Annotated in this window: 49 protein-coding genes, 1 tRNA gene, 2 pseudogenes and 2 riboswitches (2 of these 54 only partly in view); of the genes and pseudogenes, 30 read left to right on the top strand and 22 right to left on the bottom strand. The window is 59.0% G+C overall.

The genetic code is table 11. The features are described from left to right. The 5 genes from N2599_RS17295 to N2599_RS17275 all read right to left on the bottom strand — a co-directional run. A protein-coding gene (locus N2599_RS17295; protein WP_027512082.1) for a M48 family metalloprotease crosses the window boundary here: on the bottom strand, positions 1-1,536 show its 5' portion. 9 nt of this gene lie to the left of the window's left edge; 1,536 of the gene's 1,545 nt are visible here — the first part of the coding sequence; its start codon is at positions 1,534-1,536; its stop codon lies off the left edge, out of view. 252 nt (positions 1,537-1,788) lie between these two features. Next, positions 1,789-2,508, bottom strand: coding sequence for a thiamine ABC transporter ATP-binding protein (locus N2599_RS17290; protein WP_027512083.1), 720 nt, complete (start codon positions 2,506-2,508; stop codon positions 1,789-1,791). Further along, positions 2,495-4,132 carry a thiamine/thiamine pyrophosphate ABC transporter permease ThiP gene (thiP, locus tag N2599_RS17285; protein ID WP_037142983.1) on the bottom strand — a complete coding sequence of 546 codons (1,638 nt, stop codon included), beginning with the start codon at positions 4,130-4,132 and terminating at the stop codon, positions 2,495-2,497. Before thiP ends, N2599_RS17290 begins: the two co-directional genes overlap by 14 nt. Then, positions 4,132-5,154, bottom strand: a complete 1,023-nt coding sequence (gene thiB, locus N2599_RS17280) for a thiamine ABC transporter substrate binding subunit (protein WP_027512085.1) — start codon at positions 5,152-5,154, stop codon at positions 4,132-4,134. The genes thiP and thiB overlap by 1 nt, the downstream gene beginning before the upstream one ends. 48 nt (positions 5,155-5,202) lie before the next feature. Beyond that, a riboswitch (TPP riboswitch) is annotated at positions 5,203-5,314 on the bottom strand. 55 nt (positions 5,315-5,369) lie between these two features. Then, complete coding sequence (locus tag N2599_RS17275; RefSeq protein WP_027512086.1) at positions 5,370-6,908, bottom strand: MDR family MFS transporter; 1,539 nt, start codon at positions 6,906-6,908, stop codon at positions 5,370-5,372. A gap of 117 nt (positions 6,909-7,025) precedes the next feature. Here N2599_RS17275 and N2599_RS17270 point away from each other — a divergent pair, with 117 nt between their 5' ends. From N2599_RS17270 to N2599_RS17260, 3 genes are read left to right on the top strand one after another with little or no spacing between them, the layout of a single operon-like run. Further along, entirely contained in the window at positions 7,026-7,553 is a 528-nt protein-coding gene (locus N2599_RS17270; RefSeq protein ID WP_027512087.1) for a MarR family winged helix-turn-helix transcriptional regulator, read from the top strand. A 39-nt stretch (positions 7,554-7,592) separates the two neighbouring features. Then, entirely contained in the window at positions 7,593-8,249 is a 657-nt protein-coding gene (locus tag N2599_RS17265; RefSeq protein ID WP_244915110.1) for a thiamine diphosphokinase, read from the top strand. A gap of 2 nt (positions 8,250-8,251) precedes the next feature. Next, positions 8,252-10,078, top strand: a complete 1,827-nt coding sequence (locus tag N2599_RS17260; RefSeq protein WP_027512089.1) for an ATP-binding cassette domain-containing protein — start codon at positions 8,252-8,254, stop codon at positions 10,076-10,078. 48 nt (positions 10,079-10,126) lie between these two features. Here the strand turns inward: N2599_RS17260 and N2599_RS17255 are convergent, their stop codons facing one another. Beyond that, the gene (locus tag N2599_RS17255; RefSeq protein ID WP_027512090.1) at positions 10,127-11,962 is read right to left on the bottom strand and encodes an ABC transporter ATP-binding protein/permease; all 1,836 of its coding nucleotides are present in this window, start codon (positions 11,960-11,962) and stop codon (positions 10,127-10,129) included. Between the two features lie 152 nt (positions 11,963-12,114). Further along, positions 12,115-12,192: riboswitch (SAM riboswitch) on the top strand. A gap of 60 nt (positions 12,193-12,252) precedes the next feature. Here N2599_RS17255 and metA point away from each other — a divergent pair. The 6 genes from metA (at position 12,253) to N2599_RS17225 (ending at position 18,131) form a co-directional block, all read left to right on the top strand. After that, positions 12,253-13,176, top strand: a complete 924-nt coding sequence (metA, locus tag N2599_RS17250; protein WP_027512091.1) for a homoserine O-acetyltransferase MetA — start codon at positions 12,253-12,255, stop codon at positions 13,174-13,176. Positions 13,177-13,297: 121 nt separating this feature from the next. Beyond that, positions 13,298-14,320, top strand: a complete 1,023-nt coding sequence (locus N2599_RS17245; protein WP_027512092.1) for an aldose epimerase family protein — start codon at positions 13,298-13,300, stop codon at positions 14,318-14,320. Positions 14,321-14,434: 114 nt separating this feature from the next. Then, the gene (locus tag N2599_RS17240) at positions 14,435-15,208 is read left to right on the top strand and encodes a GntR family transcriptional regulator (RefSeq protein WP_027512093.1); all 774 of its coding nucleotides are present in this window, start codon (positions 14,435-14,437) and stop codon (positions 15,206-15,208) included. Continuing rightward, on the top strand, positions 15,205-16,236 hold the full coding sequence (locus tag N2599_RS17235; RefSeq protein WP_027512094.1) for an SIS domain-containing protein: 1,032 nt from the start codon (positions 15,205-15,207) through the stop codon (positions 16,234-16,236). Before N2599_RS17240 ends, N2599_RS17235 begins: the two co-directional genes overlap by 4 nt. Then, a complete protein-coding gene (gene nagA / locus N2599_RS17230) occupies positions 16,236-17,387 on the top strand; it encodes an N-acetylglucosamine-6-phosphate deacetylase (protein ID WP_027512095.1) in 1,152 nt (383 codons plus the stop codon). The genes N2599_RS17235 and nagA overlap by 1 nt, the downstream gene beginning before the upstream one ends. A gap of 15 nt (positions 17,388-17,402) precedes the next feature. After that, a complete protein-coding gene (locus N2599_RS17225; RefSeq protein WP_027512096.1) occupies positions 17,403-18,131 on the top strand; it encodes an SIS domain-containing protein in 729 nt (242 codons plus the stop codon). 56 nt (positions 18,132-18,187) lie between these two features. Here the strand turns inward: N2599_RS17225 and efp are convergent, their stop codons facing one another. Next, positions 18,188-18,757 (bottom strand): elongation factor P, encoded by a 570-nt coding sequence (gene efp, locus N2599_RS17220; protein WP_027512097.1) that lies wholly within the window; start codon positions 18,755-18,757, stop codon positions 18,188-18,190. Positions 18,758-18,908: 151 nt separating this feature from the next. On the opposite strand from efp, the gene epmA reads away from it, so the two are divergent. The 9 genes from epmA (at position 18,909) to N2599_RS17175 (ending at position 31,718) form a co-directional block, all read left to right on the top strand. Then, the gene (gene epmA / locus N2599_RS17215) at positions 18,909-19,973 is read left to right on the top strand and encodes an EF-P lysine aminoacylase EpmA (protein ID WP_027512098.1); all 1,065 of its coding nucleotides are present in this window, start codon (positions 18,909-18,911) and stop codon (positions 19,971-19,973) included. Beyond that, positions 19,970-21,022, top strand: coding sequence for a lysine-2,3-aminomutase-like protein (locus N2599_RS17210; RefSeq protein WP_027512099.1), 1,053 nt, complete (start codon positions 19,970-19,972; stop codon positions 21,020-21,022). Before epmA ends, N2599_RS17210 begins: the two co-directional genes overlap by 4 nt. Before the next feature lie 266 nt (positions 21,023-21,288). Continuing rightward, complete coding sequence (locus N2599_RS17205) at positions 21,289-21,540, top strand: acyl carrier protein (protein ID WP_027512100.1); 252 nt, start codon at positions 21,289-21,291, stop codon at positions 21,538-21,540. After that, complete coding sequence (locus tag N2599_RS17200) at positions 21,540-22,721, top strand: acyl-CoA dehydrogenase family protein (protein WP_027512101.1); 1,182 nt, start codon at positions 21,540-21,542, stop codon at positions 22,719-22,721. Before N2599_RS17205 ends, N2599_RS17200 begins: the two co-directional genes overlap by 1 nt. Before the next feature lie 5 nt (positions 22,722-22,726). After that, positions 22,727-23,635 carry an amino acid--[acyl-carrier-protein] ligase gene (locus tag N2599_RS17195; protein WP_027512102.1) on the top strand — a complete coding sequence of 303 codons (909 nt, stop codon included), beginning with the start codon at positions 22,727-22,729 and terminating at the stop codon, positions 23,633-23,635. An 8-nt stretch (positions 23,636-23,643) separates the two neighbouring features. Then, a complete protein-coding gene (locus tag N2599_RS17190; protein WP_037142986.1) occupies positions 23,644-24,606 on the top strand; it encodes a DUF1839 family protein in 963 nt (320 codons plus the stop codon). A 16-nt stretch (positions 24,607-24,622) separates the two neighbouring features. Continuing rightward, positions 24,623-27,100, top strand: a complete 2,478-nt coding sequence (locus N2599_RS17185) for a glycosyl hydrolase 2 galactose-binding domain-containing protein (RefSeq protein WP_027512104.1) — start codon at positions 24,623-24,625, stop codon at positions 27,098-27,100. 47 nt (positions 27,101-27,147) lie between these two features. Next, entirely contained in the window at positions 27,148-28,332 is a 1,185-nt protein-coding gene (locus N2599_RS17180) for a glycosyltransferase family 4 protein (protein WP_027512105.1), read from the top strand. Between the two features lie 80 nt (positions 28,333-28,412). Then, positions 28,413-31,718: an oligosaccharide flippase family protein gene (locus N2599_RS17175; RefSeq protein ID WP_027512106.1), complete on the top strand. Its 3,306-nt coding sequence runs from the start codon at positions 28,413-28,415 to the stop codon at positions 31,716-31,718. 17 nt (positions 31,719-31,735) lie between these two features. Here the strand turns inward: N2599_RS17175 and N2599_RS17170 are convergent, their stop codons facing one another. The 3 genes from N2599_RS17170 to N2599_RS17160 all read right to left on the bottom strand — a co-directional run bounded on the left by N2599_RS17170 (position 31,736) and on the right by N2599_RS17160 (position 34,239). After that, positions 31,736-32,917 carry a glycosyltransferase family 4 protein gene (locus tag N2599_RS17170; protein WP_027512107.1) on the bottom strand — a complete coding sequence of 394 codons (1,182 nt, stop codon included), beginning with the start codon at positions 32,915-32,917 and terminating at the stop codon, positions 31,736-31,738. Positions 32,918-33,036: 119 nt separating this feature from the next. After that, positions 33,037-33,273, bottom strand: coding sequence for an Lrp/AsnC ligand binding domain-containing protein (locus N2599_RS17165; protein ID WP_027512108.1), 237 nt, complete (start codon positions 33,271-33,273; stop codon positions 33,037-33,039). Positions 33,274-33,345: 72 nt separating this feature from the next. Continuing rightward, entirely contained in the window at positions 33,346-34,239 is an 894-nt protein-coding gene (locus N2599_RS17160; RefSeq protein WP_027512109.1) for a LysR family transcriptional regulator, read from the bottom strand. Positions 34,240-34,330: 91 nt separating this feature from the next. Here N2599_RS17160 and hglS point away from each other — a divergent pair, with 91 nt between their 5' ends. The 6 genes from hglS (at position 34,331) to N2599_RS17130 (ending at position 42,742) form a co-directional block, all read left to right on the top strand. After that, positions 34,331-35,761: a 2-oxoadipate dioxygenase/decarboxylase HglS gene (gene hglS / locus N2599_RS17155; protein WP_027512110.1), complete on the top strand. Its 1,431-nt coding sequence runs from the start codon at positions 34,331-34,333 to the stop codon at positions 35,759-35,761. A 67-nt stretch (positions 35,762-35,828) separates the two neighbouring features. Beyond that, positions 35,829-37,112 (top strand): NAD(P)/FAD-dependent oxidoreductase, encoded by a 1,284-nt coding sequence (locus tag N2599_RS17150; RefSeq protein WP_027512111.1) that lies wholly within the window; start codon positions 35,829-35,831, stop codon positions 37,110-37,112. A 43-nt stretch (positions 37,113-37,155) separates the two neighbouring features. Further along, positions 37,156-38,694 (top strand): L-piperidine-6-carboxylate dehydrogenase, encoded by a 1,539-nt coding sequence (gene amaB / locus N2599_RS17145; protein ID WP_027512112.1) that lies wholly within the window; start codon positions 37,156-37,158, stop codon positions 38,692-38,694. Between the two features lie 259 nt (positions 38,695-38,953). Continuing rightward, on the top strand, positions 38,954-39,970 hold the full coding sequence (locus tag N2599_RS17140) for an iron ABC transporter substrate-binding protein (RefSeq protein WP_027512113.1): 1,017 nt from the start codon (positions 38,954-38,956) through the stop codon (positions 39,968-39,970). Positions 39,971-40,190: 220 nt separating this feature from the next. Beyond that, entirely contained in the window at positions 40,191-41,705 is a 1,515-nt protein-coding gene (locus N2599_RS17135) for an ABC transporter permease (protein WP_244915109.1), read from the top strand. Then, a complete protein-coding gene (locus tag N2599_RS17130; RefSeq protein WP_027512115.1) occupies positions 41,702-42,742 on the top strand; it encodes an ABC transporter ATP-binding protein in 1,041 nt (346 codons plus the stop codon). Before N2599_RS17135 ends, N2599_RS17130 begins: the two co-directional genes overlap by 4 nt. Here N2599_RS17130 and N2599_RS17125 read toward each other — a convergent pair. Beyond that, positions 42,739-44,070 carry a glucoamylase family protein gene (locus tag N2599_RS17125; protein ID WP_027512116.1) on the bottom strand — a complete coding sequence of 444 codons (1,332 nt, stop codon included), beginning with the start codon at positions 44,068-44,070 and terminating at the stop codon, positions 42,739-42,741. The two genes, N2599_RS17130 and N2599_RS17125, sit on opposite strands and share 4 nt — an antisense overlap. A gap of 253 nt (positions 44,071-44,323) precedes the next feature. Between N2599_RS17125 and N2599_RS17120 the strand changes: the two genes are divergently transcribed. Together N2599_RS17120 and N2599_RS17115 are read left to right on the top strand one after the other, a co-directional pair. Then, positions 44,324-45,385, top strand: a complete 1,062-nt coding sequence (locus N2599_RS17120) for an IS110 family RNA-guided transposase (protein ID WP_260307462.1) — start codon at positions 44,324-44,326, stop codon at positions 45,383-45,385. 297 nt (positions 45,386-45,682) lie between these two features. Next, positions 45,683-45,846, top strand: a pseudogene (locus N2599_RS17115) (IS481 family transposase); the annotation flags it as partial. A 380-nt stretch (positions 45,847-46,226) separates the two neighbouring features. On the opposite strand, the gene N2599_RS17110 reads toward N2599_RS17115, so the two are convergent. Together N2599_RS17110 and N2599_RS17105 are read right to left on the bottom strand one after the other, a co-directional pair. Beyond that, a complete protein-coding gene (locus tag N2599_RS17110; RefSeq protein WP_260307461.1) occupies positions 46,227-46,535 on the bottom strand; it encodes a PIN-like domain-containing protein in 309 nt (102 codons plus the stop codon). 60 nt (positions 46,536-46,595) lie between these two features. Then, positions 46,596-47,309, bottom strand: a complete 714-nt coding sequence (locus N2599_RS17105) for a hypothetical protein (protein ID WP_027513948.1) — start codon at positions 47,307-47,309, stop codon at positions 46,596-46,598. A 454-nt stretch (positions 47,310-47,763) separates the two neighbouring features. On the opposite strand from N2599_RS17105, the gene N2599_RS17100 reads away from it, so the two are divergent. Continuing rightward, the gene (locus N2599_RS17100) at positions 47,764-48,801 is read left to right on the top strand and encodes an IS110 family RNA-guided transposase (protein ID WP_027513959.1); all 1,038 of its coding nucleotides are present in this window, start codon (positions 47,764-47,766) and stop codon (positions 48,799-48,801) included. A gap of 244 nt (positions 48,802-49,045) precedes the next feature. Continuing rightward, positions 49,046-49,363, top strand: a complete 318-nt coding sequence (locus tag N2599_RS17095) for a hypothetical protein (RefSeq protein ID WP_027511804.1) — start codon at positions 49,046-49,048, stop codon at positions 49,361-49,363. Positions 49,364-49,453: 90 nt separating this feature from the next. Here the strand turns inward: N2599_RS17095 and N2599_RS17090 are convergent. The 8 genes and pseudogenes from N2599_RS17090 to N2599_RS17055 all read right to left on the bottom strand — a co-directional run. Beyond that, positions 49,454-50,105, bottom strand: a pseudogene (locus N2599_RS17090) (transposase); the annotation flags it as partial. 80 nt (positions 50,106-50,185) lie between these two features. After that, positions 50,186-50,698, bottom strand: a complete 513-nt coding sequence (locus N2599_RS17085; protein WP_027511803.1) for a hypothetical protein — start codon at positions 50,696-50,698, stop codon at positions 50,186-50,188. A gap of 19 nt (positions 50,699-50,717) precedes the next feature. Next, entirely contained in the window at positions 50,718-51,281 is a 564-nt protein-coding gene (locus N2599_RS17080; RefSeq protein WP_027511802.1) for an OsmC family protein, read from the bottom strand. 23 nt (positions 51,282-51,304) lie between these two features. Further along, positions 51,305-52,516, bottom strand: coding sequence for a protein-L-isoaspartate O-methyltransferase family protein (locus N2599_RS17075; protein WP_027511801.1), 1,212 nt, complete (start codon positions 52,514-52,516; stop codon positions 51,305-51,307). 3 nt (positions 52,517-52,519) lie between these two features. Next, positions 52,520-53,308, bottom strand: a complete 789-nt coding sequence (locus N2599_RS17070) for a SagB/ThcOx family dehydrogenase (protein WP_027511800.1) — start codon at positions 53,306-53,308, stop codon at positions 52,520-52,522. A 9-nt stretch (positions 53,309-53,317) separates the two neighbouring features. Next, positions 53,318-54,607, bottom strand: a complete 1,290-nt coding sequence (locus N2599_RS17065; RefSeq protein WP_027511799.1) for a YcaO-like family protein — start codon at positions 54,605-54,607, stop codon at positions 53,318-53,320. A gap of 4 nt (positions 54,608-54,611) precedes the next feature. After that, positions 54,612-55,436 carry a TOMM precursor leader peptide-binding protein gene (locus N2599_RS17060; RefSeq protein WP_027511798.1) on the bottom strand — a complete coding sequence of 275 codons (825 nt, stop codon included), beginning with the start codon at positions 55,434-55,436 and terminating at the stop codon, positions 54,612-54,614. A 79-nt stretch (positions 55,437-55,515) separates the two neighbouring features. Beyond that, positions 55,516-55,719 (bottom strand): hypothetical protein, encoded by a 204-nt coding sequence (locus tag N2599_RS17055; RefSeq protein ID WP_027511797.1) that lies wholly within the window; start codon positions 55,717-55,719, stop codon positions 55,516-55,518. Positions 55,720-56,444: 725 nt separating this feature from the next. Between N2599_RS17055 and N2599_RS17050 the strand changes: the two genes are divergently transcribed. Further along, on the top strand, positions 56,445-56,909 hold the full coding sequence (locus N2599_RS17050) for a Fur family transcriptional regulator (RefSeq protein WP_051336704.1): 465 nt from the start codon (positions 56,445-56,447) through the stop codon (positions 56,907-56,909). Between the two features lie 268 nt (positions 56,910-57,177). On the opposite strand, the gene N2599_RS17045 is transcribed toward N2599_RS17050, so the two are convergent. Next, positions 57,178-57,252: transfer RNA gene (locus N2599_RS17045), tRNA-Gly, on the bottom strand. 253 nt (positions 57,253-57,505) lie between these two features. Between N2599_RS17045 and N2599_RS17040 the strand changes: the two genes are divergently transcribed. Further along, positions 57,506-57,671 carry the 5' portion of a prolyl-tRNA synthetase associated domain-containing protein gene (locus N2599_RS17040; RefSeq protein WP_027511795.1) on the top strand. It continues 344 nt past the right edge of the window, so 166 of the gene's 510 nt are visible here — the first part of the coding sequence; it begins with the start codon at positions 57,506-57,508; its stop codon lies off the right edge, out of view.

The following is a 57,671-nucleotide window of genomic DNA, read 5'->3' as shown; positions in this document are numbered from 1 at the left end:
AATGATCTTCACGCGGTCGCCGGGCGAAACCGTGCCGCCGGCCCGCAGGGCATTGATCAGTTTGAAGAGGTCGAGTTTACGATCCGTGCCAAGCATTCGGGCCGCCAGCGTTGCGACGTTTTCGCCGGGACGAACGGTGACGACGCGGATTCTCAGGGGCTTCAGCGTTGCCGCCTCCTGCGGCGTCATGCGGCGGAAGCTGGCGCGCAACACGTCTGCCGTCTGCTGCAAGACGGCACTGCCCTTTGGAACGGCCGTCAGGAAGCGGAAGATCTGCGAATTATTGCGCACCACCGTAACATCGAAATCCCATCGATCCGCTGTGGCACGGGCCGTTGCCGCTTCCATGCCGTTAACGGTGATCGGCCGGATCGTCGAAGGATCGAGACCAGTGACCCAGCCGCTCGAAATGTAATTCGTCAAGCTCTGGTTGTCGTTGCCGGCAACGCCGTCAAAGCGGATAGCCACGTCTCCCGGACCGGTTGCCATGACGGCTTCGACTTTGTTGTCGATGCTGAAATCCGGCGGCACATCGAAGCGAATGCCGAGACCGCCATGCAGGAAGGTCTGGCCGCGAACATAGCCTTCCTCCGGACTGTCGCCATAGAGAAGGCCGTCGATGCCATCGAGATAGTAGCCCCTTCCCTTGTCACCGACCGTCCCTTCCTGGCCGAAGGCGCGGGCGTGATCGCGCGAAAGCTCGATACGCTGCACCGAGTTCGGGTGGCTCGAAAGGAAGTCCAGGCTTTGGTCGGCGTCAGGATCGGCAGACATGAAGCGGCTGTAGGCCGCCATCGAATCGAGGAAGCGCGTGGCGGCATAAGGGTCATAACCCGCTTCGCCAAGCATGCGCACACCAATCACGTCGGCCTGCAGTTCCTGCTGGCGGGAGAAAGCCGCAAGACGCAGCTTGCCTCGCGCGAGAGCTTGCTTACCAGCGATGTCGCTCGACAGCACCTCGGCAACCACGCGGCTTGCAATGACCTCAGCCTCTTCGCGCTTCTGCCGCTCGATGCCGTGATTGGCCGTCACGTGACCCATTTCATGCGACAGCACGGCTGCGACTTCCGAAGCATCGTTGGCGAGTGCCAGCAGGCCGCGGGTTACATAGAGATAGCCGCCCGGCAGTGCAAAAGCATTGATCGCCGGTGAATTCAAAATCGTGATGCGATAGGACTGGCTCGGATTTTCCGAAACCGCCGTCAGCGCGCCGGCAATGCGGGCAACGAGGCGTTCGGTCTTGGCATCCTTGTATTCGCCGCCGTAGCTCGCAACGATACGCGGATGTTCGCGCGCACCCATGGCGGCACGTGGATCGTTCTTTTGTACTTCATCGACGATCTGCGGATTGGCAGAGGGAGAGACGGTCGGCTGATACGATTGTTCGATGATCGACTGGCAGCCATTAAGCGCAATTGCGGCCGCAGACACCAGTAATGCGCGGCGGCTCCACCGGTATGGCACAGAAAGCACGTTACTGGAGGGCGCGGGGCGTTTCCACGTCGTCATGCTGTCCAGTCTGGCTCTCCGAGTCATCTTGCTTTTAGGCCGGTTTGCCGCATGTCTGATCCGGCCGCTTCCAACGGGGTTCAACAGTCGTCCATCCCGGTTCTCGCACTGCACAACGGGAAGACACAAGCCATTGCTGTAACTGATTTCCGCATCGGTTGCATAGCGAGACTCTGCTTAATTGTAGCGCCGTTGTATTTTAGCAAGCGTGGCATCGTTAGGGTGTCCTCTCGCTCGGATGAAATTGTGGCGAAAGTGCCAGTGCAAGCGTGAGATTCGTCAGCGGCGCAGAAATTGCCGTAGCGCAGGCATGTCCTCCCGCGCGAGATAATCGGAGAGTGGCGCGGCAAGAACGATCGCCCCTTTATCGATAAAGACACCGTAGTCGGCGATGCGACGCACCTCGTCGGGATCATGCGAAACGATGATCACCGTGTTGCCGGTCTCCATATGCAAGCCGAGCAGCAGCTCGGCCATGTCTGCGCGCAAGCCCGGATCAAGTGCGGCAAAAGGTTCATCCAGGAGCAGAACGGCGCGCTTTCGCACGAGCGCCCGCGCAAACGCTGCTCGCTGCCGCTCCCCGCCGGAAAGCGTTGCGGGCATACGCCGTTCGAAATTGGCGAGGCCGACCTTCTCGAACGCCTCAGAAATGTTTCGCCGGTCCTCGGCAGTGAGCTTCAATGTCGAATCGATCCCCAGACCGACATTGGTGAAGAGATCGAGATGGGCAAAGAGATTGTTGTCCTGGAAGACGACCGAGACTGGACGCTCCGCCGGATAGGCCGCCGTCACATCGGCGCCGCGCATCCGAATGCGGCCGACGTCAGGTCGTTCAAAGCCGGCGAGCAGATTGAGAAAAGTTGACTTTCCGGCGCCGGAAGGGCCGCTCACGGCGACGATCCGGCCGGCCGGCAGACGGCAATCGAAATGGAAAGCGTGCGTGCCGAGCTTCAAGCGCACGTCCTCCATTTCGATCCCGGCTTGATCAGCGGCCGTCATTGCCATTCTCCCGCCTTGGCTGGCCTGCGGTTCCAGCGATCGTCAGCAGTAGACAAACAACGCCGAGGATAAGCGCAAGGCCGTCGGCGTCGTTCGTCCTGTAGCTGCCCATGCGGCTATAAACGAGCCAGGGCAATGTGACAAAACCCTCGGAGCCAAAGAGCGCGACGGCGCCAAGATCGCCAAGTGAGAGCGCCATGGCGAATGACAGGGCAGTGAGCAGCGGCTTCTTCAAGCCCGGCCAGTCTATGAATCTCAATCGGGCCGCGCCCGCAATACCCAGGCTTGCGGACAGTTTCTGCGTCCGGCGCTGATGCACAACATAGGCCGGCTCCAGCACGCGCATGACAAAGGGAAGCGCCATCAGCATATTGATGAGAACGACGAGCAAGGCTGCAAAGCGCGTCGCATCGCCGAAAGGCCGCAGTGCCATGAACCATCCGGTCGCAAGCACGATCGGCGGCACGAGCAGGACCATCGACGAAGCGCTGCCCATGGCCGCAAAAAAGGATCGGTCGGTAATGCCTCGCCGCCGTTTCGATACAATTGCATGCCGGGCACGTATCATGGCCATCGAAAGGGCGACCGAGAGCAGAGCCGCGGTAAGCGAGATTGCGAAGCTTGTTCCGGCCGACTGCCAGAAGATCGGCTCCTGCAGCAGCTTTATGAGATCGGCATGCAATCCTGCCGCGATAACGGATAGAAGCGGCAAGCCGAGGAAAAGCACGGCGATCAGCAACAACAGCCTGTCGGCCAATCTGGCACCTGGGCTTTTGCCATCCAGCCGCTTGATGTCCCTGCCTGTGGTCAAGCCTTCATCTCCGGCCGGTGGAAAGAATGCCATCGCGCCCAGGATCGCCGCCGTGAGCGCGATCTGCAGGAGCGACAAGGCGATTGCGCGGCCGGGATCGAAATCGAAGCGAAGCGACTGGTAGATCGCAACTTCGATCGTGGTCGCCGCCGGGCCACCGCCGAGGGTCAGCACCAGCGTGAAGCTGGTGGCGCAGAGCATGAAGATCAATCCACCGATCCCGGGAATGAGCGGGCGGATCGCCGGCCATTCAATGAAGCGGAAAACCGAGCGGGGCCGCATGCCGAGACCGCTTGCCATCAGCCAGTATTCGGCAGGCACTCGTTCGAGACCCGCGAGGATCAGCCGGCAGGCAAGCGGCAGGTTGAAGAAGATATGGGCGAGAAGGATGCCCGTGAGCCCATAGATGCTTATCGGTTCGTCGAGCCCGACCTTCACCAGCAGAGAGTTCAACAACCCCTGCCTGCCCCATATGCCAATCAGGCCGAGTGCTCCGATCAGCACTGGCAGCCCCATTGGAACCGCCATCAGGCGGATGATCCAGATGCGGCCTATAAAATGCGGCTGGCGAGCGAGCGCGCGTGCAACCGGAATTGCTAAGGCGATGGAAAGTGCGGTTGAAAGCAGCGCTTGCAGCAGCGTGAAGCGCAGCACACGCAGAATATAAGGATCGAAAAGAATGCCGGCGATGGCCGATCCCCCGCCGGCAAAAAGCAACGAGAATGCTGCAAGGCCGACAAACAACGTGACGGCGGCGAGGCTGATCGCCCCGCCGGTCAATGCACGCTGTTGTTCAGCTGCGGTCTGCAGCATCAGTTCATGCTCATCGCTGCGAGCCACTCGTCGATCCAGGCCTTGCGGTTCCTGGCGACGTCGTCAGGGCTCATCGAGAAGGTCTTGGCCGGATTGACGAGCTTGTTAAAGGCGTCGGGGAGCGGCTCAGAGGTTGCAGAAACGGGCATCATCCAATTGTTCGTCGGGATGGTATCCTGGAAGGCGGGTGTCACCATGAATTTCAGGAAGTCGCGAGCGAGATCCTTGGTCGGAGCATTCTTCAGAAGACCTGCGACTTCGATCTGGATAAAATGGCCTTCAGAGAAAGCTGCGGCCTGATAGCGATCAGTTTTTTCGACGACCATATGGTAGGCTGGGGACGTGGTGTACGAGAGCACCATCGGTGCCTCACCCTTGGTGAACAGGCCATAGGCTTCGGACCAGCCGGGCGTGACCGTCAGGATGCGGTTCTTGAGTCTGGCCCAAGCTTCCGGCGCCTTATCGCCGTAAATGGATTTGATCCAGAGCAGCAGGCCGAGACCGGGCGTCGAGGTTCGCGGATCCTCGATGACGATCTTCTGCGCGGGATCGCCCTCGACCAGATCCTTCATGCTCTGCGGCGGGTTCTTGATCGTCTGTGTGTCGTAGATGATCGCAAAGTGGCCGTAGTCGTAGGGAACGAAGACATCGTCCACGAAGCCGCCCGGCACCTTCAGAGCGCCGGCATCGACGCCGCTTGCGTCGAACAGGCCGGTTTCCTTGGCTTCGGTGACAAGGCTCGTGTCGATGCCGAGGACGACGTCGGCTTTGGTGGAGCTCCCCTCGAGCTTCAAGCGCGAAAGCAGTGCGACGCCATCGGCAACGCTGACGAAATTGACCGTGCAGCCGCAGGTCTCCTCAAAGGCCTCCTTGACCTTAGGTCCAGGTCCCCATTCGGACGTGAAGCTTTCATAAGTATAGATGGTGAGCGTCTTTCCCGCGGCGTGCGCGGCAGACAAGCCAAGCGTCGCGGCGAAAAATGCTGCGGTCAGCGAAGAGATGATCGATGTGCGGCCGGACATGGCACGCCTCCTCCTTGAGTTTCGTTTGAACGGGAAAAGGGCGTTGCCGAATGTCACGCGTCTAATCCCTCCGCCGGTGTTAACCGGATCAGGTTCCGCGGGTTGGCTCGAAGCCTCTCAGCCGGATGTCTTCGGACACGCGGCACCCCGTTAGAGCGTCGGCAGATGTATCGTCATGAAGTCGCTGTGACAAGGGCGAAGCGGAGCTTCCGCGCCTATTCGGCAGCTTCGGCGGCCGCTGTTGCCGGACTTATCTCTTCACGCGATCGAGGGAGCTGAACCGGCCTCAGCATGAGTGCCGCTGCAAGCCCTATCAGGGCAATGGCGCAGGAGGTCATGAAGAGCGGCATGAAGGCTGCGGCATAAGCATCGGCGACAGCCAGGCGGCTTGCTTCGGGAAGGGCAGCCATCATCTTCGGCGTCAGTTGCTCGACATCGGCAACAAGGGGAATGGAGTGGCCGATTTTTGCAAGCTGCGAGCCGATAATCGCGCCATAGATCGAAATGGCGATCGAGGCGCCGCCCATTCGCGAAAGGGTCACAGAGCCGGTCGCGGCGCCGACATCACCGGCATGAGCTGCATTCTGCACGCCGATCACCGGCACCTGCTGAGCGAGACCGATGCCGATCCCATGTATCATCATGAGCGCGCCGATGAAGGCGATCGGGGTACCTGCATGAACTTGCGAGAGCGTGGCGAAGGCGACCGCACTGCACGAGAAGCTTGCAACTGCGAAGGGTTTGTAGCGTCCTGTCTTCGAAATGATCCGCCCGGCGGAAAGCGAACCGCAAACCAGCCCGCCCGTGAGAAGAATGAAGAGCAAGCCCGCCCGCGATGGCGAAAGGCCCGTGGTCGTCTGCAGAAACAGCGCAAAATAATTCACCATGCCGATCGCGATTCCACCACTCATGACGGAGATCACCAGCAAGAGGCTGAAGGTCGAATTGCGAAAGAGCGGCAGCGGCAGGATCGGCTCGGGCGCACGACGCTCCACAAAAACCCAGGCGATCGCGCAGATGGCGCCGAAGCCGATGATGCTCAGACTTAGAGGCGAAACGAGAGAGCCGAAAAGTTGGCTGCCATCGGCCGTCAACACAATGCTCGTCGTTGTCATCGCCAAAAGTGCTGCGCCGGCGTAGTCGATCTTCGGGCGGCGATGCGGCTTGCGGTAGGGTAGCATGAAGGCAAGGCCCGCGAGCACGGCAAAGCCGATGGGCACATTGATGAGAAAGATCGAACGCCAGCCGAAGAGGTCGCTCATCATGCCGCCAAGAACTGGTCCAACGGCGCTCGACGCCATAAGGACGAGGCTGGAGTAACTCTGGTAGCGGGCTCTTTCGCGCGGTTCGAAGAGATCGGCGTTGACGGCAAAGATTGAAACCATAATGCCACCACCGCCAAGTCCCTGCAGAATGCGAGCAGCAATCAGCGTATTCATCGACACGGCCAAACCGCATACGGCCGAGCCGATGGTGAATATGGCGACTGACGTCATCATCACATATTTGCGGCCAAACAGATCGCCGAGCTTGCCGTAGACCGGCATGACGGCGCTGAGCGACAGCAAATAGGCCGAGCCGATCCATCCGAAGCGCTCCAAATGACCGAACTCGCCGACGATCGTTGGAAGTGCCGTCGAGACGATCTGATTATCGAGCGTCGCCATGAACATGGCCGTCATCAGGAAAAAGAAGAGGATGAGCCGCCGCCGGTGATCCGTCACGAGCGGCGTGGGTACTGTTTGCATATCCATGAAAACATTAATCCGACTTTTACGGGTTGTTTATGTGCCTATGGCATATAAATGTCAATGGCATGCGAATGACGCAAGCATGTTCTCATTTGGCAAACGCTCTGTTATGATTCATATATGAGCAAAACCGCGTCCAAACCTGATGAATCCGACGCCACGTCTCTTGATGTGGACGGCGTTCCCCGCATTGGCCGGAGCATGACCCGCATGCGCCTGATGACCGGCCGCCGGCTGATTGGGCGGCTGGCGATCCAGAGTGTGGCGCCGGGTCTCGAGCTCTCCCATCTCGATGTTTTGGATGCGATCCGCAGGGCCCAGCCGGCCGGCGAAGTCACAGTTGGCGCGATCGCCGAGATGCTGCGCATCGACCCATCTCGCGCAAGCCGCGTGGTCGCGGATATGGTCGGACGCGACGTGCTTCGCCGCGAGGCATCGCAGGCGGACGCACGGCGCATCATCGTCGTGATGACTCCGCTTGGACAGCGGCTTCTTTCGGAAATCAAGGCGCAGAAGCTGTCGATCGTTTCCGAGATCGTGGCCGATTGGCCGAAAGAGGATGTGGATGCCTTTGCCGCGCTCTTCGAGCGTTTCATCGGCGGCTACGAAAAGGTCTTCCTGTCGCGCGACAAGGATATGCCCGGCTGACCTGCCCCTTTCCCTTGACCCCCGCTTTGCGCTATGGGCATGCCCATGAGCCAATCCATCTTCACGATCCTGCTCGGCGGCGAACTCAGCCCGACCGAACGTCTGCGTTCTGCAATCTCGGGCAGCCGCTTCATCGCGGCCGACGGCGGCATGCGGCATGCGGCAGCACTCGGCGTGGTTCCGGAGCTTTGGGTCGGGGATTTTGATTCGACGCCGCCGGATCTGGAAGGCACGTTTCCGGACGTCCCGAAACAGCCCTACCCCGCCGCCAAGGCCGCAACGGACGGCGAAATCGCCGTGGCAGAGGCAATTGCCCGCGGTGCACGGCGCCTGGTCCTTGCCGGCGCGCTCAGTGGCGAGCGCTCGGACCATGCGCTGCAGCACCTGCTCTATGCCGTCAGCCTCGCCGAAGAGGGTTTTGACATTCTGCTCACCTCCGGAACGGAGGAGGCCGTGCCGCTTCTCGCCGGTTCGATCGTGCTCGACTTGCCGAAGAACAGTTTGTTTTCGGTGTCCGGCTTCAGCGAGCTGCATGGTCTTTTCATCGAGAATGCACGCTACCCGCTCGCCGATTTTCATTTGCCCTTCGGCTCCTCGCGCACCATTTCCAACGTTGCGGAAGGCAAGGTTCGCTTCACGCTCGGCAGCGGCCGGGCGATCATCCTTGCCCGTCCCTATGATCTTTCCGGAGTCTGATTTTGGCCCCTCCCATCCTGAAACTCGATGATATCTTCCTGAACTTCGGCGGCACGCCTCTCTTGGCCGGCGCGAACCTGCAAGTCGAGTCCGGCGACAAGATCTGTCTGGTCGGCCGCAACGGTTCGGGCAAATCGACCCTTCTGAAGATCGCGGCCGGGATCGTTGAAGCGCAATCGGGCGAGGTTTTCCGCCATCCGTCCTCGACGGTGCGCTATCTGGAGCAGGCTCCGGATTTTGCGGGGTTCAAGACCGTGCAAGCTTATGCGGAAGCCGGTCTCGGACCGGGCGATGATCCTTATCGCGTGGCCTACCTTCTCTCGCATCTCGGCCTCACCGGCGAAGAGGACCCGAACAACCTCTCTGGCGGCGAAGCGCGACGGGCCGCGCTTGCCCGCGTGCTGGCGCCCGAACCGGATATTCTCCTACTTGATGAGCCGACGAACCATCTCGACCTTCCGACTATCGAATGGCTGGAAGGTGAACTTCAGAAAAGCCGGAGCGCGCTGGTCCTAATTTCCCACGACCGTCGTTTCCTCGAAAAGGTCTCGACCGCGACCGTCTGGCTCGACCGCGGCACGTCGCGGCGGCTCGACCGTGGCTTTGCGCATTTCGAAGCCTGGCGCGATCAAGTGCTTGAGGCGGAAGAGCTGGAACAACACAAACTTGGTAAGGCGATCGAGCGCGAGGAGCATTGGCTGCGTTACGGCGTGACGGCGCGGCGCAAGCGCAATATGCGCCGCCTCGGCGAACTGCAAACCATGCGCTCCCAGTATCGGGGCCACAAGGGGCCACAGGGAACTGTGCAGGCTGCCGTGTCCGACGCGCAGGAATCCGGCAAACTCGTGATCGAAGCAGAGAAGATTACCAAGACCTTCGGCCACCGTTTGATCGTGGCGCCGTTTTCGATCCGCGTCCATCGCGGCGATTGCATCGGCCTGGTCGGGCCAAACGGTGCGGGAAAGACGACGCTTCTGAAGATGCTGACGGGACAGCTCGCGCCGGATAGCGGCACGGTGAAGCTCGGCACCAACCTCGAAATTGCAACACTCGACCAGAAGCGCGACGATATCGATCCAGAGAATACGCTCGCGAACTACCTGACAGACGGGCGCGGCGAGAGCCTGCTGGTGAACGGCGAGCAGCGGCATGTGACCGGTTACATGAAGGAATTCCTCTTTCAGCCGGAACAGGCGCGCACGCCGATCAAGAACTTGTCGGGCGGCGAGCGCGCGCGGCTGATGCTGGCGCGCATCCTCTCTCGGCCGACCAACCTTTTGATCCTCGACGAACCAACCAACGATCTCGATCTCGAGACTCTCGACCTGCTGCAGGAAATCGTGGCCGGGTTCCCCGGCACCGTCATCGTCGTCAGCCACGACCGCGATTTTCTCGACCGTACGGTGACATCGACCATTGCACCCACCGTTCCCGATGCGCCCGATGGGCGCTGGATCGAGTATGCCGGCGGCTATTCCGACATGCTTGCCCAGCGCAAGGGCGCAATGGAGGAGCGAAGGAGGGCCGAAAAGGCCGCGGAAAAGCCGAGAGCTGAGCCCACGACACCTGCAGCAGACGCCTCGAAGGGCAAGGTCAAGCTCTCCTACAAGCAGAAATTCGCCCTCGAAAACCTGCCGAAGGAGATAGCCAAAGCAGAAGCTGAAATCGCAAAGCGCGAAGAAAAGATGGCAGACCCCAATCTATTCAGCAAGGATCCCGCCACCTTCAATCGGTTTGCGGCGGAGATGGAAAAGCTACGCGACAGCCTGACGACAATGGAAGAGGAATGGCTGGAGCTCGAAATGCTGCGCGAAGAGCTGGAAGGCTGATAGGAAAGTGCGCCTTACTGTTTCATGTGGCAGATGTTAACCAACTATTCAAAGGGCAGGAGCCGGTGCATGCGCTGTGCCAGTCCCGGTCTTTGGAACAGTCGGTTGCTCGATTTTTGCCGCCAGCGGGTGCAAATGCAAGGTGCGCGGATTGAACGCTTCGAGGTAAGCGTCGGATCTTCCGATATAGATCATGGTGGACCCGGACAGCATCGTTAGTACCTCAATCAGCGTTGATTGCCATTCCAGTTCAAGCCCTTCCAGCACTTCATCGAAAATGATCCAGCGCGGGCGAACGAGCAGCAGGCGGGCAAAGCCGATCGCCTTCTGCTCGTCGGAATCCAGCACCTTGTCCCAGCGGGCTCGTGTATCGAGACGTGTGACGAGGTGACCAAGGCCGGCTTTTTCAAGTGCTGTTTCAACATCTTCCTTATTGTAGGTGGTCGCCGGCTCCGGGAAGGACAGCGCTTCGCGTAGCGTGCCGCCCGGTACATAGGCTACCTGCGGAAAGAAGAGAATGTCCTTGGCAGGAGGCAGCCCTATCTTGCCGTGGCCGCAGGGCCAGAGGCCGGCGAGCGCCTGGAACAGCAGTTTGCGATTAACATTGTGATCGCCATTGATCATGACCTTCTCGCCAGCCCTGATCGTGACATCCGTCTCGCGAACGGCAAAGCCGCCGCACTCGTCGATCTCCTCGCCGAGCTTGGCTGCGATCGTGACATTCCTGAGGGTCAGCGTATCCGCGTTATCCTCGTAGGCGATCGCATTCTTCGGATTGAGCGGCTCGTCCATGCCCTGCAAGGCGTGGCGGAAATCAGTCACGCGCATCAACGTGGCACGCCATTCGGCAATCGGACCAAAATTGGCGACATACCAGCGCAGTGCGGTGTTCACCTGGTTGAAGGCGCCGACGGACATCATCAGTTCACCGAAGGTCAGGCTTCCCGAAAAATAGGCGGGAGCGGCAACGATGATCGGAATGACGATGACCAGCCAGCCGTAGCCGGCCGAAACCCAGGTGAGGTTGGTGGTCGCCATCGTCAGGCGCTTCAGGATGGCGAGTACCGAGGTGATGTCTCCATTGATCCGCTCACGTTCGTTTTCCTCGCCGCGGGCAACGGTAATCGCTGGCATATTTTCGTTGGCATGCATCAGCGAAAAGCGAAGCTCCGCCTCCTTGGAAAAGCGGTCGGCGTTCAGCCTCACCAATTTCCGGCCGACGATCTGGCTGAGAATCGAGGCGGACGCCGCATAAAAGATCGCGGCCCAGACCATATATCCTGGGATGGCAAAGGCATAGGTGCGGAAATGGAAGACGAAGCCGCTCGAAAGCTCCCAGAGAACGCCGATGAAGCTGACAAGCAGGATCGTCGACTGGAGGAGGCCGAGCGTGAGGCCGGTCGTGCTTTCCGCAAGATTGCGGGCGTCTTCATGCAATCGCTGGTCCGGATTGACGCCGATCAGGCCGGTTGAAGCGAGGCGCAGCGCACGCTTGCGCTTCAGCCATTGATCCACGAGATCGCGGGTTAACCCTTCGCGCATGTAAAGCGCGGTCATCTGATTGAGCCACGCCTGGCCGACGTTCAGGAGCAGCAGTGAACCGGCAATCAGTGCGAAAACCTCAAGCTGATGGAAGAATTCGGTGACGTCCCGGCGTTGTAGGGAATCGTAGAACGGCGCATTCCAGCGATTCAAGATAACCTGGCCATAAGCGGTCGCCAGAATCACAGCAACTAGAATCAGCGCGAGAAGTACGATCTTGCTGCGGACCTTCGAATTCCAGAATGCCGCAAACATCAGCTTCAGGCGATATCCGAGGCTCAGATCGTAACCTACCCTATCCTGTCCTTGAATGCTCGGTCTGACTTTGACGTCGTCTGCCATTATGCTCTTCCATGCGAACCATGATCTTTGATTAACATGGTGACGCGCCCTGTCTATCAACAGATTCTACCAGTCATTAACGCGTGAGTTACCTTGGTTCAACGCGCCACTTCGAGAATCGCGATTGATTCGCGTGGGCTCCAGCGCTATTTAGTGTGCTCCGTGGTGATTTGGCCGGCCGGCTTGCAGCCACGTTAAATAAATCGCTAAAGGGCCGCGTGCGGACCGGTAGCGATTCTTTCGCCGCCGGTTTTTGTTTGCCGGTACCTTTGTTTGATCGAGTGACCGCAATGCCTATCAAGATCCCCGATACCCTGCCCGCTTTCGAAACTCTCGTTCATGAGGGCGTGCGAGTGATGACCGAAACGGCGGCGATCCGTCAGGATATCCGCCCTTTGCAGATCGGGCTTCTCAATCTCATGCCGAACAAGATCAAGACGGAGTTGCAGATGGCACGCCTCGTGGGCGCTTCGCCGCTGCAGGTGGAGCTCTCGCTGGTCCGCATTGGAAACCATAGGGCCAAGAATACGTCCGAAGATCATTTGCTTGCCTTCTACCAGACCTGGGAAGAGGTAAAGCATCGCAAGTTCGACGGCTTCATTATCACCGGCGCACCGATCGAGGCTCTGCCTTACGAGGACGTGACCTATTGGAAAGAAATGGAGCAGATCTTCGATTGGACCGAGACGAACGTTCATTCGAGCATGAATGTTTGCTGGGGCGCAATGGCGGCGATCTACCATTTCCACAAGGTCCCGAAATACGAGCTCAAGGAAAAGGCCTTCGGCGTCTATCGTCACAAGAACCTCAAGCCCTCATCTGTCTACCTCAACGGCTTTTCCGATAATTTCGAGGTGCCGGTTTCACGCTGGACCGAGGTCCGGCGCGCCGATATCGAAAAATCCGCAAACCTCGAAATCCTCATGGAATCCGATGAGATGGGCGTGTGTCTCGCGCACGAGGAAAAAGGCAAGCGGCTCTACATGTTCAACCATGTGGAATACGACTCCACATCGCTTTCGGACGAATATTTCCGCGACGTGAATGCCGGGGTGCCGATCAAGATGCCGCACAATTATTTCCCGCATAACGATCCGTCGCTCGCACCCCAGAACCGCTGGCGCAGCCACGCGCATCTGCTCTTCGGCAACTGGATCAACGAGATTTACCAGACGACGCCTTATAATCTCGACGAAATCGGCACAAAAATCTGAGCTGCAGCCGCCGCTGACCTTGCGGCTGCAGCGTTTCTTTTTGTGCTTGGTGGTTGCGGTCCTTGGCAAATGGGGGCAGGTTCGCGACCTGAAATCAACACAGATTTGGGAATGGCGGACCATGTCAGAAAAGCTCGAACGGGAAGTTTTCGGAACGGCGAAGGACGGCAAAACCGTCTATCGCGTCGAGATCAAGGGCGGTGGTCTCACCGCCAAGATCATGACTTGGGGTGCGGTCATACAGGATCTCCGGCTCGATGGGCATGATGCCCCTCTCCTGCTCGGCTTCGAGGACTTTGCCAGCTATCCGGCCCATTCCGCCTATTTCGGCGCGACGCCCGGCCGCTGCGCCAACCGCATCGGCGATGGCAAATTCATGCTCGATGGCAAGGCCTATCAGCTCGAACTCAACGAAAAGGGCGTTTCGCATCTGCATGGCGGAAGCGACAATATCGCCAAGCGCAACTGGACGATCGTCGAGCATGAGGTCGATCGCGTCGTGCTGAAGATTGTCGACCCGGACGGCCGCGCCGGCTATCCGGGCAATTGCACGGTCCAAGCGACTTACCGGGTCCATGGCAATGGCGAGTTCTCGGTTCTCTATGAAACGACCACCGACCAGCCGACGCTCGCCAATGTCTGCCAGCATGCCTATTTCAACCTCGACGGCCGCGAGAATGCGCTCGGCCACGACATCATGATCGCTGCCGATCATTATCTACCGACCAATGACAAGCAGATTCCGACCGGCGAGGTCCGTCCCGTCGAAGGCACGGTGTTCGATTTCCGCGAAATGGCGCCGATGAAGCGGCTCGAAGGTGGAGAGCAGGCGCTTTACGATCATAATTTCTGCCTTTCGACGGAACGCATGGCAAAGCGCTCCGTCGTACTGGCACGCAGCGTCAATTCAGGTGTCTCGCTGGAGGTTCGGACTACTGAACCGGGAGTGCAGTTCTATGCCGGCTTCAAGCTCGACGTTGCGGTACCGGGCATCGGCGGCCGGAAATACGGGCCCTTTGCCGGTTTCTGCCTTGAAACGCAGGTCTGGCCGGATGCAATCAACCACGAAGGCTTCCCGAATGCGGTGCTGCGCCCAGGCGACGTGCTGCGGCAGGAGACGGACTACATCTTCACGAAGAGCTGATCTCTGCGGGGATATTGCCTCGCCCTTGAACCCTCGTGCCCGTCACGAGGGTTTTATTTTGCCTATATAGATTCAACTTGAAAAGTGGTTCTAAATAGGTTCTATTGCCTATCCATGGATAGAACCAGTCTGGTAGCGGAGCTCAATGCCCGCGGTCTGCGCGATGACGTGATGGCGGGACCGCTGTACAAGCGGTTGGCGCTGGCTTTGACGGGCCTCATTCAGGAAGGCCTTCTTAAGCCGGGGGCGCCTCTTCCCGGAGAGCGTGACCTCGCCGAGGCCCTGAAGCTTGGCCGCGTGACAGTGCGGACCGCCTATCGTGATCTGATGAGTTCCGGTGCATTGGAGTCGCGACACGGCAGCGGTACTTTCGTTTCCAGCAAGGTCGAGCGCATGGAGCAGCCGCTCTGGCGTCTTTCGTCTTTCTCGGCCGATATGCGGTCACGTGGCCGTTCGCCGGCGGCAAGGATACTGTCCCGTACGATCAATTCGCCGTCGCCGGAAGAATCCTTCCTCCTCGGTTTGGGGCAGGATGAGACCGTTCTGCGCTTGGATCGTTTGCGCCTTGCGGATGGCTTGCCGCTGGCGATCGAACGGGCGGTTGTGCCGGTCAAGTTCCTCGGCAACAATGCCGGCGGCGAGGGATCGCTTTATGATGCGCTGGCGGCAAGCGGCCACAAGCCGGTGCGTGCTCTGCAGCGGCTAACCGCCGTGACGCTCGACCCTTCCTCGGCCTCGATGCTGAATGTGAAGACCGGTGCGCCGGCGCTTTTGATCGAACGGATTTCCCGCCTGGAAGATCAGCGGGTCGTGGAATACACCCGCTCGCATTACCGCGGCGATGCCTATGATTTCGTAGCCGAACTGAGAATTGGAGATGACCTATGAGTGAGAACCAGTCGCTGATGCTGCAGGAGGCGGGTCAGTCGCCGGACGTGGTCGCCTCGCTGCTTCAAAAGGAAAAGCCGGTGTTCGCCGAGATCGCCAAGCTGTTTTCCTCGGCTCGTCCGAGCGTGGTGACGACGGCCGCGCGCGGCTCTTCGGACCATGCCGCAACCTTCTTCAAGTATCTCTTTGAAATCACCACCGGTGTTCCCGTGGCCTCGATCGGCCCATCGATCGCGTCTGTCTATGGTACACCTCTGCAGCTGAAGGGTGGCGTTCACTTCACGGTTTCGCAATCGGGCGCCAGCCCGGATATCGTCGCCCTTCAGGAAGCCGCCAAACGCGGCGGCGCGAAGACGATCGCCGTCGTGAACGTCACTGACAGCCCGCTTGCGAAGCAGGCGGATATCGTTCTGGACCTCAATGCGGGTGCGGAAAAGAGCGTTGCCGCGACCAAGTCGTTCATTGCCTCGGTCGCAGCGCTTGCCGGCGTGACGGCTGCGATTGGCAGCAAGGCTGATCTGCAAGCTTCATTGGAGAAATTGCCTGAGGCTCTATCGGCGACTGTGGGTATCGATACAGGTGCGGCAGAAGACGTGCTCTTCGATGCGACCTCGCTTTATATAGCAGGCCGCGGTCCGGCATTCGCGATCGCGCTTGAGGCCGCGCTGAAAGCCAAGGAAACGTCCGGCCTTCACGCGGAAGCCTTCTCGCTGGCCGAACTGATGCATGGCCCGATGCGACTCGTACAGCCGGGTTTCCCGATCGTCGCCTTCATGCCCGACGATGCGGCCTATGCCAACAACGCTCAGGCGCTGGAACGGTTGCAGAAGCTCGGCGCAACGACGGTGCCGTTTTCGGCGCAACCGCTTTCCGGCGTCAATCTGCGCGTGCCGACGACGGGCAACGGCCTGCTCGATCCGCTGGTGTCGCTTCTCGTCTACTATCGCCTGATCGAGTCGGTTACGCGTCGCAAGGGTTTCGATCCGGATAAGCCGGCGAACCTGCTCAAAGTCACGGAGACGATATGATGCCCCGCAAGATTTTCACCGGTGCCCGCATCTTCGACGGCGAGAGGTTCCACGACGGAAGAGCGCTGATCGTTACTAATGGCCGGGTCGAGGCCATCGTTCCGCGTAACGGATTGCCCGAGCGCGAGACGATCTTGCTTGACGGCGGCGTGCTTTCGGCAGGTTTCGTCGATGCGCAGGTGAATGGCGGCGGTGGGCGTATGCTGAACGATGAGCCGTCGGCATCGTCAATGCATATCATCGCCGAGGGGCACCGGCGTTACGGCACGACGGCACTGCTGCCGACGCTGATCACCGATACGGCAGAGGCGACGGCGGCGGCGATCGAGGCCGCGAAGGATGCGGTCAAAACCAACCGCGGCGTGGCCGGTCTTCATCTGGAAGGTCCGCATCTGGCACCCGCCCGTAAAGGTGCGCATCTTGCCGAACTGATGCGCCCGGTCGAAGACATGGATGTCAAAGCCTTAATCCGAGCCCGCGAGGCCATCGGTACGCTGCTCGTGACGATGGCGGCCGAGCAGGTGACGGTCGCGCAGGTTCGCGAACTGAGCGAAGCCGGCGTCATCGTTAGCATCGGTCATTCGGATTGTTCCAGCGAAGCCGCGGAAGAGCGGTTCGATGCCGGTGCGCGCGGCGTCACTCATCTTTTCAACGCCATGAGCCAGATGGGCCATCGCGCGCCCGGTCTGGTCGGGGCCGCGATCGACCATCCGTCGACGTGGTGCGGCATCATCGCCGACGGCCACCATGTCGATCCGAAAGCGCTGCGCACGGCACTTCGTGCCAAGCGCGGGGAGGGTAAGCTCTTCTTCGTGACGGACGCCATGTCGCTGGTTGGATCCGAAAAAGATACGTTCACATTGAACGGCCGCACCGTGCGGCGTGAGAAGGGGGGCTTCTGCTCGAAGCTGGTGCTTTCGGACGGAACGCTTGCCGGATCCGACGTCGATATGGCGTCGACCATCCGCTATGGCGTCACCTATCTCGATCTGACGCTTTCCGAGGCACTGCGCATGGCAACGCTTTATCCGGCCCGCTCTCTCCGGCTCGATGATTATGGCCATCTTTCGCCGGGAGCGCGCGCCGATCTCGTGCATCTGACGGATGCGATCGAAGTTACTGCCACTTGGATCGGCGGCGAAGCGGCCTGAAGTGAAGGAAATGCCATGACCGAGGTTACGGATGCTTACTTTTCCAATCTGATCGGCCGTTTGGAGGTTTTGAAGAAAAGTCTTGAAGAACCGATGGCGAAGGCGGCCGCAGCAATCCTCGATGCGGCACGTAACGACAAGCGCGTTTATGTATTCGGCACTGGCCATTCGCATATGCTGGCTGAGGAGGTGCACTATCGCGCCGGCGGTCTGGCCTTCACCGTGCCAGTTCTGGTCGGCTCTGCCATGCTGCACGAGGGGGCGGTGATCAGCTCAGTCTATGAGCGCACAGAGGGTCTCGTCCGCCCGGTGTTGGAGCGCTACGGCATGCAACCGGGCGATGTCATCGTCATTGCTTCGAACTCGGGCGTGAATGCCGCACCGATCGAGGCTGCGGATTATGGCCGCGAGATCGGCGCCAAGGTGATTGCCATTACCTCGCTTGCCTATTCAAGCGCGATTGCCAACGGCCGCCGCCGGCTCGCGGATATCGCAGATGTAGTGCTGGACAACGGCCTTCCGCCCGGCGATGCCGTGCTCGATCTGGCTGGAAGCGGCCTCAAGGTCGGCCCGGTGTCGACGGCAGTCGGAGCAACGGTGCTGAACGCGATCTTTGCGGAAGTCGCGGCGGAGCTTTCGAAGTCCGGCGATGCACCGGTCTATCTCAGTGCCAACATGCCGGGGGCTGCTGCCGTCAACCAGCAGCTCGTCAAGAAATACCGGCCGCGTAATCCTCACCTCTGAGCCCAACAAAAAAGGCCGGCGTCAGGCCGGCCTCTCTGTCTGACATGTCCGAAGGATCAATCCTTGGCGCGTTCGACGTAGGAGTTGTCTTCCGTTGCGACAACGACGCGGGTGCCGGCGTTGATATGCGGCGGCACCATGGTGCGCACGCCGTTCGAAAGCATTGCCGGCTTGTAGGAGGAAGACGCCGTCTGCCCTTTGACGACCGGTTCCGTCTCGACGATCTCGAGCGTGACGTGGCGCGGCAGTTGGATCGCCAGCGGAATGCCTTCATGGATCGACAGAACGCACGTCATACCTTCCTGGAGGTAAGCCTTCTGGTCGCCCATCGTTTCATTGTCGACGACAACCTGGTCATAGTTCGCCGGGTTCATGAAGTGGAAGCCTTCGCCGTCTTCGTAAAGGAACTGGAAGTTCACGTCTTCGACGAAGGCGCGCTCGACCTGCTCTGTCGTGCGCCAGCGCTCGGACACCTTTACGCCATCAACGATCCGGCGCATGTCCACCTGGGTGACTGGCGTGCCCTTGCCAGGGTGGAAGTTCTGCGCGGTGAGAACGACATAGAGTTTGCCGTCTACGTCGAGAACGTTGCCCTTGCGGACCGAAGAGGCGATGACCTTGACCATAAGACTTCCTTGTAACTCGGCTTTTGGCGTCGTAGAGGGACTGTCGAAAGGGCCTCGATGACGCACATTGTTTTTCGTTGGGGCGCAACTAACCTAAAATCCGGCAAAAGGCCAGCCCTCGCATTGGCTGGCTAGACGAAGAAAGCTGAGTATGAACCTTGTTAGCGCCAAAGCGTCTCCCTGGTGGACGCCGAGCGTCCATGCGGATCGCCGCCCTTTCCTGATCGGGCGGAATGCAATCCAGGGGGCGCTGCGCGGCTACTTCGCTCGCGAGGATTTCATAGAGGTTGACACGGCGACACTGCAGGTTTCGCCGGGAAACGAGGCGCATCTGCACGCTTTTGCAACCGAGGCGCTGACGACAGACGGGCAGGCGACGCCATTCTACCTGCACACCTCGCCGGAATTTGCCTGCAAGAAGCTGCTCTCAGCCGGCGAGCAGCGCATTGCCTGCTTCGCGCATGTCTATCGCAACCGCGAGCGCGGCCCGCTGCATCATCCCGAATTCACGATGCTGGAATGGTATCGTGCCGGCGAAAGCTACGAGACGCTGATGATGGATTGCGTGCGGCTTCTGGCGCTGGCCGCCGAAACCATCAAGACGCCGAAGCTAACCTACCAGGGCGCCGAGACCGACCCCTTTGCTGGGCCTGAACGCATCAGTGTCGCAGAGGCGTTCGAGCGCTATGGAGGCATTGACCTGCTGGCGTCGATCGCCGCAGATGGATCGACGGACCGGGAGTATTTGGCCTCCGAACTGCGCCGGAATGGCATCCGCGTTTCTGCCGACGACGGCTGGGCTGATCTTTTCAGCCGCGCGCTTGTTGAAAAGATAGAGCCGCACTTAGGTTTCGGGCGGGTGACCATTCTTGACGAGTACCCGGTTTCCGAGGCCGCACTTGCCCGTCCCTCGGCGCGCGATCCGCGAGTTGCGGAGCGTTTCGAGCTCTATGCCTGCGGTGTCGAGTTGGCGAACGGCTTCGGCGAACTTACCAATGCGGCAGAACAACGCCGCCGTTTCGAGATCGAGATGGCTGAGAAAGCGCGCATATACGGTGAACGCTACCCGCTCGACGAGGATTTCCTTGATGCGCTTTCGATCATGCCGGAGGCAAGCGGCATTGCGCTTGGCTTCGATCGGCTAGTGATGCTGGCAACGGGCGCATCGCGTATCGACCAGGTGCTCTGGACGCCGGTTGCGGAGTACGGTCGATGAATATCGTCCGGCCGATCAAAAGCGTCGATGACCTGGCGAACGCCGGGTTGGTATCCGATCGCGATCGGCAGGCATTGGAAGAGGTGGCCGCACGATATGCGATCGCTCTGACGCCCACCGTTACCAAGCTAATCGATCGGACCGATGCGGCCGATCCGATCGCGCGTCAATTCGTGCCCGATATAGCCGAGCTTATTGCAACACCTGAAGAGCGCGCCGACCCGATCGGCGATCATGCGCACAGCCCGGTTGAGGGCATCGTGCACCGCTATCCGGATCGCGTGCTGCTGAAGGCCGTGCACGTCTGCCCGGTCTATTGCCGCTTCTGCTTCAGGCGAGAGATGGTCGGTCCTCAAGGGCTTGGCACGCTTGAGCCGGCGGCGATGAAGGCTGCTTTCGACTATATAAGCAGCCATCCGGAGATATGGGAAGTAATCCTCACGGGCGGCGACCCGCTCGTCCTTTCGTCGCGGCGGCTTGATGAGATCACGCGGGAGCTTGCAGCTATCGATCATGTGAAGCTCGTCCGGTTCCACACGCGCGTACCCGTTGTCGATCCGCCGAAGATCGATGCCGCACTGATCGCCGCCTTGAAAGCGAGCGGCAAGACAACTTATATCGCGCTCCACGCCAATCATCCGCGCGAGCTGACAAGCGAGGCCCGTGCAGCCTGTGCACGGCTCGTAGATGCCGGTCTCGTCATGATCAGCCAGTCCGTACTTTTGAAAGGCGTGAACGACGATGCTGCCGTTCTGGCAGATTTGATGAAGGCCTTCGTCGAGACGCGCATCAAGCCTTACTACTTGCATCATCCCGATCTGGCACCCGGCACCAGCCACTTCCGGCTGGCGATCGAGGAGGGTCAGAAGATCGTTTCGTCGCTGCGCGGGCGCATCTCGGGCCTCTGTCAGCCAGCCTATATCCTTGATATTCCAGGTGGTTACGGGAAAGCAGTGATCGGCGAGAGCGCTATCCGGAAGAGCGCGGATGGCTGCTTCTCCGTGTCGGATTACCGGGGCGGCGAACATTCCTACCCTCCCTCCGAGTGACAGAAAGCAAACACAAACGTCTCATTTCCGCACTTTCAGCCCAGATACCAATTTTATCATTTGCGGCAGGAGTAACGGCTAAGTATCTGTCACGAAAAAGATAAAAGCTGTTGCGGCAAGGTAGTTGCTAAAACTTTAAGTGCGAGTCTTCCTCATATTTAACCAGACAAGTTAGCGGAATATTTGGTTTTCCGGCCTAAAAGAACGCTCATGATGAAGGCGATAATCGCCAGCTCGGGATCATGACAATCTTGGAGGTGCTAAGGATGAACAAGACAATCCGCGAACTGCTCGCCAAATTCGGCAAGCTGCCCGTTTCGATCGATCAGGTGGCCGACGACGCCGATCTTTATGCGGTTGGTCTAACGTCCTTTGCTTCCGTGCAACTCATGCTCGGTATCGAAGAAGCCTTCGATATTGAATTCCCGGACAATCTCCTCAACCGCAAGTCCTTTGCCAGCATCTCCGCGATCGAAAAAACCGTCGATATCATCAAGGACAACCGGAAGGTCGCATGATGAACTTTCCGGTCAAGATCACGGAAGACAGTTTTACCGTCAGAACGGCGCGCGTTGCCGAGATCGCGGCGAAATATGCCGACGATGTCGACGCCGAAAGCCGCTTTCCGCGCGAGGCTGTCGACGCAATGAAAGCCGAGCGGCTGCTCGGCATTCAGGTGCCGCGCCATCTCGGCGGCGAGGGCGCTTCAACGACCGAAATCGCTGAACTCTGCTCCGTTCTTGGCCAGGCCTGCGCCGCGAGTGCCATGGTTTTTGCCATGCACCACATCAAGCTTTCGAGCGTTGCCGAGCACGGTACCGAAAGCGAATGGCATGCAGGCTTCATGCGGCGCATCGCGGCCGAGCAATTGCTCATCGCATCGGCGACAACCGAAGGCGGTATCGGCGGCAACCTGCGCAACAGCATCTGCGCCATCGAAATCAGCAGCGACAGCTGCCGTCTCGAAAAGGACGCGACCGTCATCTCCTACGGCTCGCATGCCGACGCGATCCTTGTTACCTCGCGCAGCCATCCGGAGGCTGCCTCCTCCGATCAAGTTCTGACCGCCTTTCTCAGGGACCAATACACACTCGAGCGCACGCACGTCTGGAATACGCTCGGCATGCGCGGCACCTGCTCCGACGGCTTCCTCTTCAAGGGGGAAGCGCCCGCCGTTCAGATCCTGCCGAAGCCTTTCGCCGAGATCGCCGCACAATCGATGCTCGCTTCGTCGCACCTGCTCTGGAGCGGCGTGTGGTATGGCATCGCGGTCGATGCCGTTTCCCGCGCGCAGGCTTTTGTCCGCGCCGCCGCCCGCAAGTCTCCCGGTACTCCACCTCCCGGTGCGCTGCGGCTCGCGGAAGTCTCCAACCTGCTGCAGATGGTGAAATCGAACGTCGTGGCCGGTCTCAAAGCCTATGAAGATGCCAAGGCCGATCCGGACAAGCTTTCCTCGATGGGCTTTGCGGTGGCAATGAACAACGTGAAGATTGCGTCGTCGGAAACGATCCTGGAGATCGTCAACCACGCCATGCTGATCTGCGGCATCATGGGCTACAAGAACGGTACGCCCTTCAGCCTCGGCCGTCATTTGCGCGACGCCCATTCCGCACAGCTTATGATCTCGAATGACCGCATCCTCGGCAACACGTCGAGCATGCTTCTCGTCCACAAGCAGGACACTAGCCTATTGGGGTGACAGTCATGGATATGCAGACCTCGTTTTTGGACCGGCTCTTCGAATCCGGCCTTTTGATCGATACCGGTATCGATGGTCTTTATGGCCGCAGCGGACAGTTCGAAGACGTCATCACTGCCTTCGAGCGCCTGATCGACAAATTCGGCGGTGCCGATGGTGCCGAAGCCATGCGCTTTCCGCCCGGCATGAACCGCGCCCTCTTCGAAAAGAGTGGTTACATGAAAAGCTTCCCGCAGCTTGCTGGCACTGTCCACAGCTTCTGCGGCAGCGAACTTGACCACATGAGCCTGCTTCAGTGCATAGAAGTCGGCGACGACTGGACAAAGGGCCAGGAAGCGACGGATATCGTGCTTACGCCGGCCGCCTGCTATCCGCTTTACCCAGTGATCGCCAAGCGCGGCAATCTGCCTGCCAAAGGCGGTCTCTTCGACCTGCAGTCCTATTGCTTCCGCCATGAACCATCGAAGGACCCCGCCCGCCAGCAGCTTTTCCGCATGCGCGAATATGTCTGCATGGGCACGGAAAGCCACGTCACCGACTTCCGCCAGCGCTGGATGGATCGCGGTGTCGAGATGATGAAGCAGGTCGGCCTCGAAGTCGTCATCGACGTCGCCAATGACCCATTCTTCGGCCGCGCGGGCAAGATGATGGTCAATAACCAGCGTGATCAAAACCTGAAGTTCGAGCTGCTGATCCCGATCACATCGACCGCCAAGCCGACGGCCTGCATGAGCTTCAACTATCATCAGGACTCCTTCGGCCAGAAGTGGGGTCTCAATCTCGAAGACGGCAGCGTCGCACACACTGCCTGCGTCGGCTTCGGTCTCGAGCGCATCGCGCTTGCGCTGTTCCATCATCACGGACTCGACGTGAAGGAATGGCCGGCGGATGTCCGCAAGGCGCTCTGGGGCTGAGCGGTCTTATGTCCTCCGTCTTCCTGGCCATCCGTCCAGATGGCTACCGCCAGCATGCCCTGCACTCCAGCGAGCGCATGTGGCCGGAAACAAACTGCTATATCGACCTCTGGATCGAAGTGCTGAACACGCTAGGTCTGCCGCCTGAAGCGATGCTCGGCTTCACGCTGACGCAGGATTTCGAGGGGGATCAGTTCACCTTCTTCAAGGTGCGGCTCGAAGATCTCGAGGCGCTCTACGACATCCGTGTCACCGAACTCGCAATCTTCGACCGCGTCGAGCATCACATCGAAACGCAGATCGGGCGGGGCCGTCTCTGCCTGATCGAGATGGACTCCTTCTATATGCCGGACACTCAGGGCACCGCCTATCGTTCCGAGCATGGCAAGACGACTGTGGCCATCAATCGGCTGGACACTGCCGCGAAGCGTGTCGAGTATTTTCACAATGCCGGCTATTTTGAACTCGAGGGCGAGGATTTCGACGGTCTCTTCCAATCGCAACTGACGGATAAGGATCGGCCCTTCCTGCCTTATACCGAATTTGCAAAATTTCCGCGAACGTTTGCCGGCGAGAATTATATCCGGGATGTGGCTGGCCGTCTTTTCAAGGTCCATTTTTCGCGCCGGCCCGCCGACAATCCGATCCGCGCCTTCGCCAAACAATTCCCGCAGCAGGTGGAGGCTATCGCAGAGCGGCCTTTCGGCTTCTTTCACAAATACGCCTTCAACACATTGCGACAGTTCGGCGCCAATTTCGAGCTGGCTGCAGATCATCTCGCGTGGCTTTCGCGGGGCAAGTTCGTGCAAGCCGAAGAGAGTGCCCGGCGCATCTCCGAAGTGGCGAAGTCGGTACAATTCCAGCTTGCCCGGGCCGTCACGCGCAGGAAGTTCGAGCCATTGCAGACGGCGCTTGATCCGGCGGCAGATGCGTGGGATGCCATGATGACGTCGATTTCCGATCGGCTTTGATACCGGGGGCTTGAGCATGCGGGGGAGGTTGGCGAGCGTCGGTGCCGAAGAGGTCTTGCTTTCCGAAGGCTGGAATCTGGTTTTGACGGAACCGGGAACCTGCGCGACGCCGCGCGACATTCCGCCTTCTTCGAAGTTCATTGCCGCGCCCGTTCCCGGTACAGTGGCTGACGCTCTGGAGCGCGCGGGTCTCTTCGATCGCGAAAATCCGGAGCCGCTGAATACCAAGGACGCTTGGTATGTCTGCAGGCTCTTCGAGGCCGTGCCTGGCGATGCTATCCTTCGTTTTGAAGGGCTTGCGACGCTCTGCCATGTTTTTCTGAACGGCCAGGAAATCCTTTTTTCCGAAAGCATGTTTGCGGCGCATGAGATCCCGGTCACGCTTGTGGGCGGCGATGATGTCGCCCTTTGCTTCCGTGCCCTCGGTCCCCGTCTAACGGAGCCCGGCGCCCGCGCCCGCTGGCGTCCCCAGATGATAGTACCGCAAGGGCTCAAGAATGTTCGCACGACGTTGCTTGGCTACATGCCTGGCTGGTGCCCCGAAATTCATGCTGTCGGTCCTTGGCGGCCGATTACGCTTGTCCGCCGCAGCGTGATGTCGATCGACAACGTCTCGATCCGGGCTGTGTTGGAAGAGAGCGGCATCGGCCGTCTCAGCGTTTCGCTGCACACGGACGCTGAAAATCCCGAGATGCTGTTTCGCTGCGGAGAGGTGGAGCAAAACTTCGAGAAGGTCGGCGGAAATCATTATTCGGCGATCCTCAAACTTCCGAAGGTCACGCCGTGGTGGCCACATACGCATGGGACCCCGCATCTTTACGGACCGATGCTCGTTGCGGATGGCATCGAATATTCGCTCGGCAAGACCGGCTTCCGGCGGATCGAAGTCGGTCATGGTGTCGATGGCAACGGGTTCGGCCTTCGGGTGAATGGCGATCCCGTCTTCTGCCGTGGTGCTGTCTGGACGACGGCTGACATCGTTCGACTGCCGGGTGCGCGCGCCGACTACGAGCCCTTCCTGCGCCTTGCTGCCGGCGCGGGTATGAACATGATCCGCATCGGCGGCACGATGGCCTATGAGACGCCAGAGTTCTTCGGGCTCTGCGATGAACTCGGCATTCTCGTTTGGCAGGACTTCATGTTCGCCAATTTCGACTATCCGCGAAGCGACAAATCATTCATGGGACATGTTCATGCAGAGGTCGAAGGGTTCCTTCATGGAGTCCAGGCCTCTCCTTCGCTTGCGGTTCTTTGCGGCGGGAGCGAGATTCATCAGCAAGCCGCGATGCTTGGGCTACCGCAGGAATTCTGGAACAGCCCACTGTCGGAGGACGTCATCCCGGCGATTGCAGCGCGTATGCGCCCCGATGTGCCCTATGTGCCGAACTCCCCTCATGGTGGGGCCATGCCTTTCTCGCCAAATGCCGGCGTCACGCATTTTTACGGCGTCGGCGCCTACATGCGCCCGCTCGAGGACGCCCGTCGCGCCGATGTTCGCTTTGCCGCCGAAAGCCTCGCCTTCGCCCATGTTCCGCAGCAAAAGACGCTGCAGCGGCATCTGGATGTCCCGGCGGTCCATAGTCCGCTGTGGAAGGCTCGCGTTCCGCGCGATCGAAGTGCCTCCTGGGATTTCGAGGATGTTCGCGACTTCTACCTGGAGGAACTTTATGACGTCGACCCAGCGGCGCTGCGCCGGGAAAATCCTGAGCACTATCTCGATCTGTCCCGTGCCGTCACCGGCGAGGTTCTAACGGAAACCTTCGCCGAATGGCGGCGCAAGGGTTCGAACTGCAATGGTGCTCTTGTCTGGACGCTTCAAGATATTCTGCCCGGTCCCGGCTGGGGCGTTGTCGATTCGACCGGGGAGCCGAAGCCGGTCTGGTATGCAATGCGCCGCGCCTTCCGCACGGTTCAGGTGCTGCTGACGGACGAGGGCACGAACGGCCTCGACGTCCATGTCATCAATGAAACCGGCGAAAGCTTGCCCGTTGAACTTGAAGTCGTCTGCCTGCGAGACGGCAAGCAGAGGGCCGTCGGCGGCAGCCGTGCATTGGCAATCGCGCCAAGATCCAAGGAAAAACTCGCGGCAACCGAGCTCTTCGGTGCATTTTTTGACACGACTTATGCTTTCCGTTTCGGTCCGCCTTCCCATGACGTGACCGTCGCACGGCTGCGCTCCGCCGATGGCGACCTTCTCGCCGAAGCATTCCATTTCCCGCTCGGACGGTCGAAGGCGCTTCATGACGCGACGATCGAGGCATCGGTCCTAAGGGATGGCGATGCCTGGTTAATCGATCTGAGGACCGATCGGCTGGCACAATCGGTGCATCTCGATATCGATGGCTTCCGGGTGGATGAGGATTGGTTCCACCTCGCGCCCGGCACTTCCAAGCGCGTGCAGCTGCGACCCATCCGGGGGATGGCGGAAGATGAAGTGCCGACGGGCGATGTCAGAAGTCTAGGCAGTTCGCGCCGTTTCGGGCTTCAGGCTTAACGATCCATGCAGAAGGCCAAGATCGACACAACCGGAAAGGCTGCAGCTTGAGAACGACGTACCGCTTTCTCCGCGCCCATGTACTTCAGCGGCTCGTCCCGAAATCACCTCTCGCCTTCGATCCCGACAAGCCGTTGGAGGTCGTGGGCTATTTTTCCATGGCCGCGGGGGTCGGGGAATCCGCTCGGCTCTGCGTTGGCGCCTTGTCTGATTCAGGACTTGGCATCCAATCTGCCGATGTCAGCACACGTTCAGGCGAGAGCTCGCTTGTCGAATGGGCGCCGTCACGGGTGCCAGCCACCCGTCCGGGTACGCGTATCTGGCATCTCAATCCCCCCATGTTGCCGCGCGCTATCCTGAGGAAAGGTATTGGGAATTTTCCTCGTGCCTTCAATATCGGTTACTGGGCCTGGGAACTGGAAGAAGTGCCGGCCGAATGGCGGAACGCCATGCGTTACATGAATGCGATCTTCGTCCCGTCGGAATTCACCAAACGGGCGATCCAGCCGTTTACGTCCGCACCCGTCATCATTGTCCCGCATCCGGTAACGGAAAAACCCGCCGCCGAAGGCGTTCGTCGGAAATTCGCCATCGAGGAGGATGCCTTTCTCGTCAGTTTCATTTTCAGCGCCGGCTCGTCAATCAATCGAAAGAACCCGCAGGCGGTCATCAAAGCCTTCCAGATCTTCAGCGCCGAGTACCCAAACGCCTTTTTGCTGATGAAGACCAGTGGCGATATCGGCAAGGACGAGGGGTTGCAGGCGCTCGCGCGCTCCGTTGAGGGAAGCAGCCGAATCAGGATCGTCACAGACAACCTTACAAGTTCCGAAATCAACGGGCTTATCCGGGATTCCGATGCCTATCTTTCACTACACCGTTCCGAAGGCTTTGGCCTGACGGTCGCCGAGGCTATCATGCAGCGAACGCCGGTCGTTTCCACCAACTGGTCGGGCACGGTGGATTTCTGCGATTCCGAAAATACTTGGCTGGTCGAGTCCCCTCTTGTTCCGGTGGCGGATGAACATCCGGAATTTGCGCGGTTGAAAAACGCGGTCTGGGCAGACCCTTCGCCGGAGCAGGCCGCGGCGCATCTTAGGCAGATATTTCTCGCGCCCGAGGCCGCCCGGCAAAAGGCCGAAAACGCCCGTACATTCCTGTTGAGCTATCTGGCGGCGCACACCTATGAGAAGGCGTTTTCAGCGCTTGCGATGACGCGCAGCCAGCCAAGCTGACGCTGCTCTGCTTTGTTTTAACATTTTCACTTTAAGGGTGATTTAATCCGGGCCAACCCGGCCTTCAGGCGGATGGATAGATGTCGAAAGGAATTATAGGAAACTCGATGATGAATGGGGCTGCAGGTATGCTGCTGCTTCTGACCGGTTTCGTTTCCTCGATCATAACCGCCCGCATGCTCGGTCCCGAAGCCAACGGCATCGTCGCCTTTTCCCTCTGGCTGGTGGTGATCGGCGCTTCAATCGCCGAACTCGGTTCCAGCATCACCCTGCTCAAGACATTGCCGCAGCTAACCGCCCAAGGGTTTGATGAAAGGCGGCGACGCGGTTTTGCCGCCATCCTCGTCACCTTCATGGTCTGTTCGACAATAGTGCTTCTGGCGCTTTATGCCGCCTTTTTCCTGACATCGGAGGAAATGCACTGGGCGGAAACCGCGCCCTCCGTTGCGCTGGTGACGGGTATCCTATTCTTCATCCAGGCGATCGGCTCCTTCGTTAAATTCTACCTGATCGGCGAGAAGCGGCTTGGCGCCTTCTTTCGGCTGACGATCGTCGTCTCCCTCATCCAGCTGGTTGGTGTAGTCATCGGCGCGGTCACTCATGGTGTCGAAGGCGTCCTGATCGGTTATGCCGCCGGCCAGCTTGTGCTTTTTATTGCTACGCTGCCGGTCCTTCTCGCCCGGCGCGACTGGTGCGGCATCTCGCTGAAATATCTCGCCTCGTCGTCGGCCATCCTGTCGATTCAGTTCATCATCGATTCCATCTTTCTCAACCGTCTCGAACTTTTGTTCCTGCAGCAATTCTGGTCGGTGGAGATGGTCGGCTACTATGCTGTCGGTCTGTCGATCGCCAATATCGCCCTGCAGCTTCCCATCCAGATGACGGGCAGCCTGCTGCCCTATTATTCGGAGCGGCGGCACAAAAGCGACGACTCGACGCTTCCGGTGGAAGTCTTCTCGGCGGTCACGCGCAGCATGGCCTATATCGTCCTGCCGATGAGTTTGGGGCTTGCCGCAATCTCCAGCGAACTCGTGGTGGTGGTGTTCGGCGAGGCCTTCCGCCGGAGCGGGCCGGTGGTCGCCCTGCTGGCGCTTGTCGCTCCCGCCTATACCTGCATGCAGATCCTCAGCCTCTACCTGCTGTCGATGGACAGAGCCCGCGCCCGTCTCACCATCAGTGTGATTGGTGGCCTAATAATGGTAGTGGGTTGTTTACTGATTGTACCTAGGCTTGCAGCTGAGGGTGCCGCGCTCGTGCGCATAGCCGTCTTTGTTGCAATGTCGGTTATGATGATCAAGCAAACCGGATTTGGATATCGACTTTCAGGACTCTACGTCAGCCTGATCAAGGTCACTCTGGCCTCGATTCTGTGCGCGTGCGGAGCTCTCGCCGTGCTGGCCTTCATTCCAGGTCCTGTCGGACTTGTCGCTGCTATTGCGGGTGGAGCGCTCTCCTATTTTGCTGCGCTGAGGGTCCTTCATGCCGTGCCGCTCGAAGACATCGAGGTGATCCGCTCTATCCTCGACAAAGTGCCGATGCTGCTTCAGGTGCCTGCAAGGCGTGCGGTCGATTTCATCACGGCGTCTTCGAACGGCCGGAAAAATGACACACCCTCCGACGAGGAATTTTCACAGGAGCCGGCCGAGGGGGCAGGGCGTAGCGCGGCCCTGCCTGTCGTCTTTGACGGCACGATTGGCCTGTTCATGCCTGAAAGCTCTGCGGCTACCAAGCGCTCGGCTGCGGTTCTCTTCGTCAGTCCCTGGGGCTTCGAGGAAATGTGCAGCCGTAAGTTCTTTCGTGTCGCAGCAGAACATTTCTCGGATATCGGCGTGCCGAGCCTGCGTTTCGACTACCGCGGCACTGGCGATGCGCTGGATTTCGGCGCTCTGCCGGCAAGCCTGGAGACATGGGAAAACTCGATCCGTGCGGCCGCAGCAAAACTCAAGTCGCTCAGCGCATGCGACCGGATCATCCTTATGGGACAGGGTCTTGGCGCCACGCTCGCTCATCGAATCGGTCATGCGATCGAGGACGTGGATAGCGTCGTCATGCTCGCGCCGGTCCTGAACGGCCGAGGTTATCTCCGCGAAGTCAACATGTGGTCGAAGCTCATCCATGCCGATCTCGGCCTCGGAAAAGAGCACGTCCAGAGTGATATGGTACAGATCGCCGGCCTGATCATGCCGGAGGCAATCGCCGCCGAAATCGGCAAGCTCAAGATAACCTCGCCGCAGAGCCTTGCCGCGCCGAACTACCTGATCGTCGAACGTCCGACGCGCGCTGAAGATACTGGCTTTGCAGAAGCCCTGCAGGCGCTCGGCGCGAATGTCGAGCAGAAAGTTTTCGAAGGCTATGACGAGCTGGCAACCAATCCGCTCTTCGCCAAGACGCCAATGGCCGTCGTGGGTTTGCTAACGCAATGGCTCGAAAAGACGACGGCTTTTTCCTCCAGCCATTATCCCATTGTGCTTGAGAACCAGGTGCTCGTCGGCGACGGATTCGAAGAAATCCCGGTGCGCTTCGGAAGTCATGACCATCTCGTCGGCGTCGTTAGCAGGCCACTTGGTCAGGCGAAGGGAAATGCGGTGCTTTTCATGTCGACGGCTTACGACCGGCATGCGGGCTGGGGCAGAACGACGGTCGACATGAGCCGCGAGCTGGCGCGCCAAGGCATCGTCTCGCTACGTTTCGACTCGGCAAACGTCGGAGACAGCGTGCCGCGTCCGGATGCGCCTGAGCAGGTCCTCTATTCAGCTAGCCAGACGGATGATGCGATCGCTGCACTCGACCTGCTCGAGACGTTCACTTCGGGACCCGTCATGGTCGCCGGCCGCTGCAGCGGCGGCTATCTTGCTTTCCGTGCCGGGGTCGCCGACGAAAGGCTAAAGGCTGTAATTTCGATCAATCCCTTCGTCTACTATTGGGACCCGAAGATGCCTGTTCGCAAGGAACACGTCGTTTCGGTGCCCCGCAGCTTCGACGATTACGGCCAGCGGCTTGCCCGGCTCGATACAATGAAGCGGCTGCTGCGCGGGGAGGTGGACGTGTTTGCGGCGCTGCAGAATATATTCATCGCCGCCGGTCGCCGGCTGTCGCCGAGGATCGCGCCGCTGATCGAGTTGCTTCCCGAGCGGGGGCATATCGCCCGCGAGGTCCGGCAATCATTCACGCTCTTCGGCCAGCGCAAGGTGCCTTTAACGCTCATCTATAGCGAAGGCGACGTAGGACTTGACCATATGTACTTCCATTTCGGCCCTGGCGGTCGCAAGCTGTCGCGCTATCCGAACGTGCGGATGTTGATGCTGCAGAATGCCGACCACAATCTGACGCCGCCGGAATCGCGCCGCATCGTGCTTGATGAGATCCTTCGTCTCGCCAAGGCTTGAGCGGCATCCCACGTGGATCAGGTCTTGGTGGCGGCGCCGATCTCTAGAGATTTATAGAGGTCGATATAACGTTCGGCGACTACATCCCAGGAATATCCCCGGGCAGCATCAAGCAGGGCTTGGCGCAAGGCATTCCCTTCGAAGGAGAGCCGCCGGTAGGCTGCTTCGATTGCATCGGCGGCCGCTTGAGGGCTGGTGAAATCGGCAAGCGTGATCAGGTCGTGCCGGTTTGCAAGAGCGGTATAGGCCTCGTTGGCGTTCAGGACCGGCAGCAGCCCCGCGCTCATGGCTTCCAGCGCAACCAGGCCGAAGCCCTCGTATTCCGAAGCCGAGGCAAAGATCGAGGCGTTCGAGATGATCTCCCGAGTCTTATCGTTATCCGGCGAAATATGAAGCGTGACGCTTTCCCGAAGACTTTTGTTTTCGATCTTCCGCTCGAGATCCGAACGATTCAGATCGGATTCGGTCCCGACGATATCGAGATGCCAGGCCGCATCGCGACCCTTTAAAGCGACCATGACATCCAGCAGATGATCCAGCCGCTTGTTGACGGAAAAGCGGCCGATGGTGACAAGGCGGCGCCGCTGTTTTTGAGATGCGCCGTCGGCGAATTTGCCGATGTCCACGCCGTTTTCGATCACGATGCTCGTCCTTGGCGAGATTTTGCGAAACTGTTCCAGATCGGAAACGCTGCAGCCGACAATGCGTTTGTACGCCCTTGCTGACATGCGTGTCAGCGTCTGGAACCACACTTTCTTGATCGCAGCATATTTTCGTGTGTGGAAGAAGGCGCCATGGGTGGTCGCGATCATCGGCTTGCCGTGCAGGAAACGTCCCAGCGCCAATGCATCGAAAAAGAAGTCGATTGCGTGCACGTGAATGAGCGAGGCATCTCCCAGGTGACGGAAGACTTGGGGTGCGATCGGATAGCGAGAGCTGCCCGACCAGGAGATGCGGACGACCTCGATACCGTCGATCACCTCGCGGGCCAGCAGTTTGTCGTCTCGCGTTGTGAAGAGCGAATCGAGCGTTATGACGCGGACGCGGTAGCCGTGTTTAATTGTCTGGCGGGCGAGATTGGCGACAACGTCCTCAAGGCCGCCACGGTTCGGAAGGAACTGGCGGACGACATGCACGATCAGCGGCGCAGCGCGTGTCTGCGGCACTGATGTGACGGTCTCTGTTTCCACTGCTGACATTGCGCCCACCTACCGGCCACATGGCCGCATCTCTCTGACCAGATACTGGATGGTGTTAAAGCGCGGTTTACGGGGAGCCCTGCGGAGCGGTTGTCGCGGAAGAAGGTTAACCGCGTCTGTCAGAAGGCCTTGAAGGTCAGCGTCGTCAGCGACCGTACGATGCCGGGGATATTGGCGATGTTGTCGTTGATGAATTTGCCGATATCCTGGCCCTCTTCGATGTAGATCTTCAGAAGCAAGTCGTAATCGCCGCTCGTTGAATAAAGCTCCGAGACGCGTTCCGTTTTGTAGATCGCGTCGGCAACGTCGTAGGTCTTGCCGGGCGCGCATTGGAGCTGGACGAAAATGGGCTTCATGAGGGTTTCCTGCGAAAAATTCTGATTGCGCGCATAATGCTCGAAAGCACTCTTCCGATGCAAGACGTTCCGTTATCCCGCTTCGGCTTCGGCGATGATCCAGCCGCGAAAGGCTGAAAGCGGCGCATAGTCGGCCCGCTCGGGAGGATAGGCGAGGTAATAGCGTTCGCTGCTTTCCATTTCCCGGTCGATCGCCGCGACAAGATCACCGCGCCTCAGTTCGTCCTGAATGAGAAATGTCGGAAGCAGCGCAACACCGAGACCGGCAATCGCTGCCTGTGCGGCAGTCGCAAACTGGTCAAAGAGCATACCGTGCACGTTCTGGAAGGCCACGCCGTTGGCCGCGAACCATTTCTCCCAGGCGTCAGTCCGCGTCGTCAGATGCAGAAGAGGAACATTCAGAAGATCCTCTGCCTTGGCGATGCCGTGTTGCTTGAAGAATTCCGGGCTGCAGGCGGGAACCGTCTTTTCCGACATCAGGAATGTGAGTTCCGCTCCCGGCCATTGCGGATGACCGAAATGGATCGCGGCATCGATGGAATCGAGCCGGAAATCGAAGGAGGAGAGCCGGGTGACGAGATTGATGGTCACGCCCGGGTTCTGGCTCAGGAACCGGCTGAGGCGCGGTGCCAGCCAGCGGGTGCCGAAGGTCGGCAGGATGGCGAGGTTCAGCGTTCCACCATGCGGATTGGCGCGGAGGTTCAGGGAAGCGCTGGATATACGGCGAAGCGCTTCGCGGACCTCGCGGGCATAGCTGTCGCCTGCAAGCGTGAGGCGCACCGTCTGGCGTTCGCGAAGAAACAGTTCAGCGCCGAGCTGTTCTTCCAGCGCCTTAATCTGGCGGCTGACGGCGCTTTGGGTGAGGTCGAGTTCGCGTGCTGCCGTCGTCACGCTGCCGGTTCGGGCGACGGCCTCGAAGGCGGCGAGCAATGAAATCGACGGCAGAAAACGTCGTGAAGGCAGCATGGCTCATTCCGATTGAGAATGATCTGTTTCCAAAACGTCGATATTCATGGCGCTGAAGCCCTTGTAAAGAACTTTATCCTGCAGAATCGGAATGACCCGGAGTTCTTTCATGCCGAGCGCCTTCGTTTCCACCGACCGCATCCGTTCGCTTTTCACCGAAGCGATGTCTCAGATGTATCGCGCGGAGGTGCCGCAATACGGCACGCTGATAGAGCTTGTGGCCGACGTGAATGCGGAGGTATTGGCAGGGAACCCCGAATTGCGCAAGCGGCTGGAGCGCGCGGGTGAACTCGACCGCATCGATGTCGAGCGCCATGGGGCGATCCGCCTCGGCACGGCAGACGAGCTTTTCACCATCCGCCGTCTCTTCGCGGTCATGGGCATGCAGGCGGTCGGCTACTACGATCTTTCGGTTGCGGGCGTGCCAGTGCATTCCACCTGTTTCCGGCCGGTCGACCAGGCCGCACTCAACGTCAATCCGTTTCGCGTCTTTACCTCGCTGCTGCGACTTGAGCTGATCGAAGATCAGAGACTTCGCGCCGAGGCGGAACGTATCCTGGCCAAGCGCCGCATCTATACGCCGCGCGCCATCGAACTGATCGAGCACCATGAGCAGGGCGGCGGCCTGACGGAGGCCCAAGCCGTCGAATTCGTTGCCGAGGCGCTCGAAACCTTCCGCTGGCATGGCGAAGCGACTGTGAGTGCGGAAACCTACAAGCGTCTGCACGATGCGCATCGCCTGATTGCCGATGTCGTCAGCTTCAATGGCCCTCATATCAACCATCTGACGCCACGTACGCTCGATATCGACGGCGTACAGCGGCGCATGCCGGAACGCGGCATCACGCCGAAGGCCGTCATCGAAGGTCCGCCGCGCCGCGACTGCGATATCCTGCTGCGCCAGACGAGCTTCAAGGCGCTGGAAGAGCCGATCGCTTTCGCGGGCGAGGCGGACAAGACGCAGGGCACGCATACGGCCCGCTTCGGGGAGATCGAGCAGCGCGGCGTTGCGCTGACGGCGAAAGGAAGGGCGCTCTACGACCGGCTGCTTGCTTCCGTCCGAAGCGAAGTGCAGGTCGGTGCTGCGGGAGCCAAGGCCAACGATTATGATTCCGAGCTTACCGGGCGCTTCAAATCGTTGCCGGACAGTTGGGACGCGCTGCGCTGCGAGGAGCTAGCCTTCTTTCACTATTCCGCGACGCCTGCCGGCATCGCGGCTGCCGCTGAGGGCAAGCTGCCGCGCGATACGGAGTCGCTGATCGCCGACGGCTATCTGGCTTTCGACCCGATCGTTTATGAGGATTTCCTGCCGGTCAGTGCGGCAGGCATCTTTCAATCCAATCTCGGCACAGATCAGCAGCAGAACTACGCGACGCGCTCCAACCGCGCAGCATTCGAAGAAGCGCTGGGCGTCGCCGTGCAAGACGAGCTGAGGCTCTATGCCGAGCGCCAGTCTGCCTCTCTTGACACCGCGATGAAGATGCTGGGGGTTGCGGCTCTGGAGCTGAAAACCGTTGCCTGAGGCTGCTTCCGCAATGCCGTGGACGGCGCTAGAGTGCCTGCCGCGTTTGCTTGGAATGGACTGACCGATGCTGAATGATCCACGCTCCCACGGGCTTTGGGAAAAGACCGCACCATTGCCGCCGGAGACATCCGCGCTGCAGGGCGCGGTGCCGGCCGATGTGGTGATCGTCGGCGGCGGCTACACCGGGCTGTCGTCCGGTCTTCATCTTGCCGAAGCCGGTTCGAAGGTCGTGCTGTTGGAGGCTCAGGAGATCGGTTTTGGTGGGGCCGGCCGCAATGTTGGACTGATCAATGCCGGCATGTGGGTGATGCCGGACGATCTGCCTGGCATTCTCGGGCAGACCTACGGCGACCGCCTGCTCGATATGCTGGGCCATGCGCCGCGCCTTGTCATGGAGCTGATCGAAAAGCACGATATCGCCTGCGAACTTGAAAAGAGCGGCACGCTGCATTGCGCCGTCGGCGCGGGGGGATTGAAGGAAATCGAGGCGCGTGCTGCGCAGTGGTCCGCGCGCGAGGCCCCAGTGACGCTGCTTGATGCCGCCGAGACCGCACGTCGCGTTGGCAGCAGCGCCTATGCCGGCTCGCTGCTCGATATGCGTGCGGGAACACTGCAGCCGCTCGCTTATGCGCGGGGTCTGGCGCATGCGGCTGTCAAGGCAGGCGTTTCGATCCATACTTCGAGCCCTGTTATCGCAACCGAACAAAACGGCAGCCGATGGACGGTGAAGACCAGGAGCGGGCAGGTGACCGCTGACTGGATTATCGTCGCTACGGACGCCTACAGCACCGGGCCGTGGGAACAAGTGCGTTGCGAGCAGGTACATCTGCCCTATTTCAATCTCGCGACGCCGCCGCTCGGCGATACTCTGCGCAAAGCGATCTTGCCCGGCCGCGAAGGCTGTTGGGATACAAAGGAGATCCTGTCCTCTTTCCGGATGGATCATGCCGGGCGCCTCGTTTTCGGTAGTGTCGGGGCGTTGCGCAATACCGGCGCTGCAGTTCATAGAAGTTGGGCGAAGCGCTCGCTGAAGAGGCTCTTTCCGCAGATCGGCGACGTGGAGTTCGAATACGAATGGTACGGCAAGATCGGCATGACCGACAATGCGCTGCCGCGCTTTCACAAGTTCGCTCCGAATGTCGTTGGCTTCTGCGGCTATAATGGCCGAGGTATTGCGCCTGGTACGGTATTCGGCCGTACGCTGGCGCACCATGTACTGGGCAGGATCGCGGAGGCCGACCTGCCCTTGCCGGTTACAGACCTGCGGGAGCCCGGCTTCCGCGCGCTCAAGGAAATGTGGTACGAAGCCGGCGCCCAGGTCGCCCACTTCGCCGACGCGCGCTTTTGAGTAAAAGCTCGCATTCAAGAAGAAGAAAGTTGGAAACACGACAATGACTATTGCTACGCTCGATCTCGCAGCCGAAACGAAGAAACTGCTTTCCGAACTCGGTGTCGATGCGGACCACTATACCGGCGGCACCCTGCGTGTCACTTCGCCGGTCACCGGCAAGGAAATCGGCCGGCTCAAGGAGCATTCCGTTGCGGATGCCAAAAAGGCGATCGACGAAGCGCACAACGCTTTTGCCGCATGGCGCGCGGTTCCGGCGCCGAAGCGCGGCGAACTCGTCCGCTTGCTCGGCGAAGAGCTTCGCGCCGCCAAGCCGGCGCTTGGCCGCCTTGTTTCGATCGAAGTCGGCAAGATCACGTCCGAAGGTCTCGGCGAAGTCCAGGAAATGATCGATATCTGCGATTTTGCGGTCGGCCTTTCGCGCCAGCTCTATGGCCTGACCATTGCAACCGAGCGCTCCGAGCACCGCATGATGGAAAGCTGGCATCCGCTCGGCGTCGTCGGCATCATTTCGGCCTTCAACTTCCCGGTCGCCGTCTGGTCGTGGAATGCGGCGCTGGCGCTGGTCTGCGGCAATTCCACTGTCTGGAAGCCGTCGGAAAAGACGCCACTGACGGCACTTGCCGTGCAGGCGCTGTTCGAAAAGGCGCTGAAGCGTTTCGTTGCTGAAGGCGGGCAGGCGCCGGCGAACCTCTCGACGCTGCTGATCGGCGGCCGCGCAGTGGGCGAAGTTCTCGTCGATCATCCGAAGGTGCCGCTGGTTTCGGCAACTGGCTCCACGGCCATGGGCCGCGCCGTCGGCCCGCGCTTGTCGCAGCGTTTTGCCCGCGCAATTCTCGAACTCGGCGGCAACAATGCTGCTATCATTTGCCCGACGGCGGATCTCGATCTGACGCTCCGCGGCGTTGCCTTCTCGGCGATGGGGACCGCTGGCCAGCGCTGCACGACGCTTCGCCGTCTCTTCGTGCACGAGAGCATCTACGACAAACTCGTGCCGCGCCTGCAGAAGGCCTATGGCTCGGTCACGATCGGCAACCCGCTGGAAAACGGTACGCTTGTCGGTCCGCTGGTCGACAAGGCAGCCTTCGACAAGATGCAGTCGGCTTTGTCCGAAGCAAAGTCGGCTGGCGGCAAGATCACGGGCGGCGAGCGCGTTGAAAACGGCGCTGCCGATGCCTTCTATGTGCGTCCGGCGCTTGTGGAGATGCCGTCGCAAACCGGCCCTGTCGAACAAGAGACCTTCGCACCAATTCTCTATGTCCTGAAGTACACGGATTTCGATGACGTGCTGGAACTGCACAATGCCGTGCCGCAGGGCCTCTCATCGTCGATCTTCACGAACGACATGCGTGAAGCCGAAACCTTTGTTTCCGCCCGCGGTTCGGATTGCGGCATCGCCAATGTCAACCTCGGCCCGTCGGGTGCCGAAATCGGCGGTGCTTTCGGTGGCGAAAAGGAAACCGGTGGTGGCCGCGAATCCGGCTCGGATGCCTGGAAGGCCTACATGCGCCGCACGACGAACACGATCAATTACGGCAAAACGCTGCCGCTCGCTCAGGGCGTCAAGTTCGACGTCGAGTGACCTACGAACACATTGGATCGGAAAGGGACGATGACGGTGACCCGCCATCGTCCCTTTCTTGCTCTACGGATCCGGCATTTGCCACAGCCGCGGGTGATCAACGCCACTCGAACAATATAGAATAATTCTAAAGTTGATTGATAACTTCAAGTATTTGTGAAGAGGCTTTGCAAGGCAAAACTTGAAAAGCTGGATCAAGAAAAATATACGAGCACGCATCACCCGGGGAGTTTGGGTGACACGGCCATGGAGGGCGTCAATGAAAATTTCTCTTACGCGCTTTTCCGCGCTTGCTTTTGCCGCCTCGCTTCTTGCTGCGACGACGCTGGCTTCCGCCGCGAGTGCGCAGGACGCCGAAGGCATCGTCGTCTATAACGCCCAGCATGAAAGCCTCGGCCGCGAATGGATCGATGCCTTCACCAAGGAGACTGGCATCAAGGTCACCATGCGCCAGGGCAGCGACATGCAGTTCGCCAACCAGATCATTCAGGAAGGCGACGCTTCCCCGGCCGACGTATTCCTGACCGAGAACTCTCCGGCAATGGCGCTCGTCGATAGCGCGGGTCTCTTTGCCCCGGTCGACAAGGAAACACTTGATCTGGTTCCGGCGCAGTACCGTCCGGCCGACGGGATGTGGACCGGCATTGCCGCCCGCTCGACCGTCTTTGTCTATGACAAGACGAAGCTCACCGAAGACAAGCTGCCGAAGTCTCTGCTCGATCTCGCCGATCCGGCCTGGAAGGGTCGTTGGGGTGCGTCGCCTGCCGGTGCCGACTTCCAGGCGATTGTGGGTGCGCTGCTGCAGTTGAAAGGCGAAGAAGCAACGGCTGCATGGCTGAAGGCCATGAAGGAGAACGCAACACCCTACAAGGGCAACAGCGTTGCCATGAAGGCGGTCAACGCCGGCGAAGTCGAAGGCGCGGTCATCTACCACTACTACTGGTTCGGCGATCAGGCGAAGACAGGCGAAAACAGCAAGAATGTCGGCCAGCACTACTTCAAGAACCAGGATCCCGGCGCTTTCGTCAGCGTTTCGGGTGGCGGCATTTTGAAGTCCACGCAGCACATGAAGGAAGCCCAGGCATTCCTGAAGTTCGTCGCCGGCAAGGGCGGCCAGGACATCCTGAAGAACGGTACATCCTATGAATACGCGGTCAGCGGCGAATCGAACGACAAGCTCGTCCCGCTTGCCGATCTCAATGCACCGAAGGTTGAGGCTTCCGAACTCGACAGCAAGAAGGTCGTCGAGCTGATGACGGCTGCTGGCCTGATCTAAGCCTTTCTGCCGCAGGCGGATCGAGTCAAAACTATTGCTTTTGGCTCAAGAAAACCTTAGGGCATGTCAGCCCGGGCAACCGCTTCAGATAGAGGCGGTTGCCTTCCTTTTTCAGCGTACAAAGGCGCCGGCCTTGCTGCAAGACAACAGATCCCTTGTTTCCGGGCTCGCGCCCGGCAATAGGGCGCCAGTCAGCGGAACAGGTTTGCTGCGCGGGCGCATGCCCCACGCCTCCGTCGTCGTCTTTGCAACGCTGGTCGCAGTTATGAGCCTCGTACCGCTCGGCTTCATCGGCTGGGTTACCGCCGATGTCGGCTGGCAAACGGTAAAGGCACTGGTCTTCCGTCCGCGTGTCGGTGAGCTGCTCGTCAACACCATCTTGCTTGAAGCACTCACCATTCCCTTGTCGATTGTGCTTGCCGTGACGCTCGCGTGGCTGACGGAGCGGACCAATGTTCCGGTTCCGCGGTTGTGGTCCTGGCTTGCTGTCGCGCCGCTTGCCGTTCCGGCCTTCGTGCACAGCTATGCGTGGGTGAGCCTCGTTCCCGGCATGCGCGGCCTGCAGAGCGGGGTCTTCGTTTCCGTGCTTGCCTATTACCCTTTTCTCTACCTGCCGGTCGCTGCCGCCCTTCGCCGCCTCGATCCGGCGATCGAGGATGCGGCGGCGTCGCTTGGCCTTGGCCCTTGGCGCGTCTTCTTCCGCGCGATCCTGCCGCAGTTGCGGCTTGCGATCTGTGGAGGCTCGCTCCTGATCGGGCTGCATCTCCTGTCGGAATACGGGCTTTACGTGATGATCCGCTTCGACACTTTTTCGACCGCGATCGTTGATCAGTTCCAGTCTGCCTATAACAGCCCCGCAGCCAACATGCTCGGCGGTGTGCTCGTCGCTTGCTGCCTCTTCCTGCTCGGCCTGGAAATTCTGCTCCGCGGCAACGAGCGCTACGCCCGCGTCGGCTCCGGTTCCGCGCGTCCCGCCGATCGCCGCCATCTCGGCTGGTTTGTCGTACCTGGTGTTCTGCTGCCGGGAACGCTTGGTGTGCTGACGCTCGGCGTGCCGCTCATGACGCTCGGCCGCTGGCTCTATCTAGGCGGCACGGAGATCTGGCGGCTGGATGCTGTCGGAAATGCTTTCGTTCAAACGATCGTCCTTGCGGTCGCTGGCGGCGTGTTGACGTCGATCGCGGCCGCGCCGATGGCCTGGTTGTCGGTCCGCGCACCGGGACGATTCCAGCGATTGCTCGAAGCCTGCCATTATTATGTCGGCTCGCTTCCCGGCGTTGTTGTGGCGCTGGCACTGGTGACGATCACCGTGCGGCTGGCGCTGCCGCTCTACCAGACTTTTGCGACCCTCATCGTTGCCTATGTCCTGCTCTTCCTGCCGCGCGCGATGGTCGGCCTTCGTGCCAGCATCGCGCAGGCACCTGTAGAGCTGGAGCGGGCGGCCATGGGCTTGGGGCGCACGCCATCGCAGGCCGTGCGCCAGATTACCATGCGCCTTGCTGCCCCGGGCTTTGCTGCAAGCGTTGCGCTGTCGGCGCTCGGCATCACCAACGAGCTGACGGCAACGCTGATGTTGTCGCCGAACGGTGTTGAAACGCTGGCAACGAAATTCTGGTCGCTGACCAGCGAAATCGACTATGTGTCGGCCGCTCCTTATGCGGTGATGATGATCGTGCTGTCATTGCCGCTGACGCTTCTTCTTTATGCCCAATCGAAACGGACTGCCGGCCAATGACACTGCTTACGATCCAGTCTGTCAGCAAGCACTATGGCCCGGTGAGAGCTTTGGACAAGGTGACGCTGGACGTTGCCGCCGGCAGCCGCACCGCCGTTGTCGGCCCCTCGGGTTCCGGCAAGACGACTTTGCTGCGCATTGTTGCGGGCTTCGAGCGGCCAGATGAAGGGCAAGTCATCCTGAATGGCGAAGTGCTCGCGGATGGCTTGGCAACCGTTCCCGCCCACAAGCGCGGCATCGGCATCGTCTCGCAAGACGGCGCGCTTTTTCCGCATTTGAGCGTTGCCGACAATATTGGCTTCGGTTTCGAGCGTGGCGCTCGCGATCGCGAAAAGCGGATCGTCGAACTGCTGGATATGGTCGAGCTCGACCGCAACATGCTGACGCGCCGTCCTCACCAGCTTTCCGGGGGTCAACAGCAGCGTGTGGCGCTCGCGAGAGCCCTCGGCCGCAAGCCGCGTCTCATGCTGCTCGACGAGCCCTTCTCGGCGCTCGATACCGGCCTTCGCGAACACATGCGCAAGGCCGTCGCCCGCGTCCTCCAGGCGGCGGATATCACGGCGATTCTCGTCACCCATGATCAAGCAGAGGCTCTCTCTTTTGCAGATCAGGTCGCGGTGCTCAGGGAAGGCAAGCTGATCCAATCGGGTTCACCGCAATCGCTCTACCTGCAGCCGAAGGACCGCGAAACCGCACTCTTCCTCGGGGATGCGGTGATGCTTCCGGCGATCATCCGCAATGGCTTTGCCGATTGCGCGCTCGGCCGCGTCGCAGTGGAAGGCGGCCATCAAGGCAAGGCCGAGATCATGCTGCGGCCGGAGCAGATTCGCGTCGTTGCCGATGAAAGCGAGCCCGCCTCTGGAGGCCGCGTCGTTGAGGTGGAGTTCGGCGGTGCGACCTGCACCGTGGCGGTGTCGCTGGAAGGGGTGGCGCTGCCGCCGATCCTCATCAAGACATCCAGCGTGGCTTTGCCAGAGCGCGGCGATCGTGTTCGCCTTGATATCGCCGGCAAGGCGCATGTCTTCGGCGGCCGTTAAGCCGTCTTTCGCGAAACACTTTCCGTTTCCGCCTGCTCCAGCCAGCCGCCCGTAAAGCCGGCACGTTCGAGGCCGAGCCGGATGATCGGCGACCGTTGCATCAGGCTCCAGATGAACTCCGACCGATCGTTTTCGATCGTCATCACCAGCAGTCCCTGGTCGATCGCGACGCACCGGTCGTCCACCCAACCTTCGGGCCGGGCGGTCTTCACTGATGGATTGAAGCCGCCCGGAAAGCGGCCTTCGCAGAGCAGATTGGGATAGGCAGCCAGCAGCGCCTCCAGGCCGTCGACCGCCGCCTGTCGGTCATAAGGCAATGCCGCAAGCGCCGCCCACGGTGCGATTGTCCCGTCGTCCGGGCCAAGTGGTGCACCGCGCGCGGCGTAACCCAGAACCTTCGGATGCCGGCCGCTACGCATGTTCCGCGTTGGCGGCGGACCGTCGGAGGCGGAAAATCCCCAGACATTCCTGTTGTAGCCGACGAAGTGCCCGGGATTGCGCTCGGCATAATCGCGCTGGACGGCGATCGAAACCTGGGTGTTGCGGAAATAGTCCCAGTCGCGTGCAGCCATCTCCCTGTCCTGAATCCCGCGGAAGTCGACCCAGGCATGGGAGAAAAGGTGAATGAAAAACGGTCCGGCATAAAGATAGGGCTGCTTGCCGAAGAGCATCCAGGAATAGCTTGAGACGAAGGCATCGTAGCTCGATTGCGGGATCGGATGGGTGGGCGAAGCGAGCGCTAGCGTGTAGAGCAGGATCGCCTCGTCATAGCCCTGCCAGCGCCAGCGCAGAAAGCCGCTTCCAGGCTTCCAGCCCATGCAGACGGTCTGTCCTTTATTCAACGCCCAATGCCAGTCGATGCGCTCATAGATGAATTTCACCAGTTCGCGGATTTCCGTCTCGATCGGATCGGCGCCATCGAAGTAGGCCGCAGCCGTCAGCATGCCGGCGACGAGCAAGGTCGTGTCGATCGTTGAGAGCTCGCTGTTCCATGCGCGGTGGCCGGTATCCATATGCAGGAAGTGGTAATAAAAGCCACGATAGCCGGTCGCATGGCGCTCGCGCCCTTGATGGCTCCCGGCAAAGAAGCGCAGCGTCGTGATCGTCCTGCCTGCCGCTTCCGCCTGCGTAATCCATCCGCGTTCGACGGCGACCGTATAACTTGAAAGCGCAAAGCCGGTGGCAGCGATGCTGCAGGGAACGTCGGGTATTGACGTATCCGCGACCAGGCCGTTTTCGGGATTGGAATACTTCAGAAAATAGTCGAATGCGGATTTCTGCAGCCTGTCGATCAGCGCGGCATCCGTGTCGTCAAATCGTTGCAGCATACATCAAACCAACCGTTGTCCGCCCTCGTTCAACATGGCGATGCATTGCGCACAAATCAAATTCTTTTCAGATAATGCGACAAATGGCTCGTTTGGCGCTGGCGCGGCGATATCGATTCACAACAAAACCCCTTTCGGCGGATTATTAAGTATCTGATGTTATCGCGCCCGACCTGTTGGGGTGGACGGCCCCCGAGCGGCATCGAAATGTGCCAGAGTGAGCCGTTAACGATCTCAAACGAAGGAGCCGTCCGTGGATCAGATTATCCGTATTGGCATGGATACGTCAAAGCACGTCTTTCAATTGCATGGTGTAAACGCCGCCGAGCAACCGATCTTGCGCAAGAAGATGCGCCGCAAGGAGATGGTGGATTTCTTTGCGAATTGCCCACCGACCGTGATTGCGATCGAAGCCTGCGGCGCTTCGCATCACTGGGCCCGGTTGCTGACGGGGCTCGGACATGAGGTCAAGCTGATCGCGCCACAACTGGCGAAGCCCTACGTCAAGCGCGGCAAGAATGATGCGGCCGATGCCGAAGCGCTATGCGAGGCGATGAGCCGTCCGACGATGCGGTTCGTTCCGGTGAAGAGTGCGGATCAGCAAGCCGCGCTGATGCTGGTGGGCATGCGCGAGCGCGCTGTCGCCGCACAGACGCAGCTTGCCAATACAATTCGTGGCTATGCAGCTGAGTTCGGGCTGACGGCGGCCAAAGGCATGTCTCATATTCCGCTCCTTCTGGAACGCACCATGATTGATGAAAGCGTTCCGGCTGTGGCGCGTGAGCTGTTTACGTCTCTCGCTGAGGAATTTGCGCAGTTGGGGGATCGCCTGAAAGAGGTGGAGGCAAAACTGATGGCCTGGTATCGCAACAATGAATGTTGTCGCCGTCTTGCAAAGATCCCTGGTGTCGGACCGATCGGCGCGGTCTTGCTGGCGATGAAAGCTCCGGCCCCGGAACAGTTTACATCCGGAAGGCAGTTTGCCGCCTGGATGGGCCTAACGCCCAGAGACCATTCGACTGCGGGCAACGTCAGGCTCGGTGTCATTACGAGGGCCGGCGATGAGACCTTGCGCAAGACATTGGTCGTGGGTGCGACCTCGCGGCTTCAACAGGTAAGAGCGGGACGTGGAAAGAGCACTTCGCCTTGGCTCATCGAGTTGCTCAAGCGCAAGCCACCCAAGCTCGTGGCTGTCGCGCTGGCCAACAAGATCGCCCGGATCGCCTGGAAGATAATGGTGACCGGCGAGGACTACAAAGGTAATGCTCGCGACCGGCTCTGGCCTGCGCAGCATAGAGAGATCAGTCAGGTCTAGGTTAGCAGGTTACAGATGCTGCCGTGCCGATCTGATGCGTGAACTTGCAAGGAACGAGCAGATGGTGTGATCGATCGATCCGAGACGTGGGACACTCCGTATCTCTCAGTGGCCGTTGAAGGTCGCCGACCTGTTTGGAACTCACGTCGCGGAACCCATCTTGGCCAGCGTTCATGTGCGAGCGCAACAACAGGCCGGACATATGAACGCAAGCGATCTCGATCAAATCATCATAGGAGTTCTTGCAGGGAGGGGGCCGTCCACATATGAGAGATAGGTGGCGTTTTGTGGTGCGCCGAAGGGTTTCGCCGGCAGTTTGCCGAACGCGGCTTGCCGATCGCCATCCGCACCGACAACGGCCGGCCGTTCGCCAGCCCCAACGGCCTCTACAATCTGTCGAAGCTGTCGGTGTGGTGGCTGAGCCTCGGGTCGTCCTAAAGCGCATCAGGCCGAGCCGTCCTGTCGCCAAACTCCCCTCCGGGGCGCTTTGGACAGGCCGGTGTGAGGGCGAAATAGGGGCCAACCCACCACACCTGTACTGCTGCACCCACATCCTTCACCCCAGGAGCTCAGGAGCTCTGTGGGTTTAGTGTACGGGTGGCTACTTCGGTCGTTGCGCCCACCACTCGCCGTCAGCTGTGACGATCCTCGCGTCTGCGTCTTAGGCTCTTTGAGGAGGCCACCCCGCGCTGCCGTCCGCCGCTTTCTTCATGGTGATCGCACCAGGGGCGCTCGTGAATATCAAGCCAGCGCGTTGGTATCGCGCCACACCATGGTCGAGGGAGGCAATCGGGTCTCTGGCATGGGCGACCCGTCCTACAGCTGCTGATCCTCGTGCTCGTCATTGGCAGCTCGAACATCGCACTGCCTGTACGAGCCCCGCCTGCGTTTCGATCGTCTGCCAGAGCGCAAGGATGCGCTCCATCTGCTTGATGAGCGGCGACTTGTAGAGACCCTTGGAGAGGAAGAACCCTACCAAGTGAGAGCTTCTGAAGGCGTTGTATTCGGCTTTGTCGCGAGTGATCCGCCGATCGCCGGAGATTACAATCCATCGTCCCTCGGCACTGAGCTCCCCGATCCATTGCACGTCCTTCACGCCGGGACCAAACCGCTCCCGAACATGGATGATTTCGTGCTTTCCAGAAAACAATGCATGTAGGGAGTAGGGAGCGCGCGAGCGCGGGTGGAAGGTTTTCCTCTACCAAAACCTTCACGCAGCTCTCTTTAATCCGTGTTCAAACTGCACCGCGTCGCGAACCACGCTGACTGGCACTTCGAATATTCGTGCGACATCCTCGACCGATCCCTCTGCCTCGACGGCATCGGCAAGCGCAACAGTCGGAACGCCTGACTGTGAGGCAACCGGCTGACCGAATGCGCGATCGGGATCGATCACGATCGACTGCTTGCCGTTGAACGGACGCCACCGGGCAACCGCATCATCCTCGATGTCGAGTTCTTTGAACGTGCGCTCAACGACCTGCTGGAACACGTACTGTCGGCGTTCTAGATCGAGGAGCTTCGGCTCTACAGATCGCTCGATGCTTTGTAGGAAGATCGTGCGGCCATCTGTCTGAAAGCGACGCGTGGAGAAAGGGCGCTCGTCGTTCGCGCATGTGCGAGCAAAGTCGAGGCAGTTGCGTATCGCCAATAGGCTGACGCCAGCGTCTATGAATTCCTTGACGAACCGAAGCTCGATGAGATCGCGGAAGCCGATTTCCAGATGATCCTCGATCTCCGCATGCTGCGTTGTCCAGAGCGGCGGCATGTGGTGTTCTTTGCCCGAGCGCCGGAAAGTGTAGCCGCGAAGCCAACGGTTCACGTTAAGAGCAGACGTTTTCAGAAGTCTAGCGGCCTCCGGCGCGGTGTAAGAACCTACGCCGATCGCATCAACAGCCGATGAGTGTCCTTGCGTCGAAGCCATGTACGGCAACCTACTGATGTCCACACGGCCCGCAAGATGGAAATAGTCCAAGGGCGAAAGGATTATTTTGAAACTTCGTGGGAACACGGCGGTGAGCCGTCGAGCATTCCAAGAACGGGAGAGCCATGAGCACAATTCCGCTCCTCGGGGTCTTGAGGTGTCGTGAAGTGATAGCGGGTCAGACTTCACGGCTTCCAACGCCAGATCCCTTTTCGCGGTGGCGACAAGGTGGCGACACGAGAAAACCCCTTTCGGACTTCTCAAGACGTCGTACCGGTAAGGAATTGATTTTACTGATGCTCGACCCGAGAGATAGGTGACGTTTTGTACCGGAGATGGGGTATTCGGCTTTCGCCCCATCTTCTACGGTGATGCAGGGAGGTGCTGCGCTTCGAGCTGATGATAGAACGTGGTCTGTTCAAACAGCCACAAGCATCAGGAAAGGAAGCGCAGCATGAAGCACTTTATTGGCCTCGATGTCTCGGTAAAAGAGACTGCCGTTTGCATTATCGACGAATCCGGCAAGATCTGTCGTGAGGTGAAGGTTGTCAGCCACCCTGACGATCTCATTGCGGTGCTGAAGGACCCGACCTGGAACGTCGAGCGGGTCGGGCTTGAAGCCGGACCTTTGTCGCAGTGGTTATTCGAAGGGCTGGCCAGGGCGGGATTGCCGGTCATCTGTATCGAGACGCGCCATGTGAAGGCCTTCCTGAAGGCGCAGCCCAACAAGACGGATCGCAACGATGCGCGCGGCATCGCGCAAATGATGCGCGTCAATCTGTATCGCCCAGTGCATGTGAAGACGCTGACGAGCCAGAAGCGGCGGGCGCTCTTAGCGGCCCGCAAGCTGCTGCAGGAAAAGGCGATCGCCATCGAGAACGACATCCGCGGCCTTCTGCGCAATTTCGGGCTGAAGGTTGGCGCCGTGGGAACGGCAAAGTTCGAAGAGCGCATTCGGGAGCTCACCGAAGGCATGCCCGACCTCGCGGCGATCATGGAGCCATTGCTTGCCGCCCGAGGGAAGCTGCGTACCGAATTTGCGCGCCTGCACAGACAAGCCCTTGCGGTGGTGAAGGATGATGCCACCTGCCGGCGCCTGATGACGATCCCGGGTGTCGGCCCCGTGGTGGCGCTCGCCTATACCGCGACAATAGACATTCCGCAGCGCTTCAGAAACTCCAAGGCGGTGGGATCGATCCTGGGACTAACGCCGAAGCTCCACGAGTCCGGGGAAAGCAAGCGCGTCGGCTGCATATCGCTATGCGGGGACGGCACGATGCGCACTTTGCTCTATGAGGCTGCCCAGCTGCTGCTGACGCGCGTGGGGAAATGGTCGTGGCTGAAGGCTTGGGCGATGAAGATCGCCAAGCGGCGCGGCATGGCGAAAGCGAAAGTCGCACTCGCTCGTCGCCTAGCGGTCGTCATGCATCGCATGTGGCTCGACGGCACTGAATTCCGCTGGACGCGGGAAGCCATGACATCAGCGAGCTGACAAGAGGTCAGAAGGAGAAAGACACATAGTTCCGCCAGTTGGCGGAAGGACGTCCTTCGCAGGACGATGGATGAGGCAAGTTCGAACCTATGTCTGTGCCGATCGCATCACGCGGTAATCACGTCCCGGAGATTGAACCGCCCCATTCTCCTAACCCCATGCTGGGAGGGCGAAACGCCGATCCCGAAGAGAAGCGAGGACCTGCGGAAGATGTCATGCCCCAAAGAGGTGGAGACGCTCGTAAGTGCTTGACGCCAACACGCCGAATAGAGAAGACATAGGTAACACTTTTCGCTTTTTGGAGGCGCAGGAAAAAGAAGACGCCAAGTTGCCCTCGCTTAACGACACAAACCTTGTCCACGGCGAGGAAACGGCAGACTTTTTCCGCAACGAACATGCCTTCAATGGCAGGCGCTTTTCGCTGATCATCTCCAACCCGCCCTGGGCTGAGCCGGAGGGCGCAACTCGTACGTCAGCCGACGATTGGGCGGAGCGGGCGGGGCTCCTTTCGTTCGCCGCCAAATCGCCGGCGCCTATGCGCTTCGCGCCATCGATTTCCTGACCAATGGCGGCCGTGTTTGCCTCATCCTGCCCATCGGACTGTGCTTCGCATGCAATTTTGGCTCTGACGCAGTTTTGGTGATGATGGATTCTATCCCGCGCCGATGACGCGGGCTTGGAGGAGATCAATTTTTCCGCGGCCATACATCTGCCGTTTCACAAGTTTGAGCTTGGTGATCTGCCCTTCCGTCTGGCCGTTCGACCATGGCGAAGTAATCGCGGCGCTGACGGCAGCACGGTCTTTGACGACGCCGTTGGCGAAGGAGGTTACCAAACCCGTTCGGGCGCTCTCCAACCATGGATCGAGATTAGCGATGGATTTCTTACGGATCATCGCCTGGAAGGCGGCAGTGGCTTCCCGCGCCTCGACGAGCAGCGGCACGCCGCCTCCAATCGCCGCAACCGTCACGGTTTCAGAGGTCGTCGCGACCGATGGTCATAAGACGCGCGATGGTGCTGGCCGGAGGCGCTCGGCTCAAGGCACCGTCATCGACCTTTTCTGCTTTTCGACGGGGTGTGGCCCACTCGGTAACAACGCGAAGGCAGCCACGGAACCCTTGGCTCTTGAGTTGCCGCCATAGCTCCGTTCCATTCTGGTGTCCGGCCGCCCATTGAGCGTCAAGCCAGGGTAGGTAGAGTTCGAGCGAGTTCGCACGGACGCGGAAGACATCCGAACGTTGACCACGCAGTATGCGTCGGACAAGGCCGCGACTGTATCCGGTCCGGCGCACGATCTCCTTGATTGTTGGTCTAAGCGTCGAAGTTCACGGAACGGAGGTTGGCTTCGTCCTGCATCTTCCTATGTCGAAGGCTTACTTGTGTCCTAATTCACCGGTTGTCTAGTCAAGATGATACGAGATGGCATGTGCACGGAACGACTATAATAAAGTCCAAATAAAGTCCCATCCTCCTGAAGCTTAAGCGACTCAGAAGCATTCTCACTTGGCAATAGAAGCGTCCCGTTATAAATCTTTCCCCATACATAACGCATTCCTGGTTCCCGTATTATAGAATTACCGCCCCAGGAATTGAAAACCTTCACGCGAGTTCCTTGAACTTCCGTTATTATAAAATAAGTATCGAGCGTTCCCTCCCACTGACCGCGCCATACACCTATAAACGGTTTTATATTTGGGTCCTCAGTCGTCATCGGTTTGATCTCTGCCGGAACTTTAGCCGGCAGCAAAGTTTCAACAGGATTGATATCTGTTATGGGAATTTCTTCACCACCACCCAACAGAATGATATTCTCATCGCGGTGAACCATCATGGAGGTTGCGAAGTTGGCGGTAGAGAATACGAAGCTGAGCGCAGTGATCGCGGCAATTTTGCTCATGACCTGTACCCTTTCGCGACTATCGGTTGGCGGCCTGTGCCAAGTTAGCGCCCCTCTCAGAAGGCGGAACTCTCAGGATTTCACCCACAACCTCGTTGCCGCGGCGAAGAAGGTTCAGGATTGGGCAGAACCGCTCTACTGCTGAGTTTAGGTGCGATAGATCTTCGATCTCTGTGACGACCGTAGCGATGTAACGGATCTCGTGAGGATAAATCAGAGCATCCTCAAATCCCGGTGTCCCAGCACGGGAGTCGATCTGACCGGACACGTCAACACGAACATCATCGAGGGGTATACGCAGATCCGCCGCTTGGATGAGATAGGTGTGCGTGAGACAACTGGATAACGCACCAAGCAACAGTTCAGGAGACGTAGCCCCAAGATCGTAGCCTGCGAAACTCGCAGGACTGTCTGAGACAATTTGAAAATCCCTGATTCTAATCCGTCGGATACCGCTTCGTCCCTCAGCTGTGGCGCTGGCGGATATCGTGACAAGTGCCGCGTCGGGCGTGCGATGGACCCATTCGCGCCTTAACAGTAATGCGGCACGTTTTTGTTGCAGAAACTCCCGGAGCGTCGACATCAGGTTTCCCTTTTGGTGCGTTGCTAAAGAGACCAAGTAAAGACGGAATCCCCACGGACCTCGCGCCAGGTTTTTCCTCTGTTGTCGCCATCACTGTCGGTAAGGTTTTTTGAAATTGCCAGCCGAAGCTGCGCGCCTAAAGGCTGACCGCACGAGATCCATTCAGAAAGGCCTTCGATGAATTTGTTCCGATAGTCCCCTCCACCAAAACTCCGGAGAAAGCCGCGGTTCCAAATCGCTCCGGCGGTCCAGTCATTGGCAAGGATCGCCACACCAATGGCCTGCGGATCTCCGAAAACCCCGGCGTTGAAACCAGACGGGATTTTGGGATCATTCAAACCAATAACGAGGAAATCAGGCCTGGTCTTTGACATGAATGATGAGAAGGCAAGCGTGCCGGGCGGTCCACCTGGAATATCAAGGGGCTCCCGATCGGCATGTTTATAGTTATGGCGTAGCGCCTCGTTGCTGGGCGTGATGCCGGATGGATCGTTTCCGAACCTTTGCGTCATCTGAACGAATTTGCACAACCGTGCGGCGGTAGCTTGGAAACCCTGTTCCGTCCGCTCCAGTATCTGAACCTCTTCTGCCAATCCTCGATTCCTGAGGGGGATGACCACCTTCCCCCCAATCTGGCAAATGTCGAAGAGGTAAGTCGGAAACGTGAATGAAGAAGCGGTGTACATCACCCGATCAAACGAGCCAATGTCCGTCGGCAGCACATTTCCGTCACCCAGTTTCACCGCAACTTCGCCTAGGCCGAGCTTCTCCAAATTTACTTGGGCTCGCTTGACAAGCTCCGGTATGATCTCAATGCCGGTCACATTCCGAGGTTCCTGCGAAAGTTCGGCCATCATGGCCAACAACCAGCCGGTACCGCAGCCGATCTCAAGCACCCTGTGGCCTGGTTGAACGTCCAGGGCAGCAAGAAGATGCATGATAAAAGCTGGCTCAGAACTTGACGCCTGGAAACTCTCACCCTTGTTTCCGACGTACATCAGCGGCTGGTTTGAATAGATAAGTGGAAGTGCACCATGATCATCTCGCGAGCGGGTCGGGCCATCCCACATCTCCGACACCAGTCGAAAGTGCTCGACGAATTCATGTCGCGGATATTTTCTGAAAGCCTGCTCCATCGCTTGTGAGACATCAATACGACTGCCGTAGATCGGGGTGTATGAGACAACCGTCTTAAGCAGGCTGTTGTTAAGCTCAGCGACATCTGCTGCTACCATGTGCTATATCCTCCCGAACAAAATCGTGTTTACGGCTGTTTCATGTGTCCCCAAGACTCTGAGGTCTCGATCTATCAAATGGTCAAAGTGTCCACCCCAGATTACCGACCCAAGATCGAGCGTGACCCCGATGAGGCACAACGTCTGGCAGGCTAAACCCGCCTCTATCAGGGCAAAGCGATAGCCTCTTTCCTGGTATTTCCGAGTTGACCGCTCCAAATCGATCGTTTGAACCACGGCGAAAGCCGGCAAAACGGCCTGCTCAAGTCCAAGGGCTTTCCGAAGCTCGTTTCTATCTGCCTTCGGTTCCACCATGATGATTTTGCGGTTTTGCGGTGAGCAGTAGGCTATGAAGGGGTTGGGAACGCCATCGACATTTAGGCCGATTATGTAGTGCTCGACGGCGTAGATAGCTCCCGCAGAGGAGTATGATCTGCGACGTCCATTGATGAGTTCGCTGGGATCCGGGAGTTTTCTTGCCATGACAGCTTGTCGAAACAGGTCTCCGACAATCGAGATTGGAACCGGTGATTTTGAAAAATTCCTGGTGCTCTTTCGTCTGAGCAGGATGCGCGACAGGAGGCCCGCCTGATCATCTTCTGGGGCTGCGAAAATCGCGTCGCCAGCGTAGGCCTTTGGCACGTCGACAAGCCGGCTCCGCGCCCGAGAGTTATTGTTGAAAAAGGCAACACGCCGACCCCACGCTATGCGATTTTCCCGATAAAGACGGGTTGCTTCGTGCGTGAACTCAATGAACTCCGTAGCGGTCTGATCGGGCGTAGCGATTACCATCGGTCATCCTCATGCAAAGGGCTGTAACTGGCGGTTCAGCCTGAATATCGTGGTCCTCAACAAAGACATGGAAACGCGCTCCAAGCGTCGCCGATCGTCGGCTACGACACGCTCGCCGCAGGTGAGCGGCTGAAGCCCCGGCACGAGAGCCTTCACAACGTGAAATCCCATCTCCCGGATATCGGCTGGGGTAATATCGACGAAGTAGCTTCGGTATCCGCGCTCGCTCAGGCGCTCAGCAATCATTTTGACTGTCGCGTCGGCGTCCGTTTCATCGAGTGCTGTCGTTTCGTTCGGCCTGTCAGCGGCCCCGCTATTCTCGAAAAACCAAGTCGCCGACTCTGCCGCCGACGGTTGGCTATAGTATCGGCCGTGATCCACGAAATCGCGTATGTCGACCGACGACAATCGAGGCGGCGACTTGCTCTGCCAGAAAATCATTCCTTGAAGGATATGGTATGCCTCAAGGACGGCCTTCTTGTCGGCCTCGGATGCACTGCACGCAGCACTGGCACCTAAACAAAATCCGAACTCACGCTTCGGCATAGTCAATCTTGCCAAGGAGACCGGGACAATGTTCTCGACAGAGATATCATACAGTTCCGCAGTGATGCCGCTGTAGCCGATTGTCTGCCCGAGGGCCTCTGTTATATCGCAAGCACGCGTCTTCCTGACAGGCGCTGCAGAAAGCAACCAACGTGAAGAAAAGGCGTCCCTCTCAATAACTTCGAGGAGTCCGGAAAGCCGAGCTTGGCCTACGCTTATTCCCGCGCCTAACCCGGTCGATGTGCGTTGGGCAAAATTTTCACCGGGCAGTATTTTTCCCAGGCGCAGCCAAACATTGGCAGCCGGCACCAGCATCCTCTCGCCCGACAAACTGTCCTCCGCTTCGACCCAGCGAATAGGCTCATCTTCATTAAACCGCTGGTACGGAAAATCTTGAGTGAAACTTTCGTCTGCGAAACCTATCCACTCCCTGGGATCAACCGCGGATTGACGGAGCTCGGAGAATGGTGCGATGGATGTTCGACAAGAATCGAAGCTATATGCCGAGTATCGTTCCACCGCCTCCCCGATCATGGACCACAATGCGTCGAGACGGGTTAGACCACTGCCTGACACGATAATCTTTGCTGTGTCCTCTCGGTATCGCGCGCCGTCGACGAAAGCATAGGGATATGCCAATGCGCCTCGATAAGTGTGAACGACAGGGCCGGCCGGCAACGATTCGATATAGTCGACCGAAGTCACGATGCCGGCGCGGCGATCAACTAACGCCTTGAGGATATCGTCGAGCATCTTGTCACCGCCTTAATCGCGCAATTGGATCAAGGGTGCCACACGCCTCGCATCTTGGGAGGCGCCTAACCGGTGACGATCTGAAATCAAAGGTCCTTACATCGATAGAAAGCTGCTCATTCAGAAGGACATTTACCCGCTCTCCTTGCACCAGCCGTGATATGACCGCAACGATGAGGGCTTCGAAGAGAGCCAAGGAGGGTGATGTAATCCCGCTTCCTTTCGCGGCAATCCAGTGACGCCTGTGCAGTGTAGCGTCCCTATATGCCGCCTCTGTACGTTGCTCGAGACATTCGAAGCAGGAAGTCTGCCCTGGAAAAAGAACAGGGCCTATTTCAAGGTGCGATGAACTGGTGCAAGCAAACAGGACCGGCTTGCCGCGAGTAATGGCGAAGCGGTTCCAATTCTGCAGAAAATCATAGTCGTATGGATCGGCAATGATGACGCCGTAGTCCGCATCCTCTTCATTGCTCAGTTCAAATCCATGAGCATTTAGCCGATCAATCAGTGCACCTGCCGACACGTTCGACACGACAGATACCTTTGCCACGGCATCAGTGGGCTTGTGGCAACGGGAACTGAACGAATCTACGTCAATAAGGATGCCCGTCTTAACAAATTCGCCGATCAAAGCGGACGCCTCCGCATCGTCTGCGACCCGTTTAAGAATCTCTGCCGAAAGCGCGTCAGACAGCAAGCCGTCGACTAGATCCCCAATCACTGGGTTGACCGCGGGAAGACGCAGCGTTCGGCCCGGCGAAATGACGAGAAATTCACGCTGATGCCTTCCCCGGTAGATTTGAACGGCTTCATCGAGTCTGTAGGACATCGCAACTCCAACCGATTGGGCGGGCGTTCGGCCCGGCGACAAGTTTTCTTGCCGCCGGACGACGCTAATTGCCTCGGCTTCAGCAACTGCTGGCGCCACCATCACAGTTACCGCAACTGCAACCGCTGGATGATCCAGTGTCGCAGTTGGCGCAGGTCGAAGCGAGATCGTTCTGGATCTGCTCGTCCTCGAGTTCATCGGTCAGATCAAACAAAATGCCCTTGAGTAGATGTTCGTTCGTGGGCTTCTGAATATCGATTGTGGAAGTGTCTTGAGGCGTCATCACAATTCTCCATTCATTCACGTTCAGGGTGATTATCAGTTCGCGCGACACGCAAAAAGATAAATTTTATCATCTTCACAATCAATACGCGTTACAAAATGTGATCGCCCGATGTTGTTTTTTCTGGGTTACTTTGAGTCATTTTGTTTCAATATTAGGTCATTGTAGGAATTTTTTTGTAAATAGTGCGACTTTTCTAGAAAATGAATGCATCACTGCATTATCGCTGGGCTAGGGAAAGGCACTGATTTGTTCATTAGAAATCGATTGCTTTGCATTGCAACCAGACGAGTAGCATTGAGCTACGGCGGCGCCGCCGATAGGGCTGTCGCCCGCCACTTGCCGGCGTAGGCGACCATAGATTTCTGTTTCCAATGAAAACCACTCAAACCTATTCCTCCCGGTTCTCGTCTTTCCACGGTGAGAAACGAAAAGCGGCCGGTTGCATCACCACTTTCAGTTGCCTCTGCCATCAAAGGTCCCGACGAGACCTTCCCGGTCTGGGTCATCGCCAGCCATTCGATCAGCGTTCGCACCGCTAACTCAGCGGGCCTCACGCGTTGGGCGCTTTCGAGGGGCAACAGGCGGCGCCAAACCCGCAAGGGGCTCACTCAGCATAACGTCACTCATGATTTCTCCAGCGTATATTGCGGATCATTATGCAACGTTATAACGTATCATTCAAGAGACTATGTCGTCTCGACAAGAACCTGGTGGAGACATCCATGGCAGAGCGCATGACGGCGCATTACCGCAGCCCCGTTTCTCACACCGTTGTCGCCGCGGCGCTCGATGCAGTAGACAAGACATGCCGCGAACCCGGGCTCCAGTTCACGACGATCCGCCGCCAGGTCATGGAGACGCTGATCAGGGCAGGCCAGCCGCTCGGTGCCTATGAACTGATGGGGGCCCTGCAGGACTCTCTCGGTCGCCGCCTCATGCCGCCGACCGTCTACCGGGCGCTCGAGTTCCTCCAAGAACAGCACTTCGTCTCCCGTATCGAGAGCAGGAACGCTTTCGTGCCGTGCGCTCATCTCGATCATCCGCACGCGTGCGTGTTCTTCATCTGCGACAATTGCGGCGCCTCAGCTGACGTCGAGGATCGAACGATCGAGTGCGCAGTCGCCCGCGATACCGCCTCCCTGGAATTTCGCATCGCTCGCCGCGTCGTCCGTCCGAGCAGGCAGTGAAGATTGGCCACCGTTCGAAGGCATCGCAGAACGACCGCATCATGGACGCAGCGGTACCGACATGATCGACCATTCGAGCGAGACGAAGTCTGCGGCGAGGGGGAAACAAAAAAAGAGCGTTTCGCGTTGGCCGCCCAATGGCGCGCCACGGCATCCTGCAATGCGCTTTCTCTTGCTTACACACTGCTTACATGGCGGGCGTTGAAAGGCATGAAGCAAGAAGCGCCCCGAAAGGACTCTCTTAACCGATTGTTTTCTTTTGAAAAACTGGAGCGGGCGAAGGGATTTGAACCCTCGACCCCAACCTTGGCAAGGTTGTGCTCTACCCCTGAGCTACACCCGCTCAATCCGCATCGGTCCGGGGTAGTTGATGGACCGTGGGCTGCCACCTTGCGGCGACGGGCGCTATATGGCCCAATCGATTTTCAAATGCAACAGGGAAATGACGGAAAGGCCAAGAAAAATTCGAAGTGCCCGGAAGCTGCTTCGCAAACCGCCGCAAATTCAAGGAAAAGCGTCGATCACGAACATTGCAAAACATGTTCCTCCGACTTAATCAGGGCGCCTTACCCCTTTCATTCCAGACGGATGCCGCGATGACCGAAGCCAAGCCGAAAAACAGAGACGATCTTTTCGCTTTCCTCGATGGGCTCGGTATCGCGCACAGCACGCGGCAGCATGCTCCGGTCTTCACCGTGGCCGAATCGGTGTCGCTGCGCGATGAAATCCCTGGCGGGCATACAAAAAACCTTTTCGTGAAGG

Source organism: Rhizobium sullae (assembly GCF_025200715.1).
GTDB classification, from domain to species: domain Bacteria; phylum Pseudomonadota; class Alphaproteobacteria; order Rhizobiales; family Rhizobiaceae; genus Rhizobium; species Rhizobium sullae.
Note: the sequence above shows the minus strand (reverse complement) of the source record. Positions and strands in the feature narration are given on the sequence as shown.

What these genes read in the sequence shown, in the direction of transcription:
- epmA (WP_027512098.1), top strand. Translation starts at nt 18,909, where the DNA reads ATGAACCTTGTTAGCGCCAAAGCGTCTCCCTGGTGGACGCCGAGCGTC.
- N2599_RS17265 (WP_244915110.1), top strand. Translation starts at nt 7,593, where the DNA reads ATGCCCATGAGCCAATCCATCTTCACGATCCTGCTCGGCGGCGAACTC.
- N2599_RS17065 (WP_027511799.1), bottom strand. Translation starts at nt 54,607, where the DNA reads ATGCTCGACGATATCCTCAAGGCGTTAGTTGATCGCCGCGCCGGCATC.
- hglS (WP_027512110.1), top strand. Translation starts at nt 34,331, where the DNA reads ATGACCCGGAGTTCTTTCATGCCGAGCGCCTTCGTTTCCACCGACCGC.
- N2599_RS17170 (WP_027512107.1), bottom strand. Translation starts at nt 32,917, where the DNA reads ATGTCAGCAGTGGAAACAGAGACCGTCACATCAGTGCCGCAGACACGC.
- N2599_RS17190 (WP_037142986.1), top strand. Translation starts at nt 23,644, where the DNA reads ATGTCCTCCGTCTTCCTGGCCATCCGTCCAGATGGCTACCGCCAGCAT.
- N2599_RS17125 (WP_027512116.1), bottom strand. Translation starts at nt 44,070, where the DNA reads ATGCTGCAACGATTTGACGACACGGATGCCGCGCTGATCGACAGGCTG.
- N2599_RS17205 (WP_027512100.1), top strand. Translation starts at nt 21,289, where the DNA reads ATGAACAAGACAATCCGCGAACTGCTCGCCAAATTCGGCAAGCTGCCC.
- N2599_RS17100 (WP_027513959.1), top strand. Translation starts at nt 47,764, where the DNA reads ATGAAGCACTTTATTGGCCTCGATGTCTCGGTAAAAGAGACTGCCGTT.
- N2599_RS17150 (WP_027512111.1), top strand. Translation starts at nt 35,829, where the DNA reads ATGCTGAATGATCCACGCTCCCACGGGCTTTGGGAAAAGACCGCACCA.
- thiP (WP_037142983.1), bottom strand. Translation starts at nt 4,132, where the DNA reads ATGCTGCAGACCGCAGCTGAACAACAGCGTGCATTGACCGGCGGGGCG.
- efp (WP_027512097.1), bottom strand. Translation starts at nt 18,757, where the DNA reads ATGGTCAAGGTCATCGCCTCTTCGGTCCGCAAGGGCAACGTTCTCGAC.
- N2599_RS17255 (WP_027512090.1), bottom strand. Translation starts at nt 11,962, where the DNA reads ATGGCAGACGACGTCAAAGTCAGACCGAGCATTCAAGGACAGGATAGG.
- nagA (WP_027512095.1), top strand. Translation starts at nt 16,236, where the DNA reads ATGCCCCGCAAGATTTTCACCGGTGCCCGCATCTTCGACGGCGAGAGG.
- N2599_RS17085 (WP_027511803.1), bottom strand. Translation starts at nt 50,698, where the DNA reads ATGAGCAAAATTGCCGCGATCACTGCGCTCAGCTTCGTATTCTCTACC.
- N2599_RS17050 (WP_051336704.1), top strand. Translation starts at nt 56,445, where the DNA reads ATGGCAGAGCGCATGACGGCGCATTACCGCAGCCCCGTTTCTCACACC.
- N2599_RS17055 (WP_027511797.1), bottom strand. Translation starts at nt 55,719, where the DNA reads ATGACGCCTCAAGACACTTCCACAATCGATATTCAGAAGCCCACGAAC.
- N2599_RS17225 (WP_027512096.1), top strand. Translation starts at nt 17,403, where the DNA reads ATGACCGAGGTTACGGATGCTTACTTTTCCAATCTGATCGGCCGTTTG.
- thiB (WP_027512085.1), bottom strand. Translation starts at nt 5,154, where the DNA reads ATGTCCGGCCGCACATCGATCATCTCTTCGCTGACCGCAGCATTTTTC.
- N2599_RS17175 (WP_027512106.1), top strand. Translation starts at nt 28,413, where the DNA reads ATGTCGAAAGGAATTATAGGAAACTCGATGATGAATGGGGCTGCAGGT.
- N2599_RS17165 (WP_027512108.1), bottom strand. Translation starts at nt 33,273, where the DNA reads ATGAAGCCCATTTTCGTCCAGCTCCAATGCGCGCCCGGCAAGACCTAC.
- N2599_RS17060 (WP_027511798.1), bottom strand. Translation starts at nt 55,436, where the DNA reads ATGTCCTACAGACTCGATGAAGCCGTTCAAATCTACCGGGGAAGGCAT.
- N2599_RS17290 (WP_027512083.1), bottom strand. Translation starts at nt 2,508, where the DNA reads ATGACGGCCGCTGATCAAGCCGGGATCGAAATGGAGGACGTGCGCTTG.
- amaB (WP_027512112.1), top strand. Translation starts at nt 37,156, where the DNA reads ATGACTATTGCTACGCTCGATCTCGCAGCCGAAACGAAGAAACTGCTT.
- N2599_RS17105 (WP_027513948.1), bottom strand. Translation starts at nt 47,309, where the DNA reads ATGGCTTCGACGCAAGGACACTCATCGGCTGTTGATGCGATCGGCGTA.
- N2599_RS17240 (WP_027512093.1), top strand. Translation starts at nt 14,435, where the DNA reads ATGGATAGAACCAGTCTGGTAGCGGAGCTCAATGCCCGCGGTCTGCGC.
- N2599_RS17195 (WP_027512102.1), top strand. Translation starts at nt 22,727, where the DNA reads ATGGATATGCAGACCTCGTTTTTGGACCGGCTCTTCGAATCCGGCCTT.
- N2599_RS17070 (WP_027511800.1), bottom strand. Translation starts at nt 53,308, where the DNA reads ATGGTAATCGCTACGCCCGATCAGACCGCTACGGAGTTCATTGAGTTC.
- N2599_RS17245 (WP_027512092.1), top strand. Translation starts at nt 13,298, where the DNA reads ATGTCAGAAAAGCTCGAACGGGAAGTTTTCGGAACGGCGAAGGACGGC.
- metA (WP_027512091.1), top strand. Translation starts at nt 12,253, where the DNA reads ATGCCTATCAAGATCCCCGATACCCTGCCCGCTTTCGAAACTCTCGTT.
- N2599_RS17080 (WP_027511802.1), bottom strand. Translation starts at nt 51,281, where the DNA reads ATGTCGACGCTCCGGGAGTTTCTGCAACAAAAACGTGCCGCATTACTG.
- N2599_RS17130 (WP_027512115.1), top strand. Translation starts at nt 41,702, where the DNA reads ATGACACTGCTTACGATCCAGTCTGTCAGCAAGCACTATGGCCCGGTG.
- N2599_RS17235 (WP_027512094.1), top strand. Translation starts at nt 15,205, where the DNA reads ATGAGTGAGAACCAGTCGCTGATGCTGCAGGAGGCGGGTCAGTCGCCG.
- N2599_RS17270 (WP_027512087.1), top strand. Translation starts at nt 7,026, where the DNA reads ATGAGCAAAACCGCGTCCAAACCTGATGAATCCGACGCCACGTCTCTT.
- N2599_RS17200 (WP_027512101.1), top strand. Translation starts at nt 21,540, where the DNA reads ATGAACTTTCCGGTCAAGATCACGGAAGACAGTTTTACCGTCAGAACG.
- N2599_RS17275 (WP_027512086.1), bottom strand. Translation starts at nt 6,908, where the DNA reads ATGGATATGCAAACAGTACCCACGCCGCTCGTGACGGATCACCGGCGG.
- N2599_RS17075 (WP_027511801.1), bottom strand. Translation starts at nt 52,516, where the DNA reads ATGGTAGCAGCAGATGTCGCTGAGCTTAACAACAGCCTGCTTAAGACG.
- N2599_RS17210 (WP_027512099.1), top strand. Translation starts at nt 19,970, where the DNA reads ATGAATATCGTCCGGCCGATCAAAAGCGTCGATGACCTGGCGAACGCC.
- N2599_RS17185 (WP_027512104.1), top strand. Translation starts at nt 24,623, where the DNA reads ATGCGGGGGAGGTTGGCGAGCGTCGGTGCCGAAGAGGTCTTGCTTTCC.
- N2599_RS17135 (WP_244915109.1), top strand. Translation starts at nt 40,191, where the DNA reads ATGCCCCACGCCTCCGTCGTCGTCTTTGCAACGCTGGTCGCAGTTATG.
- N2599_RS17160 (WP_027512109.1), bottom strand. Translation starts at nt 34,239, where the DNA reads ATGCTGCCTTCACGACGTTTTCTGCCGTCGATTTCATTGCTCGCCGCC.
- N2599_RS17140 (WP_027512113.1), top strand. Translation starts at nt 38,954, where the DNA reads ATGAAAATTTCTCTTACGCGCTTTTCCGCGCTTGCTTTTGCCGCCTCG.